This window comes from Pseudonocardia halophobica (genome assembly GCF_050948485.1).
GTDB classification, from domain to species: Bacteria; Actinomycetota; Actinomycetes; order Mycobacteriales; family Pseudonocardiaceae; genus Pseudonocardia; species Pseudonocardia halophobica.
In genome coordinates this window covers 1,929,150-1,985,792 of record NZ_CP192046.1, presented here as the reverse complement: position 1 = coordinate 1,985,792, position 56,643 = coordinate 1,929,150, and the positions used below count along the sequence as shown (strand labels likewise).

53 protein-coding genes and 1 pseudogene (3 of these 54 only partly in view) are annotated in these 56,643 nt (G+C 74.4%); 38 read left to right on the top strand and 16 right to left on the bottom strand.

All coding sequences use genetic code 11. The features are described 5' to 3' along the window. From ACQP04_RS09560 to ACQP04_RS09510, 11 genes are all read left to right on the top strand, one after another. Positions 1-118 carry the final stretch of an ABC transporter ATP-binding protein gene (locus tag ACQP04_RS09560; RefSeq protein WP_433506699.1) on the top strand. The gene continues 887 nt to the left of window position 1, outside the view, so 118 of the gene's 1,005 nt are visible here — the last part of the coding sequence; its start codon lies beyond the left edge, outside the window; it ends in the stop codon at positions 116-118. Further along, positions 115-1,122, top strand: a complete 1,008-nt coding sequence (locus tag ACQP04_RS09555) for an ABC transporter ATP-binding protein (protein ID WP_433506698.1) — start codon at positions 115-117, stop codon at positions 1,120-1,122. The genes ACQP04_RS09560 and ACQP04_RS09555 overlap by 4 nt, the downstream gene beginning before the upstream one ends. Beyond that, on the top strand, positions 1,119-2,663 hold the full coding sequence (locus tag ACQP04_RS09550; RefSeq protein ID WP_433506697.1) for an ABC transporter substrate-binding protein: 1,545 nt from the start codon (positions 1,119-1,121) through the stop codon (positions 2,661-2,663). Before ACQP04_RS09555 ends, ACQP04_RS09550 begins: the two co-directional genes overlap by 4 nt. Continuing rightward, the gene (locus tag ACQP04_RS09545) at positions 2,663-3,697 is read left to right on the top strand and encodes an ABC transporter permease (RefSeq protein WP_433506696.1); all 1,035 of its coding nucleotides are present in this window, start codon (positions 2,663-2,665) and stop codon (positions 3,695-3,697) included. Before ACQP04_RS09550 ends, ACQP04_RS09545 begins: the two co-directional genes overlap by 1 nt. After that, complete coding sequence (locus tag ACQP04_RS09540; protein WP_156067578.1) at positions 3,694-4,584, top strand: ABC transporter permease; 891 nt, start codon at positions 3,694-3,696, stop codon at positions 4,582-4,584. The genes ACQP04_RS09545 and ACQP04_RS09540 overlap by 4 nt, the downstream gene beginning before the upstream one ends. A gap of 91 nt (positions 4,585-4,675) precedes the next feature. Next, positions 4,676-5,395, top strand: a complete 720-nt coding sequence (locus ACQP04_RS09535; protein ID WP_433506695.1) for an enoyl-CoA hydratase/isomerase family protein — start codon at positions 4,676-4,678, stop codon at positions 5,393-5,395. Beyond that, entirely contained in the window at positions 5,392-7,029 is a 1,638-nt protein-coding gene (locus ACQP04_RS09530) for an AMP-binding protein (protein WP_433506694.1), read from the top strand. The genes ACQP04_RS09535 and ACQP04_RS09530 overlap by 4 nt, the downstream gene beginning before the upstream one ends. Continuing rightward, complete coding sequence (locus tag ACQP04_RS09525; RefSeq protein WP_433506693.1) at positions 7,026-8,264, top strand: CaiB/BaiF CoA transferase family protein; 1,239 nt, start codon at positions 7,026-7,028, stop codon at positions 8,262-8,264. The genes ACQP04_RS09530 and ACQP04_RS09525 overlap by 4 nt, the downstream gene beginning before the upstream one ends. Further along, positions 8,261-9,799: an LLM class F420-dependent oxidoreductase gene (locus ACQP04_RS09520; protein WP_433506692.1), complete on the top strand. Its 1,539-nt coding sequence runs from the start codon at positions 8,261-8,263 to the stop codon at positions 9,797-9,799. The genes ACQP04_RS09525 and ACQP04_RS09520 overlap by 4 nt, the downstream gene beginning before the upstream one ends. A 36-nt stretch (positions 9,800-9,835) precedes the next feature. Further along, positions 9,836-10,231 carry an STAS domain-containing protein gene (locus ACQP04_RS09515; RefSeq protein ID WP_433506691.1) on the top strand — a complete coding sequence of 132 codons (396 nt, stop codon included), beginning with the start codon at positions 9,836-9,838 and terminating at the stop codon, positions 10,229-10,231. A 59-nt stretch (positions 10,232-10,290) separates the two neighbouring features. After that, positions 10,291-10,836 (top strand): DoxX family protein, encoded by a 546-nt coding sequence (locus tag ACQP04_RS09510; protein ID WP_433506690.1) that lies wholly within the window; start codon positions 10,291-10,293, stop codon positions 10,834-10,836. A 126-nt stretch (positions 10,837-10,962) separates the two neighbouring features. On the opposite strand, the gene ACQP04_RS09505 is transcribed toward ACQP04_RS09510, so the two are convergent. Together ACQP04_RS09505 and ACQP04_RS09500 are read right to left on the bottom strand one after the other, a co-directional pair. Beyond that, the gene (locus ACQP04_RS09505; RefSeq protein ID WP_433506689.1) at positions 10,963-11,214 is read right to left on the bottom strand and encodes a DUF6510 family protein; all 252 of its coding nucleotides are present in this window, start codon (positions 11,212-11,214) and stop codon (positions 10,963-10,965) included. A gap of 3 nt (positions 11,215-11,217) precedes the next feature. Next, the gene (locus ACQP04_RS09500) at positions 11,218-11,817 is read right to left on the bottom strand and encodes a molybdopterin-dependent oxidoreductase (protein WP_433506688.1); all 600 of its coding nucleotides are present in this window, start codon (positions 11,815-11,817) and stop codon (positions 11,218-11,220) included. A 202-nt stretch (positions 11,818-12,019) separates the two neighbouring features. On the opposite strand from ACQP04_RS09500, the gene uraD (ACQP04_RS09495) reads away from it, so the two are divergent. From uraD (ACQP04_RS09495) to ACQP04_RS09475, 5 genes are all read left to right on the top strand, one after another. Then, entirely contained in the window at positions 12,020-13,960 is a 1,941-nt protein-coding gene (gene uraD / locus ACQP04_RS09495; protein WP_433506687.1) for a 2-oxo-4-hydroxy-4-carboxy-5-ureidoimidazoline decarboxylase, read from the top strand. Further along, entirely contained in the window at positions 13,957-14,445 is a 489-nt protein-coding gene (uraD, locus tag ACQP04_RS09490) for a 2-oxo-4-hydroxy-4-carboxy-5-ureidoimidazoline decarboxylase (protein ID WP_433506686.1), read from the top strand. The genes uraD (ACQP04_RS09495) and uraD (ACQP04_RS09490) overlap by 4 nt, the downstream gene beginning before the upstream one ends. After that, complete coding sequence (locus ACQP04_RS09485; RefSeq protein ID WP_358210034.1) at positions 14,442-14,735, top strand: hydroxyisourate hydrolase; 294 nt, start codon at positions 14,442-14,444, stop codon at positions 14,733-14,735. The genes uraD (ACQP04_RS09490) and ACQP04_RS09485 overlap by 4 nt, the downstream gene beginning before the upstream one ends. 2 nt (positions 14,736-14,737) lie before the next feature. Then, entirely contained in the window at positions 14,738-15,583 is an 846-nt protein-coding gene (gene pucL / locus ACQP04_RS09480) for a factor-independent urate hydroxylase (RefSeq protein ID WP_433506685.1), read from the top strand. A gap of 85 nt (positions 15,584-15,668) precedes the next feature. Continuing rightward, on the top strand, positions 15,669-16,709 hold the full coding sequence (locus tag ACQP04_RS09475) for a zinc-binding dehydrogenase (protein WP_433506684.1): 1,041 nt from the start codon (positions 15,669-15,671) through the stop codon (positions 16,707-16,709). Between the two features lie 7 nt (positions 16,710-16,716). On the opposite strand, the gene ACQP04_RS09470 is transcribed toward ACQP04_RS09475, so the two are convergent. Then, positions 16,717-18,234 (bottom strand): PucR family transcriptional regulator, encoded by a 1,518-nt coding sequence (locus tag ACQP04_RS09470; RefSeq protein WP_433506683.1) that lies wholly within the window; start codon positions 18,232-18,234, stop codon positions 16,717-16,719. A 93-nt stretch (positions 18,235-18,327) separates the two neighbouring features. On the opposite strand from ACQP04_RS09470, the gene ACQP04_RS09465 reads away from it, so the two are divergent. From ACQP04_RS09465 to ACQP04_RS09410, 12 genes are all read left to right on the top strand, one after another. Further along, complete coding sequence (locus tag ACQP04_RS09465; RefSeq protein WP_433506682.1) at positions 18,328-19,233, top strand: FAD binding domain-containing protein; 906 nt, start codon at positions 18,328-18,330, stop codon at positions 19,231-19,233. Then, a complete protein-coding gene (locus ACQP04_RS09460; protein WP_433506681.1) occupies positions 19,230-19,691 on the top strand; it encodes a (2Fe-2S)-binding protein in 462 nt (153 codons plus the stop codon). Before ACQP04_RS09465 ends, ACQP04_RS09460 begins: the two co-directional genes overlap by 4 nt. After that, positions 19,688-21,028, top strand: coding sequence for an 8-oxoguanine deaminase (locus ACQP04_RS09455; RefSeq protein ID WP_433506680.1), 1,341 nt, complete (start codon positions 19,688-19,690; stop codon positions 21,026-21,028). Before ACQP04_RS09460 ends, ACQP04_RS09455 begins: the two co-directional genes overlap by 4 nt. Continuing rightward, a complete protein-coding gene (locus ACQP04_RS09450) occupies positions 21,025-23,298 on the top strand; it encodes a xanthine dehydrogenase family protein molybdopterin-binding subunit (RefSeq protein WP_433506679.1) in 2,274 nt (757 codons plus the stop codon). The genes ACQP04_RS09455 and ACQP04_RS09450 overlap by 4 nt, the downstream gene beginning before the upstream one ends. A 71-nt stretch (positions 23,299-23,369) precedes the next feature. Then, positions 23,370-23,735 carry an allophanate hydrolase-related protein gene (locus tag ACQP04_RS09445; protein ID WP_433506678.1) on the top strand — a complete coding sequence of 122 codons (366 nt, stop codon included), beginning with the start codon at positions 23,370-23,372 and terminating at the stop codon, positions 23,733-23,735. Continuing rightward, positions 23,732-25,030 (top strand): allantoinase AllB, encoded by a 1,299-nt coding sequence (allB, locus tag ACQP04_RS09440; protein WP_433506677.1) that lies wholly within the window; start codon positions 23,732-23,734, stop codon positions 25,028-25,030. Before ACQP04_RS09445 ends, allB begins: the two co-directional genes overlap by 4 nt. Then, complete coding sequence (alc, locus tag ACQP04_RS09435) at positions 25,030-25,977, top strand: allantoicase (RefSeq protein ID WP_433506676.1); 948 nt, start codon at positions 25,030-25,032, stop codon at positions 25,975-25,977. Before allB ends, alc begins: the two co-directional genes overlap by 1 nt. Before the next feature lie 31 nt (positions 25,978-26,008). Continuing rightward, a complete protein-coding gene (locus ACQP04_RS09430; RefSeq protein ID WP_433506675.1) occupies positions 26,009-26,785 on the top strand; it encodes a hydroxypyruvate isomerase family protein in 777 nt (258 codons plus the stop codon). Beyond that, the gene (locus ACQP04_RS09425) at positions 26,782-27,711 is read left to right on the top strand and encodes a 2-hydroxy-3-oxopropionate reductase (protein ID WP_433506674.1); all 930 of its coding nucleotides are present in this window, start codon (positions 26,782-26,784) and stop codon (positions 27,709-27,711) included. The genes ACQP04_RS09430 and ACQP04_RS09425 overlap by 4 nt, the downstream gene beginning before the upstream one ends. Next, complete coding sequence (gene gcl, locus ACQP04_RS09420; RefSeq protein WP_433506673.1) at positions 27,708-29,471, top strand: glyoxylate carboligase; 1,764 nt, start codon at positions 27,708-27,710, stop codon at positions 29,469-29,471. Before ACQP04_RS09425 ends, gcl begins: the two co-directional genes overlap by 4 nt. Continuing rightward, complete coding sequence (locus tag ACQP04_RS09415) at positions 29,468-30,547, top strand: glycerate kinase (RefSeq protein ID WP_433506672.1); 1,080 nt, start codon at positions 29,468-29,470, stop codon at positions 30,545-30,547. The genes gcl and ACQP04_RS09415 overlap by 4 nt, the downstream gene beginning before the upstream one ends. A 42-nt stretch (positions 30,548-30,589) precedes the next feature. Next, positions 30,590-31,762 (top strand): RtcB family protein, encoded by a 1,173-nt coding sequence (locus ACQP04_RS09410; RefSeq protein ID WP_433506671.1) that lies wholly within the window; start codon positions 30,590-30,592, stop codon positions 31,760-31,762. Between the two features lie 52 nt (positions 31,763-31,814). Here the strand turns inward: ACQP04_RS09410 and ACQP04_RS09405 are convergent, their stop codons facing one another. Further along, the gene (locus tag ACQP04_RS09405; RefSeq protein ID WP_433506670.1) at positions 31,815-31,973 is read right to left on the bottom strand and encodes a hypothetical protein; all 159 of its coding nucleotides are present in this window, start codon (positions 31,971-31,973) and stop codon (positions 31,815-31,817) included. A 128-nt stretch (positions 31,974-32,101) separates the two neighbouring features. Then, the gene (locus tag ACQP04_RS09400) at positions 32,102-32,818 is read right to left on the bottom strand and encodes an AfsR/SARP family transcriptional regulator (RefSeq protein WP_433506669.1); all 717 of its coding nucleotides are present in this window, start codon (positions 32,816-32,818) and stop codon (positions 32,102-32,104) included. Positions 32,819-32,975: 157 nt separating this feature from the next. Between ACQP04_RS09400 and ACQP04_RS09395 the strand changes: the two genes are divergently transcribed. Then, on the top strand, positions 32,976-34,121 hold the full coding sequence (locus tag ACQP04_RS09395) for a carboxylate-amine ligase (protein ID WP_433506668.1): 1,146 nt from the start codon (positions 32,976-32,978) through the stop codon (positions 34,119-34,121). Here the strand turns inward: ACQP04_RS09395 and ACQP04_RS09390 are convergent, their stop codons facing one another. Further along, a complete protein-coding gene (locus ACQP04_RS09390) occupies positions 34,122-36,068 on the bottom strand; it encodes a BTAD domain-containing putative transcriptional regulator (RefSeq protein ID WP_433506667.1) in 1,947 nt (648 codons plus the stop codon). It lies immediately after the preceding gene. Continuing rightward, positions 36,065-36,238: pseudogene (locus tag ACQP04_RS09385) on the bottom strand (helix-turn-helix domain-containing protein); the annotation flags it as partial. The gene ACQP04_RS09390 and the pseudogene ACQP04_RS09385, both read right to left, overlap by 4 nt. Before the next feature lie 145 nt (positions 36,239-36,383). On the opposite strand from ACQP04_RS09385, the gene ACQP04_RS09380 reads away from it, so the two are divergent. Then, entirely contained in the window at positions 36,384-36,860 is a 477-nt protein-coding gene (locus ACQP04_RS09380; RefSeq protein ID WP_433506666.1) for an N-acetyltransferase family protein, read from the top strand. Next, positions 36,857-37,807 carry an NAD(P)-dependent oxidoreductase gene (locus ACQP04_RS09375; RefSeq protein WP_433506665.1) on the top strand — a complete coding sequence of 317 codons (951 nt, stop codon included), beginning with the start codon at positions 36,857-36,859 and terminating at the stop codon, positions 37,805-37,807. The genes ACQP04_RS09380 and ACQP04_RS09375 overlap by 4 nt, the downstream gene beginning before the upstream one ends. Positions 37,808-37,936: 129 nt before the next feature. Here ACQP04_RS09375 and ACQP04_RS09370 read toward each other — a convergent pair whose 3' ends face one another. From ACQP04_RS09370 to ACQP04_RS09335, 8 genes are all read right to left on the bottom strand, one after another. Continuing rightward, positions 37,937-38,470 (bottom strand): DUF1097 domain-containing protein, encoded by a 534-nt coding sequence (locus ACQP04_RS09370; RefSeq protein WP_433506664.1) that lies wholly within the window; start codon positions 38,468-38,470, stop codon positions 37,937-37,939. A gap of 234 nt (positions 38,471-38,704) precedes the next feature. Next, entirely contained in the window at positions 38,705-39,973 is a 1,269-nt protein-coding gene (locus tag ACQP04_RS09365; RefSeq protein WP_433506663.1) for a benzoate/H(+) symporter BenE family transporter, read from the bottom strand. A gap of 86 nt (positions 39,974-40,059) precedes the next feature. Beyond that, positions 40,060-40,221 (bottom strand): hypothetical protein, encoded by a 162-nt coding sequence (locus ACQP04_RS09360; protein ID WP_433506662.1) that lies wholly within the window; start codon positions 40,219-40,221, stop codon positions 40,060-40,062. A gap of 88 nt (positions 40,222-40,309) precedes the next feature. Continuing rightward, a complete protein-coding gene (locus tag ACQP04_RS09355) occupies positions 40,310-41,683 on the bottom strand; it encodes an MFS transporter (protein WP_433506661.1) in 1,374 nt (457 codons plus the stop codon). Positions 41,684-41,928: 245 nt separating this feature from the next. Then, complete coding sequence (gene catC / locus ACQP04_RS09350; protein WP_197040614.1) at positions 41,929-42,219, bottom strand: muconolactone Delta-isomerase; 291 nt, start codon at positions 42,217-42,219, stop codon at positions 41,929-41,931. After that, positions 42,216-43,067, bottom strand: a complete 852-nt coding sequence (gene catA / locus ACQP04_RS09345) for a catechol 1,2-dioxygenase (RefSeq protein ID WP_433506660.1) — start codon at positions 43,065-43,067, stop codon at positions 42,216-42,218. The genes catC and catA overlap by 4 nt, the downstream gene beginning before the upstream one ends. Before the next feature lie 38 nt (positions 43,068-43,105). Next, the gene (locus ACQP04_RS09340) at positions 43,106-44,206 is read right to left on the bottom strand and encodes a mandelate racemase/muconate lactonizing enzyme family protein (RefSeq protein WP_433506659.1); all 1,101 of its coding nucleotides are present in this window, start codon (positions 44,204-44,206) and stop codon (positions 43,106-43,108) included. Continuing rightward, positions 44,203-45,180 carry a LysR substrate-binding domain-containing protein gene (locus ACQP04_RS09335; RefSeq protein ID WP_433506658.1) on the bottom strand — a complete coding sequence of 326 codons (978 nt, stop codon included), beginning with the start codon at positions 45,178-45,180 and terminating at the stop codon, positions 44,203-44,205. Before ACQP04_RS09335 ends, ACQP04_RS09340 begins: the two co-directional genes overlap by 4 nt. 233 nt (positions 45,181-45,413) lie before the next feature. Between ACQP04_RS09335 and benA the strand changes: the two genes are divergently transcribed. From benA to ACQP04_RS09300, 7 genes are all read left to right on the top strand, one after another. Next, positions 45,414-46,784: a benzoate 1,2-dioxygenase large subunit gene (gene benA, locus ACQP04_RS09330; protein ID WP_433506657.1), complete on the top strand. Its 1,371-nt coding sequence runs from the start codon at positions 45,414-45,416 to the stop codon at positions 46,782-46,784. Beyond that, positions 46,781-47,290 carry a benzoate 1,2-dioxygenase small subunit gene (gene benB / locus ACQP04_RS09325; RefSeq protein WP_433506656.1) on the top strand — a complete coding sequence of 170 codons (510 nt, stop codon included), beginning with the start codon at positions 46,781-46,783 and terminating at the stop codon, positions 47,288-47,290. Before benA ends, benB begins: the two co-directional genes overlap by 4 nt. A gap of 11 nt (positions 47,291-47,301) precedes the next feature. Continuing rightward, positions 47,302-50,052, top strand: a complete 2,751-nt coding sequence (benC, locus tag ACQP04_RS09320) for a benzoate 1,2-dioxygenase electron transfer component BenC (protein WP_433506655.1) — start codon at positions 47,302-47,304, stop codon at positions 50,050-50,052. Positions 50,053-50,073: 21 nt separating this feature from the next. Next, on the top strand, positions 50,074-52,809 hold the full coding sequence (locus tag ACQP04_RS09315) for a LuxR C-terminal-related transcriptional regulator (protein WP_433506654.1): 2,736 nt from the start codon (positions 50,074-50,076) through the stop codon (positions 52,807-52,809). Positions 52,810-52,875: 66 nt separating this feature from the next. Then, positions 52,876-53,826, top strand: a complete 951-nt coding sequence (locus ACQP04_RS09310) for a cation diffusion facilitator family transporter (protein ID WP_433506653.1) — start codon at positions 52,876-52,878, stop codon at positions 53,824-53,826. Between the two features lie 69 nt (positions 53,827-53,895). Further along, positions 53,896-54,699 carry an enoyl-CoA hydratase/isomerase family protein gene (locus tag ACQP04_RS09305; protein WP_433506652.1) on the top strand — a complete coding sequence of 268 codons (804 nt, stop codon included), beginning with the start codon at positions 53,896-53,898 and terminating at the stop codon, positions 54,697-54,699. Between the two features lie 745 nt (positions 54,700-55,444). Beyond that, a protein-coding gene (locus ACQP04_RS09300) for a DUF222 domain-containing protein (protein ID WP_433508336.1) crosses the window boundary here: on the top strand, positions 55,445-56,643 show its 5' portion. 22 nt of this gene lie beyond the right edge of the window; the window shows 1,199 of its 1,221 coding nt (coding positions 1-1,199); the start codon lies at positions 55,445-55,447; the stop codon falls past the right edge of the window. Further along, on the bottom strand, positions 56,608-56,643 hold the 3' portion of the coding sequence (locus tag ACQP04_RS09295; RefSeq protein ID WP_433506651.1) for a hypothetical protein. It continues 288 nt past the right edge of the window; 36 of the gene's 324 nt are visible here — the last part of the coding sequence; the start codon falls outside the window, past its right edge; the stop codon is at positions 56,608-56,610. The two genes, ACQP04_RS09300 and ACQP04_RS09295, sit on opposite strands and share 58 nt — an antisense overlap.

The following is a 56,643-nucleotide window of genomic DNA, read 5'->3' as shown; positions in this document are numbered from 1 at the left end:
CGAGGAGTGCGCCGGGCCGCAGGAGCTCGTCGCCCTCGGACCCGACCGGAGCGTGCGGTGCGTCCGCGCGTCGGATCCGCGCGACTCCGTCGTCGTCGCCGGTGCGGGGGTCCGGTGAGCGCCCCGCTGCTCCGGACCCGTGGCCTGACGGTCGACTACCGGGTCGGCCGCGGGCGCCTCCGCGCCGTCGACCACGTCGACCTCGACCTGCACCAGGGCGAGACCCTCGCCGTGATCGGCGAGTCCGGCTCCGGGAAGTCCACGATCGCGAGCGCGCTGCTCCGGCTCGTTCCCGTGGCCGGCGGGTCCGTCGAGTTCGACGGCCTGGACTGGGCGTCGCTCCGCGGCGCCGCCCTCCGCCGGGAGCGGCACCGCATGCAGTTCGTCCCGCAGGACGCGGGGTCCTCGCTCGACCCGCGCTGGCGGGTCCGGGAGTCGGTGGCCGAGCCGCTCGTCGTCGCGGGGACGTCCGCGCGGCAGGCCCGCGACCGGGCCGCGGCGATGCTCGACCGGGTCGGCCTGGAGGGACCGCTCCAGGAGCGGTTCCCGCACCAGCTGTCCGGCGGGCAGCGGCAGCGGGTCGCGATCGCGCGGGCGCTGATCTCGAGGCCCCGCCTGGTGATCTGCGACGAGGCCGTGTCCGCGCTCGACGTCTCCCTGCAGGCCGAGATCGTGAACCTGCTCGTGGAGCTCCGCGCGGAGCGCGACCTGACGTACGTCTTCATCACCCACGACATCGCCCTGCTGCCCTACGTCGCCGACCGGGTGGCGGTGCTCTACCTCGGCCAGGTCGTCGAGTCGGGTCCTGCCCGGGACGTGCTCGTCGATCCGCAGCACCCCTACACGCAGGGACTGCTGTCCTCGTTGCCCGGCGCGCGCGCGAGCGGCGGGGCCGACCGTCCGGTCCGCGGGGAGATCCCCGACCCGGCGAACCCGCCCACCGGCTGCCGGTTCCACCCGCGCTGCCCGGTGGCGGTCGACGGCTGCCCGCGGGTCGAGCCCGTCGTCGTCCCGGTGTCGCCGGCCCACTCGGCCGCCTGCCACCTGCTCGAACCGCAGTCCGCGACAGCGGACCCGGCCGTCCCGCTCCCGTCGTCCCTCCTCCGAAAGGCTCGATCGTGACCCTGTACCGGACAACGGCGTCCGCTGTCGTCAGGCGCGCGCTGCTCGGCCTGTTGGGCGTGGCCCTCCTCGTGACGGCCGCGTGTGGCGCACCGGCTCAAAGCGGTGGCACCACCGCCACCACGCTGACCGTCGCCGTCAGCAACAACCCGTCCTCGCTCGACCCACAGGCGGGCCCCTCGGGCACCGACCACGTGTCGCTCTACCCGATCTACGCGACCCTGGTGGAGTTCGACCCGAAGACACTCGTCGCCACCCCCGGACTCGCCGAGTCCTGGAGCTTCACCGACCCCACCACCCTCCAGTTGAAGCTCCGGCCGGGACTGAAGTTCTCCGACGGCAGCCCGTTGGACGCCAACGCCGTGAAGGCCAGCCTGGAGCGCTACCAGACCCAGACGAACAAGGCCGACCTGTCGAACGTCGCCGGGGTCGAGGCACCCGACCCGACGACCGTCGTGATCAAGGAGAAGACCCCGGACACCTCGCTCGTCCTCGTCCTCGCGGACCGCGCGGGCATGATCGTCGGCCCGACCGCCGCGAATGCCGACTTCGCCCAGAAGCCGGTCGGTGCCGGCCCCTACACGCTGGTCAGCTACAGCCCCGGCGATCGGCTCGTGCTCAAGCGGAACCCGAACTACTACGGGACGCCGCCGCCCATGGAGAACCTGGAGATGCGGATCATCACCGATCCCAAGGCCGCGGCCAACGCGCTGCTCTCCGGGCAGATCGACTTTGCCGACGCCCTCGACGCCAACGACATCCCGCAGCTGCGGAACAGCGGCAAGCTCACCGTCGAGAGCCCCGTCGGGCTCTACTTCGACATGATCTACTTCAACCTGGCGCAGAAGCCGCTCGACGACGTCCGGGTGCGCCAGGCGATCAACCTCGCCCTCGACCGCGACGACATCATCCAGGGCACCGTGAACGGGCAGGGCGAGCCGGCCCGTCAGCCGCTGCCCACCTCGCACTGGGCCTACGACAAGGCCAACGACGCGATCTGGCCGCACGACGTGGCCAAGGCCAAGCAGCTGATGGCCGAGGCGGGGTACCCCACCGGCGGCGTCACACTCACCTCGGTCGCCACCGCCTCGCCGCTCGAGATCCGCCGCAACGAGATCATCCGGTCCCAGCTGGCCGAGATCGGCATCGACTACAAGGTCCAGTCGATGGACACCAACCAGGGCGTCTCGCTGTACTTCGAGAAGCAGGGCACCAACGCCGCGCAGTACGGATGGTCCGGTCGACCCGACCCCGGCCAGACCTACAACCGGCTCTTTGCCCAGAACAGCTACCAGAACCCCGGCAAGGTGGCGATCCCGGGGCTCGACCAGGTCCTCGCCCAGGCGGTCGCGACGGAGGACACCGCGCAGCGCGCCGCGGCCTACGCACAGGCGGACAAGCTCATCGCCGACTTCGCGCCTTACGCCCCGCTCTACTTCCGTGGTGACGTCACGGCGTACTCGACGGCAGTCACCGGCTACACCGCGAGCTTGCTCGGCAAGCCGAAGGTCGCCTTCCTGAACAAGGCGAGCGGGGCCTGATGTCCACGGCACCCCCGGTCACGGCCGCGCCCGTCCCGCTGCAGCCGCAGCGGGACGGGGCGGCCCGGCGGCCCGGCCGTCGTGCGGCGGCGGCGCGGACGCTGGCGCTCCGGGCCGGCGCCTTCCTGGCCACCCTCGTGCTCGCGACCTTCGTGGCCTTCTGGCTGATCAAGCTCGTGCCGGGTGACCCGGCGACCGCGATCGCCGGCGAGAACGCCACCCCGGAGCGGCTCGCGGAGATCCGGGCGCAGCTGGGCCTCGACAAGCCGCTGCTCGCGCAGTACGGGAGCTGGGCCGCCGGCGTCCTGCACGGCGACTTCGGGACCTCGCTGTACTCCGGCCAGAGTGTCGCGGGGCTGCTCGCGCAGCGGCTGCCCGTGACCCTCTCCCTGGTGTTCTGCTCGCTGCTCCTGGCCGTCGTGGTCGGGGTCGCGGCCGGCATCGTCGGGGCGGTCCGGAACAAGCGCCCCGAGGGCCGCGTGGTGACCGGCGCCGCGACGCTCGGCATCGCCGTCCCCAACTTCTGGCTCGGGCTGGTGCTCGTGACCGTGTTCGCCATCTGGAACCCCTGGTTCCCGGCGACCGGCTTCTCCCGGGCCGGCGACGGCGCGGGCGAGTTCCTCCGGTTCGCCGTGCTCCCGACCCTGGCCCTCGGCGCCGCCGGCGTCGCGGAGGTGGCGCGGCAGCTGCGGGGTGCACTCCTCGAGGTGTTCACCGCGGACTACATCCGGATGGCCCGTGCCAAGGGCATCTCCGGGACCGCGCTGCTCGTCCGGCACGCCCTGCGCAACGCCGGCGTCCCCGTCGTCACCGTGCTGGGCCTGCTCATCAACCGGCTCGTCGGCGGCACCGTCGTGGTCGAGGTCGTCTTCGCCATCCCCGGGATGGGCACCCTCGTCGTGGACGCCGTCAAGCAGCGCGACTACCCGGTCATCCAGGCGGTCGTGCTGGTCATGGCCGTGATCGTGCTGGTGGCGAACGCGATCGTGGAGATCCTGTACCGCCGCATCGACCCGAGGATCAGGTTGTCGTGACCACCACCGTCGACACCGTGACCGCACCGGCGACCCCGCGCGCAGAGGGCCTCCGTCGCGCCCTCGGCCGCTGGCGGCACGAGGAGAAGGCCGCCCTCGTCGCCGTGGGCGTGCTCGTCGTCCTCGTCCTCGTGGCGGTGTTCGCGCCCCTGATCGCGCCGCACGACCCGAACGCGCAGTCCATCGCCGACCGGCTCGCCACCCCGTCCGCCACCCACCCGCTCGGCACGGACGACCTCGGTCGCGACGTCCTGTCCCGGCTCCTCTACGGCGCCCGGGCCTCGCTGGTCGCCTCCGTGCTCGCGATGGCGGTGGCCGTGCTGGTGGGGCTCCCGCTCGGCCTGGCCGCGGGCTTCGCGGGCGGGATCGTCGACATCGTCCTGCGGCGGGTCCTCGACACGGTGCTCGCCTTCCCCGCGATCGTGCTGGCGATCGGCGTGACCGGCGTCGTCGGGCCCGGGCTCGTCACGTCGATGTGCGCCATCGGCATCGTGTTCGCCCCGAGCGTCGCCCGGCTCATCCGTGGTCAGACCCTCTCGACCCGGGAACGGCTGTACGTCCCGGCCGCGGTCACCTACGGGTCCCACCCGCTGCGGGTCGCGGTGCGGCACGTCCTGCCGAACGCCGTCGCCCCCGTCGTCATCCAGATGTCCCTGCTCATGAGCACGGCGCTGCTCGCCGAGGCGAGCCTGAGCTTCCTGGGGCTCGGCGTCCAGCCGCCGACCGCGAGCTGGGGGTCGATGCTCGGCCAGGCCTACGGCTACATGTCCCAGGCGCCGACGCAGGTCTTCGCGCCGGGTCTCGCCATCGTCCTGACGGCGTACTGCTTCATCGCCGTCGGCGACGCGCTGCGGCGCGAGCTCGACCCCCGCCAACAGACCTTCTGACCTCCCGCGACCCGATCTCCCGCGACCCCTTCGAAAGGCGGCCCTGCGCATGTCCCTCGTGTCCTACGACGTATCCGGTCCCGTCGCCCGGGTGACCCTGAACCGCCCCGACAACCTGAACGCGGTCAACGCCGAGCTGACCCGGGGTGTGGGGTCCGCGTTCGGCCGGGCCGTCGCCGACCCGGCGGTGCGGGTCGTGGTCCTCGACGCCGAGGGCCGCGCCTTCTGCGCCGGTGCCGACCTCAAGGATCCGAACACGCACTCGGGGGACGACCTGCTCGCCCACCTCGAGCCCGCCGAGGGCGGCGGCCTGGAGGCGGTCGCCGCCTGCCCCAAGCCGGTGGTCGTGGCGGCGCAGGGCTGGTGCGTCGGTGCCGGCGTGGAGCTCGTGCTCGCCGCGGACATCGCCGTCGTGGCGGAGGACGCCAAGTTCTTCCTCCCGCAGGTCGCCCTCGGCATCGTGCCCGGGGCCGGCGGCATGAGCCGGCTGCTGCGCAAGGTCGGGCCGACCTGGGCCCACCGGCTGGTGATGCTCGGCGAGAAGGTGCCCGCCGACGTCGCCCTGCGCATCGGGCTCGTCTCGGAGATCGTCCCCCGCGACGCGCTCGCCCAGCGGGCCGCGGAGATCGCGGAGACCCTCGCCGCCGCCCCTCCGGCCGCGCAACGGCTCGCGAAGGAGTCGTTGCTCCAGGCCGCCGACCTCCCGCTCGCCGCGGCACTGCGCGTCGACCAGTACCGCCTGTTCATGCTGAGCGACACGGCGGAGAAGAAGGAGCGGCACGCGGCCTTCGCGGCGGAGCGCAGCGCATGACCCCGCCCCCGCCCCCGGCGGGCCACCTCCCGTCGGGCATGGTCCTGCCTCCGATCGCGGAGCGCACGGTCCCGCAGGTCCTCGCGGACGCCGCGCACCGCACCCCGGACCGCGTCGCGCTCCTCGACCGGACCGCCTCCCTCACCTACGGCCAGGTCTGGGACGTCGCCCGGCGCCGGGCCGCGGCGTTGCTCGACGTCGTCGGGGCCGGCGGCCGCGTCCTGACCATGACCGACAACACGGTCGACGGGGCCCTGACCTGGTTGGGGCTGGCATCGGGCGGCATGGTCGAGGTGCCGGTCAACACCGCCTACCGGGGCGCCGTGCTCGCGCGGCAGATCCAGGACTCGGGTGCGACCGCGGCCGTCGTCGAGGCCGAGTACCTCGAGCGCTTCCTCGACGCGGCCGAGGGCACCGCGGTGCGGACCGTCGTCGTCCGCGGCCGCGGGCGCTCCGGGTCGGGCGGGATCACCGTCGCGGACGGGAACCTCCTCGACGACGCCTCCCTGCCCACCGCGCTGCCGCCGGTGACCGGCACCGACCCGATGGCGCTGATGTACACCTCCGGCACCACCGGCAGGTCCAAGGGCGTGGTGGTCACCCAGGCCCACGCCTACACCTACGGTGCGCCGCAGCTCCTCGGCGCGGCCGGCCCCGAGGACACCGCGATGGTCGTCCTGCCGCTGTTCCACGTCGGCGGGCAGTGGGCCGGCGCCTACAACGCCCTCATCGCCGGTGGGGCCGCCTACATCGCGCCGCGGTTCGCCGGGGAGACCTTCTGGGAGGAGGCGCGCGAGCACGGGTGCACGTACGCGCTCCTGGTCGTGGCGATGGCGCAGTACCTCCACCAGCAACCACGCCGTCCCGACGACGCCGACAACACCTTCACCCGGCTGTTCGTCGCACCGGTGCTCCGCGAGGCCGAGGAGTTCGCCGCCAGGTTCGACGTCGAGATCGGCACCGGGTACGGCTCCACCGAGGCCGGCACGGTCTTCACCGCGGACTTCGGCAAGGCCCGTCCGGGCGGCTGCGGATGGCCGCGCCCCGAGCTGGAGACCCGGATCGTCGACGCCGAGGACCACCCGTTGCCGGACGGCGAGACGGGCGAGCTGGTCGTCCGCACCTCGGAGCCCGCGATCATGATGCGCGAGTACCTGGGCCTGCCCGACGAGACCGCCCAGGCGTGGCGCGGCGGCTGGTACCACACGGGCGACGCCATGTACGTCGACACCGACGGGCAGTACGTGTACGTCGACCGGCTCGGCGACGCCATCCGGCGGCGCGGCGAGAACGTCCCCTCGGCGGACGTCGAGTCCGTCCTGAACGCCCACCCCGCCGTCTTCGAGTGCGCCGTGGTCGGGGTGGCGGGCGAGTCCGAGCACGAGGTCCTCGCCGCCGTCGTCCTGCGGCCGGGCCACGAGCTCGACCGGACGGATCTGATCGTGTGGGCGGCGGAACGCCTGCCGCACTTCATGGTTCCCCGCTACCTCCGGGTCGTCGACGAGCTCGAGCGGACCCCGAGCGGGAAGATCCGCAAGCGGCCGCTCCGCGAGTACGGCCTCTCGGACGCGTGGGACCGCGAGGCGGCGGGCGTGCACGTGGGCCGCCGGGGTGTCCGGGTCGGTGGCTCGTGAGCGGCCCGATGGACGGCGTCCGGGTCGTCGAGATGGCCCGGGTCCTCGCCGGCCCGACGGTGGCCCAGCTGATGGCCGAGTACGGCGCCGACGTCATCAAGGTCGAGCCGGCGCCGGCCGGGGACCCCGCACGCGGGCTCCCCTACCTCCGCGACGGCCGGTCCGGCTACTTCATCCAGGCCAACCGGGGCAAGCGCAGCGTCTGCCTGGACTTCCGCTCGGACGAGGGGAAGGCGCTGATCCTCGACCTCGTGCGGCACAGCGACGTGCTGGTCGAGAGCTTCCGCCCGGGCGTCCTCGCCGAGATGGGACTGGGCTGGGAGGTGCTCCACGAGGTCAACCCGCGGCTGGTGCTCTGCTCGGTCACCGGCCTCGGCTACGGGGGCCCGCTGTCGCACAAGCCCGGCTACGACACCATCGGCGCCGCGATGTCGGGGGTCGCGCACGTCAGCGGGCCGGTCGGCGGTCCGCCGATGCTGCCGGGACCCGCCATGGGCGACGCCGCGACCGGCGTCTACGGCTTCGGCGGCGTCGCCGCGGCCCTGTTCCAGCGGGAACGGACCGGGCTGGGCGAGTGGGTCCAGGTCTCGCTGCTGGACACCTACATGGCCTTCCACGAGATCAACATCCAGGCCTACAGCGGGTCCGGCGGCACCCAGGTACCCGAGGCGAGCGGCAACTTCCACGCGACCGTGTGTCCCGCGGGGTTCTTCCGGTGCCGGGACCGCTACCTGTTCGTCGCGTGCGTCTCGCCCGGGGACTGGCCGCGGATCGCCGCGGCGATCGGGCGCCCCGAGCTCGCCCGGGCACCCGGGTACGCCACCAACGACGAACGGGCCGCGCACCGCGAGGAGGTCAACGCGCTCGTCGAGGACTGGCTCGCGACCGTCGCCGATCCCGAGGAGGCCGTCCGGATCCTGACCGGGCACCGCGTCGCCTGCGAGCTCATCCGGACGCTCCCCGAGGCCGTCACCCACCCCCACAACGTCGCGCGGCGCGTCGTCCGCGAGGTCGCGGACGAGGTCTGGGGCTCGCTCACCGTCCCGGGCCTGCCGATCCGCTTCGCGGGCATGACCGAACGCGACCTGCACGCCCACGAGCTGGGCGCCGACAACAGGACCGTGCTGCGCGAGATCCTGGACCTCGACGACGCGCGGATCGACGAGCTCGAGAAAGCGCACGTCCTGCAAGGGCCGGCACCCCGGACCCCCGACCTGATCGAGGAGCCCTCGTGAACTACGGACTGTCGATCCCTCTCGGCGGCCGGACGCTGAAGGACCACGCCGCCGTCCTGGACCGGGCCGTGATGGCGGGTTACACGGACGTCTGGAGCAGCGAGGTGAACGGGCACGACGCCTTCACCCCGCTCGCCCTGGCGGCCCAGCGCTACCCCGGGCTCCGGCTCGGCACCGCGATCACCCCCGCCTACACCCGGTCGCCCGCCCTGCTGGCGATGAGCGCGGCGTCCCTGGCCGACTCCACGGACGGCCAGGTCCTCCTCGGCGTCGGCTCCTCGTCGGACGTCATCGTCGAGCGGTGGAACGGCGTGCCGTTCCACGACCCCTACGGCCGGGTCCGCGACGTCGTGACGTTCCTCGACCGTGCCCTCACGGGCGAGAAGGTCGACATGGAGACCCCGAGCTTCACCATCAAGGGGTTCCGGCTCGGCGTGGTTCCCCAGAACCGGCCGAAGGTCCTGGTCGCGGGCCTGCGGCCGGGGATGCTCCGCCTCGCGGGACGGCGGTCGGACGGGGCGATCCTCAACTGGCTCTCGCCCGACGACGTCCGCAAGGTCGTGCCCTACGTGTACGAGGGCCGCACCACGGCACCGGAGATCGTCGCGAGGCTGTTCGTGGTGTGCTCGTCGGACGTGGAGAAGGTCCGCGGGCACGCGAAGCGCGCCATCGCCGCCTACCTCAACGTCGACGCCTACGCGAAGTTCCACGAGTGGCTCGGGCGCGGCGACGAGCTCGCCGACATGTGGGGCGCGTGGCGCGCCGGCGACCGGAAGGCGGCGCTCGCCGCCATCCCCGACTCGCTGGTCGACGAGCTGTTCATCCACGGCGACGCGGCCGCGTGCCGCGCGCGCATCCAGGACTACGTCGACGCCGGGATCACCACGCCGATGCTCGCCCTCACCAACCTCGACGGCGACGCGGCCGACCTCATCGACCAGCTCGGCCGGCGGGCCGGCGCCTCGGCCGGCCCCGCGGTCGTCTCCGCCGGGACCGCGACGAAGCCCGTCGACCCGATAGTCGCCCAGGACCGGCAGCGGTGGGGCGAGCTCGGGTGGCCGCAGCCGACCGCCATGAGCGCCTTCATGTCGCTGTTCCGTACCCACGAGCGGGTCCTCGAGGTCGTGCGCAAGGCCCTCAAGCAGCACGGGCTCTCGATCACCGAGCACTCGGCGCTCCTGCACCTGGCGATGGCTCCGGACCGCAGCAGCCCCCTCAGCCGCATGGCCGAACGGCTGCTCATCTCCCCGGCGCGCTGCAACTACGTGGTGAACCGGTTGGAGAGCGAGGGCTGGGTCGAGCGCAAGCCGCACCCCGCGGACGGCCGCAGCACCCTCGCGGTGCTGACCGAGAGCGGTGCGGCGAAGGTCGACCGCTCGATCGCGGCGGTCGACGGGATCGACTTCGGCTTCCGGGGCACCCGGGAGCAGGAGCTGAACGACCTCGTCGACGCGCTCGCCGCTTGCGCCCGGGGGGAGGACGAGCTGACGGGGGACGCCGACCGGTCCGCGCCGGTGGCCGTGGCGGGGGACTGAGTGGCTCGCCGCGCCCGGTCTGTACCGTCCTCATCCATGATGACCGGACCGTGGCGCGGACCGCAGGTCCGGGTGACCGTGGGCCGGCATCGCCACGGCGGGCGCGAGGCCGTGATCGTCCGGGTCGCCGGCGAGATCGACGACGAGACCGGCGGCCAGGTCCGGGCGGCCTACGCCGAGGCGTTCGCCGCGGGCCTGCCGACGGTCGTCGTCGACCTGACCGGGGGCACCCTCCTCGGCTCCTCCGGCATCGCCGACCTGCTGCTGGTCCGGCGCAGCGCGACCACCACCGGGACGGAGCTGCGGCTCGTCGCCGGCGAGAACCCGCGGGTCCTCCGTCCGCTCCGCCTCACGGGCGTCGCCGACGACCTCGGCCTCTGCCGCGACCTCGACGAGGCCCTCGCCGGGGAGCCGGGGTCGCGCGCGGGCTGAGGCGGTTGGAGCGCCGCTGACCGGGAACCTGTCGGCCTCGACGACAGGGAGGTGCACGCATGAAGATCGGGATCGCCGTCCTGCGGGCCGTGATCGGGCTGCTGTTCCTGGGCCACGGGCTGCAGAAGCTGACCGAGCGGTTCGGCGGACACGGCCTCGCGCAGACCGCGGCGGGGTTCGAGAGCATGGGGCTGCGGCCCGGCCGGCAGAACGCCCTGGCCGCGGGGGTGTCGGAGGCGGTCGGGGGCACCCTGCTCGCCGCGGGTCTCGCCACCCCGGTCGCGACCGGCATGATCACCGGGACGATGGGCTCCGCCGTCTACCACGTCCACGCGTCGAAGGGGCCGTGGGCGACGCAGGGCGGCTGGGAGTACAACGCCGTGATCGTGGCTGCGGCGTTCGCGATCGCGGACACCGGGCCCGGCGAGCTGTCGCTCGACCACGCGCTGGGCATCGAGCGCTCGGGGTGGCGGGTCGCCGTGGCGCAGCTGGCGGCGGGGCTCCTGGGCTCGGCGGTCGTGGCGGCGCTGACGAAGGCCTCCGCCCCGCCCCCCGCAGCGAGTCCCGGCACCGACATGCCGGCCGCCGAGCGGGCGGACACCTGACCCGGCGCCCCTACGGCAGGATCGAGTCCACGTCACCGCCGTCGACCCGCACCGCACCGCAGTCGTGGCCGCGGCGAGGTCGGAGCCGACGAACTGCTCGACGAACTCCCGGCGGACTTGCCGACATCAGCCCGTCGAGGGCGCGGTGACCGTGAGCAGGCGGGTCCCGGAGAGGTCGAGCCGCACCCGGTCGCCGCCGGTCCCGAACCGCAGCACGACGGCCGTGCAGGACGGGCAGCGCACCACCAGCGCGGGGGCGTCGGGGTACAGGTCGTGCGCGCGCAGCTCGGTGCTCGCCCCACAGCCGCCGCAGGTGAGGACGGCGTCGGTGAGGTCGAGCGCGAAGAGGCCGCGCAGGTCGTCGAGCGTGGTCGCCATCGCCTAGTCTCCCGCGTAGCGCTGCTCGCGCCACGGATCGCCGTAGTTGTGGTAGCCGAAGGTCTCCCAGAAGCCGGGCTCGTCGAACGACGTGAGCGCCAGCCCCCGCACCCACTTCGCCGACTTCCAGAAGTACAGGTGCGGCACGAGCAGCCGCGCGGGCCCGCCGTGCTCGGGCGCCAGCGGCTCGTCCTCGTAGGTGTCGACGACCCACGCCTGCCCGCCGGTCAGGTCCTCGAGCGGGAGGTTGGTGGTGTAGCCGCCGTCGGAGAAGGCGACGACGTACTCCGCGGCCGTCTCCACGCCCTCGAGCACGGTGTCGATCGGGACCCCGGACCAGCGGGTGTCGAACTTGGACCAGCTGGTCACGCAGTGGATGTCCACCGTGACCGGCTCGTGCGGCAGGGCCCGGAACTCCTCCCACGTCCACCGGTGCAGCCCGTCGACCTCCCCCTGCACCACGAAGTCCCACTCGTCGAGCGGGGTGTGCGGCGTCGGCCCGGCGGTGAGCACCGGGAACCCGTCCCCGATGTCGCGCTGCCCGGGTGGCAGCCGCCCGTCGCGCCGCCCGCGCCCCTGAAACCCCCGCGACACCACAGCCATCGCCCACCCCTTCCCTCGGAGCACCCGAGCATGCCGGGTGGGCGGGCCCGACACATCGCGCGTTCGTACCAAGGACCCACCTGTCGGATCACACAAAGGACGGGGCGGGGCGGCCCGCGCGTTCGTGCTCGCGGTGCCTGCCGCGGGCGGGAGCGGGCACGGAAGGTATGACGCGTCCCACACCACCCCTAGCGAGGTGCCCGTGCGCGCTACCGCCCGATCCCGTCCACGCAAGTCCGGCCGCAGACCGCACCCGGTCGACGAGGTGCTGCCCGCCGGCAAGCTGGCCGTCTACGGCGTCCAGCACGTGCTCGCCTTCTACGCCGGCGCGGTCATCGTGCCGATCCTGCTGGCCGGCGCGATCGGCCTGTCGGAGCGCGAGCTCATCCACCTGATCAACGCCGACCTCTTCACCTGCGGCATCGCGTCGATCATCCAGTCCGTGGGGTTCTGGAAGGTCGGCGTGCGGCTGCCGCTGCTGCAGGGCGTCACGTTCACCGCGGTGTCGCCGATGATCGCGATCGGGCTCGCGGCGGGCGGCGGCACCGACGGCCTGCTGGTGATCTACGGCGCCGTGATCGTCGCCGGCCTGTTCACCTTCCTCATCGCCCCCTGGTTCAGCAAGCTGATCCGCTTCTTCCCGCCGGTCGTCACCGGCACGGTCATCACCATCATCGGCCTCGCGCTGCTGCCGGTCGCGGCGCAGGACGCCGTCGGCGGCGGTTCCGCGCCCGACCCCACCAGCGCGCGCAACCTGGCCTACGCCCTCGGCACGCTCGCCGTCATCGTCGTGATCCAGCGGGTGTTCCGCGGGTTCACCGCCACCGTCGCCGTGCTGATCGGGCTGGTCCTGGGCACGGGTGTGGCCTGGCTGCTGGGCGACGCGTCGTTCGCGGCGGTCGGCGAGTCCTCCTGGTTCGGCGTGACCACGCCCTTCTACTTCGGCTGGCCGAAGTTCGCGGGCGCCGCGATCGTCTCGATGATCGTCGTCATGCTGATCACCGCGGTCGAGACCACCGGCGACGTCTTCGCCACCGGCGAGATCGTGGACAAGCGGGTCGGCCGCGAGGACATCGCCCGGGCGCTGCGGGCCGACGGCCTGGCCACCACCGTCGGCGGCGTCCTCAACTCCTTCCCCTACACCTGCTTCGCCGAGAACGTCGGGCTGGTCCGGCTGACCCGCGTCAAGAGCCGGTACGTCGTCGCCGCCGCCGGTGTGTTCATGATCCTCATCGGGCTGATCCCCAAGGCCGGCGCGGTCGTCGCGGGCATCCCGCACCCGGTGCTCGGCGGCGCGGCGCTGGCGATGTTCGCCACCGTGGCCGTCGTCGGCATCCAGACCCTGTCCCGGGTGGACTTCCACGACCACCGCAACGTGGTGATCGTCGGGACGAGCCTGGGGCTGGCGATGTTCGTGACCGCACAGCCGGACGTCGCGAAGGCCCTGCCGCCCTGGGCGCAGATCGTGTTCGGCTCCGGGATCACGCTCGGCAGCATCACGGCGATCGTGCTGAACCTGGTGTTCCACCACGTCGGCAAGGACTTCGGCCCTGCCGTCGCCGGCGCGCCGGGCACCCCGACCATCCGGCTCGACCAGGTCAACCGCATGAGCCGCGACGAGTTCGCCGCCGCCTTCGGCCGGCTGTTCCAGGGCCCGACGGACGTCGTCGGCCGGGCCTACGACCGCAAGCCGTTCGCCGACACGGCGGCCCTGCGCACCGCGTTCCAGGAGGCGCTGTTCGCGGCGCCGCGGGAGGAGCAGCGTGCGCTGATGGCCGCCTACCCCGACCTCGGCGGCGACCGCGTGGCCGACGGCGACGAGGGCGACGACTCCCGCGAGGACCAGGCGTCGGCCGGCCTGACCCGGCTCTCCGACGACGACCGCAGCGAGTTCGCCGAGCTGGCCGCGGCCTACCGGGAGCGCTTCGGGATCCCGCTGATCGTCTGCGTGCGCGAGCACCCGGACCGCGAGGCGATCCTGCGGGAGGGTCGGCGCCGGCTCGGCAACTCCCCCGCCCAGGAGCACGCCGCCGCGCTGATCGAGATCGCCAAGGTGGCCAACCGCCGCTTCGAGGACCTGGTCGCCGAGGCCAACCCGATCGCGACGGCGCGGGCCGGGGCCTTCGGGTCGGGTGCCCGGTGACGGCCGTCGCCCTCACGGTCGCGGCCTTCGACGACCTGCCCGCCGCCCGCGCCGAGGAGCTGCTCCGCGAGGTCTGCTCCGCCCCGCGGTGGGCGCGGCAGGTCGTCGCCGGCCGGCCCTACGGCGGCCCGGCCGCCCTGCAGCGGGCGGCCGCGGCGGCGCTCACCGAGGACGACCTCGACGCCGCCCTGGCCGGCCACCCGCGCATCGGCGACCGGTCCGCGCAGGGCACGGCCCGCCGCGAGCAGGGCGCGGTCGCCACGGCGCCGGTGCGGGTCCTGGACGCGCTGGCCGAGGGCAACCGGGCCTACGAGGAGCGCTTCGGGCACGTCTACCTGGTCTGCGCCAGCGGCCGGGACGCCGAGGACCTGCTCGCCACCCTGCGGGCCCGGCTCGGCAACGACCCCGCGACCGAGCGCCGCGTGGCGCTCGGGGAGCTGGCCGCGATCAACCGGCTGCGGCTGGAGCGGGTGTTCGGCGCATGACACTCTCCACTCACGTCCTCGACGCGACGACGGGCACGCCCGCCGCCGGGATGACCGTCGTGCTGCGCACGGAGGGCCGCGAACGCGACCGGCTGACCACGGACGCCGACGGCCGGGGCCGCTTCACCGAGCCCGGCCCCGGCGTCCACACCCTGACCTTCGCCACGGGCGACCGGTCCGACTTCTATCCCGAGGTCACGGTGACCTTCACCGTGACCGACCCGGGGCGGCACCACCACGTACCGCTGCTGCTGTCCCCGTTCGCCTACTCGACCTACCGCGGGAGCTAGACATGGGAATCAGGCTGGGTGCCAACGACTACGGCAAGGCGGAGAACCGGGTCGTCCGGATCTACCGCGACTCGCCGCGGCACGAGATCCGCGACGTCACCGTGACGACCGCGCTGCGCGGCGACTTCACCGACGCCCACCTGCGGGGCGACCAGTCCCAGGTGCTGCCGACCGACACGCAGAAGAACACCTGTTACGCGTACGCCAAGGAGAAGGGCCTGCGCGAGATCGAGGACTACGCGCTCACGCTGGCGCGGCACTTCGTCGCCGACGTCGGGCCCGTGTCCGGGGCGCGGATCGCCGTCGACGAGCACACCTGGGAACGGGTGCCGGTCGACGGGCGCGGGCACGACCACACCTGGGTGCGCCGCGAGTCGGAGATCCGGACGACGGTCGTGGAGGTCGCCGCCGACGGCGAGCGCGTGGTCTCCGGGCTGCGGGACCTGGTGCTGCTCAAGTCCACCGGCTCGGAGTTCGCCGGCTTCCTCACCGACCCCTACACGACCCTGCAGGAGACCCACGACCGGATCATGTCCACCTCGCTGGTCGCGGAGTGGGCCTACGCCGGCACGGACGTGGACTGGGACAAGTCCTGGGCCGACGTCCGGCGGATCCTCCTCGAGCGCTTCGCCACCGTGCACTCCCTCGCGCTGCAGCAGACGCTGTGGGAGATGGGGAAGGGCGTGCTGGAGGCGCACCCGGAGATCACGGAGATCTCGCTCTCGGCGCCCAACAAGCACCACTTCGTCGTGGACCTGGCCCCGTTCGGCCTGGAGAACCCCAACGAGGTCTTCCACGCCGCCGACCGCCCGTACGGCCTCATCCAGGCGACGGTCACCCGCGACTGACAAGTCGTACATCTGCGTACTGGCGATCACCCGCGAACGGGGTGACGATCTCCGCACCACGGCGGCCTCGACGCGGAGGTGACCCATGCCCGAGACGATGCGCGCGGCCCGGTTCCACGAGCCCGGCAGGCCGTTGGCGACCGAGTCCCTCCCGCGGCCCGAGCCCGGGCCCGGCGAGGTGCTCGTGCAGGTCCGCGCCGCGGGCGTCTGCGGCTCGGACGTGCACTTCGCGATCGAGGGCAGCCCCGTCGGGTTCGTGCCGATCACCCTCGGGCACGAGGTCGCCGGCACGGTCGCGGAGCTCGGGCCCGACGTCGACGGGCCCGAGCCGGGCGCCCGGGTGGTCGTCAACGCGGTACTCACCGACGGCACCTGCCCGCAGTGCCTGGCCGGACGGGGATCGATCTGCGCGGGCCGCAGCCTCGTCGGTGTCCACCACGACGGCGGGCTGGCGGAGTTCGTCGCGGTCCCGGCCCGCGCCCTCGTGCCGTTGCCCGACGACGTGCCGTTCGACGTCGGTGCCATCGTCACGGATGCCGTCGCCACCCCCTTCCACGCGCTGACCGACGTCGCCCGGGTCCGCGCCGGGGAGGCCGTCGCGATCGTCGGGGTCGGCGGGCTCGGCCTGCACGCCGTGCAGATCGCCCGGTTGCAGGGGGCGTCGCCGGTGATCGCCGTCGATCCGCGGGCGTCGCAGCGCACCCGCGCGGTCGAGGTCGGCGCGGACCTGGTGCTCGAGCCCGGGCCGGCGGCCACCGAGGCGGTGCTCGCGACGACGGGCGGAGCCGGCGTGGACGTCGCCGCCGAGTTCGTGGGCCGGCAGGAGAGCATCGCCGGCGCCGCGGAACTGCTGCGCCCGGGCGGACGGCTGGTGGTCGTCGGGATCGGGGCGGAGCCGATCGTGCTCCCGCCGCCGGCCGTGTTCGTCCGGCGCGAGCTGCAGGTCCTCGGCTCCTACGGGTTCACCACGGCCTCCATCCGGTCGGTGCTGGGTCTGGTCACCGCCGGCCGGCTCGACCTGAGCCGGTCGATCACGCACCGCTTCCCGCTCGAGGAGGCGGACAAGGCGCTGCAGACGCTGCACCAGAAGCTCGGCGAGCCGCAGCGCGTGGTCGTGCTGCCCTGACCGGCGGCTAGCGGGAGCGGAGGGCGAGGAAGAGGTCGACCCGGTCGGGGAAGTCGGCGAGGCTGCGGCCCGTCAGCTCCTCCACCCGCCCGATCCGGTACCGCACGGTGTTGACGTGCAGGTGGAGCCGTTCCGCGGCGCGGCTCCACGAGCCCGAGCAGTCCAGGAACGCCTCCAGGGTCTCCAGCAACCCGGCCGCGTTGCGCTCGTCGTAGGCCAGGACCGGGCGGAGCACGCGGTCGGCGAAGGTGCGTCGGACGTCGTCGGGCACCGCCGCGAGCAGGGCGACGTGCGAGGTCACCTCCGACGCCGTGACCACGGCGACCGCGCCCGGGCGCTGCTGCGCGAGCGTCCGCGCGTGCACGGCTTCCTGCAACGCCCCGGTCAGTGCGGCGAGCGCGGCGGGCCGGCTCACCCCGACCGCGAGCTTCTCCGCCGCGAACCCGGGTTCGAGACGGGCCAGCGCGGCGTCGAGCACCGCCGTGTCCCCGGGCACGAGCGCGACGGCCAGCCCCTCGTGGGTCCCGACGACCGGTGGCCCGAGGTGCGCGGCGGCGTCGACCAGCACCGAGCGTGCGGTCTCCACCCGCCCCGGCCCGCTGAACCCCGCGACGGCCACCGCGAGTGGCGCCGACGGGTCGAGCCCCGCCTGCCGCAGCCGCACCGGCAGCTCCGGCCGCTCCCCCGCCCCCTCCGCGACCAGGGCGATCGCGTCGTCGGCGATGTCGCGCGCGAGCCGCAGCCCCTCGCTGCGCCGCGCCCGGTCGAGCGCGGCGATCGCCACCAGCTCGCCCACCGCCTCGACCGTCTCCTGGTCCCAGTCCGGCCGCGCGCCGTCGACCGCAACGAACCACGACGTCGGCCGCAGCTCCGACGACGGCCCCACCGGGAACACCGTCCGCGCCGGACCCGGCGTGACCGCGGGCAGCCGGTCGGCGGTGAGGAAGGTCCGCACCGCGGCGTCGAGCTCGGCCGGGGGCAGCGACTCCGGTCCGGCCGCGAGCGCCCGCCCGGTCGCCGTGAACACCCGGCAGGTCAGCCCGATCGCCGCCCCCACCTGCGCGGTGAGCTCGTCGAGCCCCAGCCCGCTGGCCACCGCGGCCAGCAACTGCCGTTGCCGCCCCACCGTGACGGCCAGCCGGTCGCCGCGCGCCGCCGTGACCGAACCGACGACGTACTCGGTCACCGCCGCGAACGACACCTCCTCGGGCACCTCCAGCAACGGGACGTCGTGCCGGCGGCAAGCCTCCACGACGTCGTCCGGGATCCCGTGGAACACGGCCGCGCCCGCCGCCAGCGCCGCCACCTTCGCCCGCGCGAGCGCCCCGACGAACCGCTCGGTGTCCGCCTCGGCCGTCCGCCACACCAGACCGCTGATCACCAGCTCGCCGCCGGAGAGGTAGCGGCCGGGATCGGGCAGGTCGGTGGTGTAGACCCAGCGCACCGGGCGCTCGAGCGCCGCAGCGTCGCCGTGCAGCAGCCGCAGCTTCAGGTCGAACCGTCCGACCAGGTCGCGCAGCAGCATTGGAGGAACGTACAACCGTGCCGCCCGGGACCGCCACGGGTTCGTCGCGGCAGCGACTCGTGGAGGTCGCGAGCGCGCGCTGTACTTCTCGGCATGGACTTCCTGGCGCCGACCTCCTGGGCGGAGGCCCTCGAGACCAAGGCGGCACACCCCGACGCCCTGCCCGTCGCGGGCGGCACGGACGTCATGGTCGAGCTCAACTTCGACCACCGGCGCCCGGCCGCCCTGCTGGACCTCACCCGGGTCCCCGAGCTGCAGGAGTGGTCGCGCGACTCGGGCCGCATCCGGCTCGGCGCCGGCGTGACCTACAGCCGGGTGATCACCGAGCTCGGCGGCGCGCTGCCCGGCCTGGCGATGGCCGCGCGCACCGTCGGGTCGCCGCAGATCCGCAACCGCGGCACGGTCGGCGGGAACCTGGGCGCGGCCTCCCCGGCCGGGGACAGTCACCCGGCGCTGCTCGCCGCGTTCGCCGAGGTGGAGATCGCCTCGGTGCGCGGGACGCGCGTGGTGCCGGTCGCCGAGTTCTTCACCGGCGTGAAGCGCAGCGTGCTGGAGCCCGACGAGCTCATCGCCGCCGTGCGCGTCACCCCGCCCGCCGGCCCGCAGCAGTTCTGCAAGATCGGGACCCGCAACGCCATGGTGATCGCGGTGTCCGCCTTCGGGTTCGCGCTGCACCCGGACCGCCGCGTCGTCGGCACCGGGATCGGATCGGCCGCGCCCACCCCGCGCCCGGCCCCCGAGGCCGCCGCCTTCCTCGCCGGCGAGCTCGAGGCCGCCGGGCTGTGGGACTCCCGCGGCCCGCTGCCCGAGGGCCTCGCCACCGACTTCGGCCGCCGTGTCCGCGACGCCGCGGCCCCGATCGACGACGTCCGCGGCAGTGCCGCGTACCGCCTCCACGCCCTGTCCGTCATGGCGCGCCGCGCCGCGACCTGGGCCTGGGACTCCTACCGCAACGACGACGGGACCGACGGGACCGACGACAGGAGCGCCGCCGCATGAGGATCGAGCTGACGGTCAACGGCACCCGCCGCGAGGCCGACGACGTCTGGGAGGGCGAGAGCCTGCTCTACGCGCTGCGCGAGCGGCTCGGCCTGCCCGGTTCGAAGAACGCCTGCGAGCAGGGCGAGTGCGGCTCCTGCACGGTCTACCTCGACGGCACCCCGGTGTGCGCGTGCCTGGTCGCCGCCGGTCAGGCGCAGGGCCGCGAGGTCACGACGGTCGAGGGGCTGGCGGGCGAGGAGCTCGATCCCGTGCAGCAGGCGTTCGTGGAGAAGGGCGCGGTGCAGTGCGGTTTCTGCACGCCCGGCTTCCTGATGTCCACCAAGGACCTCCTGGGGCGCAACCCCGAGCCGACGGACCCGGAGATCCGGGAGGCGTTGGCGGGCAACCTCTGCCGGTGCACCGGCTACGAGAAGATCCTCGACGCCGTGCGGGCTGCGGCGGTGGCGCAGCGATGATCATCGAGAACGCGCACGTCGTGACCGTGACCGGCGAGGAGATCGCCGGCGGGCACGTCGTCGTCGAGGACGACCGGATCACCGCGGTCGGGGCGGGACCCGCCGTCGACCGCGCCGGTCACGACGTGGTCGACGCCCGCGGCGGCCTGCTCACCCCCGGCTTCGTCAACACGCACAACCACCTCTACCAGTGGGTCACCCGCGGCCTCGCGGTCGACGCGACGCTCTTCGAGTGGCTCACCACGCTGTACCCGGTGTGGGCGGGCATCGACGAGCACGCCGTGCACACCGGCGCCACCGGCGCGCTGGCCCAGCTGGCGCTGACCGGGTGCACCACCAGCACCGATCACCACTACGTGTTCCCCCGCGAGGGCGGGGACGTCTTCGCCGCCGAGATCCGCGCCGCCGCCGAGGTGGGCCTGCGCTTCCACCCCTGCCGCGGCTCGATGGACCTCGGGCAGAAGGACGGCGGCCTGCCGCCGGACCACGTCGTCGAGGACCGGGACGCCGTACTGGCCGCGTCGGAGGCGGCGATCGACCGCTGGCACGACGCCTCGCCGGGCTCGATGCTGCAGGTCGCGCTGGCCCCGTGCTCGCCCTTCTCCGTGACCGGCGACCTCATGCGCGAGTCCGCCGAGCTGGCCCGCCGGCGCGGCGTCCGGCTGCACACCCACCTCGCCGAGACCCTCGACGAGGAGGACTTCTGCCGCGAGCGCTTCGGCTGCTCGCCGCTGGAGTACGTCGAGGGACTGGGCTGGACCGGCGACGACGTCTGGTTCGCCCACGCCATCCACCTCGACGACCCCGCGGTCAAGCGGATCGGCGCGACCCGGACCGGGGTGGCGCACTGCCCGTCGTCGAACGCCCGGCTGGGCGCGGGGATCGCCCGCACCCGCGACCTGCGCGACGCCGGCGCCCGCGTCGGACTCGGCGTCGACGGCGCCGCGAGCAACGAGGCGGGCTCGCTGTTGGAGGAGGTCCGGCACGCGGTGCTGTTCGCCCGCGCCGTCGGCGGCCCCACCGCGCTGACCGTCCGGGACGCCCTGGAGCTGGCCACCCTCGGCGGCGCCCGCGTCCTGGGCCGGGAGGACGAGATCGGCTCGATCGCGGTCGGCAAGCTCGCCGACCTGGCCCTCTGGGGCCTCGACGGGCCGGGGCACGCGGACGTCGCCGACCCCGTCGCGGCGCTCGTCCTCGGCTCGCCACCGCCGCTGGACCTGCTGCTCGTGAACGGCCGCCCGGTCGTCGAGCACGACCGCGTGGTCACCGTCGACACGGACGTCGTGGCGCGCGAGTGCGCCCGCGTCCACCGCACCCTGCTGGAGAAGGCGTCATGACCAGTACCGAGATCCGGACGGCAGGCAGGCTGGGCGACTCCCCGCTCCGCCCCGACGGCACGCTGAAGGTCACCGGCGAGTTCGCCTACTCGTCCGACCTGTGGCACGACGACATGGTCTGGGGCGTCACGCTCCGCAGCCCGCACCCGCACGCCCGCATCCGCTCGATCGACGTCACCGAGGCGCTGCGCGTCCCCGGCGTGTCCGCGGTCCTCACCGCGGCCGACGTCCCGGGCGAGAACGCCGTCGGGCTGGAGCACCTGGACACCCCCGCCCTGGCCGACGGCGTGGTCCGCTACCAGGGCGAACCCGTCGCGCTCGTCGCGGCGGACCACCCCGAGACCGCGCGACGCGCCGCCAAGCGGATCGTCGTGGACTACGAGGTGCTGCCGGCGGTCACCGACCCGCGCCGCGCGCTCGATGCCGACGCCCCGCTCGTGCACGCCTCCCGCGAGGACAACCTGGTGCGCGCGATGAAGATCCGGCGCGGCGACCCGGCCCCCACCGCCCCCGTGGTGGTGGCGCTGGGCTTCGAGGTCGGCATGCAGGACCAGGCGTTCCTCGGCCCGGAGTCCGGGCTCGCGGTGCCGGACGGCGAGGGCGGCGTCGACCTCTTCGTCGCCACCCAGTGGCTGCACGTCGACCAGGGCCAGGTCTGCCGGGTGCTCGGGCTGCCACCGGAGCAGGTGCGGCTCACCCTCGCCGGCGTCGGCGGCGCGTTCGGCGGCCGCGAGGACCTGTCGATGCACGTCCACGCCTGCCTGCTCGCGCTGCACACCGGCAAGCCGGTGAAGATGAGCTACGCCCGGGACGAGTCCTTCTTCGGGCACGTCCACCGGCACCCGGCCTGGTTGCGGTACGAGTTCGGAGCCTCGGACGAGGGCGAGCTGATCTACGCCAAGGCCGACATCCTCTTCGACGGCGGCGCCTACGCGTCGTCGACCGGCGCGGTCGTCGGCAACGGCGGCACGCTGGGGCTCGGCCCGTACCGGATCCCGAGCGTGCACGTCGACGCCCGCGGGGTCTACACGAACAACCCGCCCTGCGGCGCGATGCGCGGTTTCGGCTGCGTGCAGGCCGCGTTCGCGCACGAGGCGCTGATGGACGAGCTGGCCGACCGGGTCGGCGTGGACCGGGTGGAGATCCGGGCGCGCAACGGGATGGTCGAGGGCGATCTCAACATCACCGGCCAGGTGATCGACTCCGCGGCCCCGGTCGCCGAGCTGATCCGGACCGTCCGCGACCTGCCGCTGCCGCCCGAGCCCGAGGGCGAGCGGGACATCCGCGAGCTGCCCGGCGGCGCGTCGAACACCACGCACGGCGAGGGTGTCGTGCGTGGGATCGGGTACGCGGTGACCTACAAGAACGTCGGGTTCTCCGAGGGGTTCGACGACTACTCCACCGCCCGCGTGCGGCTGGAGGCGGTCGCCGGCGAGCCGGTGGCGACCGTGCACACGGCCGCCGCCGAGGTCGGGCAGGGCCTGATCACCATCGAGCAGCAGATCTGCCGCACGGAGCTGGGCGTGGACCAGGTCGTGGTGCACCCCAAGGACACCAGCGTCGGCTCCGGCGGCTCGACGTCCGCCTCCCGGCAGACGTACGTGACCGGTGGCGCCGTCAAGGCGGCGTGCGAGGCGGTGCGGACCTCGGTGCTGCGGCGCGCGGCAGCAGTGTTGCAGCGCAGTGACCTCAGGCTGGACGGCGACAAGATCGTCGCGGAGTCCGGCGAGGTCGTCGCGGGCCTGGTCGAGGTGCTCGACGAGCCGGTCGAGGAGACCGTCGAGTGGCGGCACCGCCCGACCTTCCCGATCGACCCGGAGACCGGGCAGGGGAACGCGCACGTCCAGTACGCCTTCTCCGCGCACCGCGCCGTGGTCGACGTGGACACCGAGCTCGGCCTGGTCAAGGTCGTCGCGCTGGACACGGCGCAGGACGTCGGCCGGGCGCTGAACCCCGACGCCGTCGTCGGGCAGATCCAGGGCGGCAGCGCGCAGGGCATGGGCCTGGCGCTGATGGAGGAGATCGTGGTGCAGGACGGGCACGTGAAGAACCCGTCCTTCACGGACTACCTGATCCCCACGATCCTCGACATGCCGCCGATGCAGGTGAAGGTGCTGGAGTACGCCGACCCGCACGCGCCCTACGGCGTCCGCGGGGTGGGCGAGCCGCCCACGATCTCGTCCGGCCCCGCCGTCGCCGCGGCCGTCCGCGCCGCCACCGGCAAGGCCCTGCGCCGGGTCCCGATCCGCCCCGAGCACATCACCTTCTGACCCTGCTCATCCCACCCTGTGAGTGGCAACTGCCCCACGACGGGCGGTTGCCACTCACGAGAGGAGCCGGCATGCCGCGCATGTTCCTCAACGGCACCGCCATGTCCGGCGGGGCCGACCACCACCTCGTGGGCGACGCCCCGCTGGTCGCCCGCACCCGGACCGCCCCGCGCTACCGCTTCCACGCCGTCGACGGCCGGTACCCGGCCCTCGAGGAGGGCGGCGACGCCGCCGTCGAGGGCGAGGTCTACGAGATGACGTACGCGCAGCTCCGCGAGGTGCTGCTGCCCGGCGAGCCCGACGGGCTGGAGCTCGGCGTGGTCGAGCTGGCCGACGGCTCCGGGTCGCTCGCCATGGTGCTGCGCGCCGGCCACCCCGCGCCCCGCACCGACATCTCGGAGCTGGCGAGCTGGCGAACCTACCGGGGGGCGTCGTGAGGACGGTCTTCCGCACGGCCCGCGCCGTGGTCGACCGGGCCGAACGCCCGGCGGCCGTGCTGGTCGAGGACGGGCGCATCGCCGGGGTCCTGGACCGGGACGCCGCGGTCGACGCCGCCGAGATCGTCCTCGCCGCGGACGAGGTGCTGATCCCCGGCCTCGTCGACACGCACGTGCACGTCAACGAGCCCGGCCGCACCGAGTGGGAGGGGTTCGCCTCCGCCACCCGGGCGGCCGCGGCCGGCGGCGTCACGACGCTGGTCGACATGCCGCTCAACGCCCTGCCGCCGACCGTCGACGTCCCGGCGCTGGAGGTCAAGCGCAAGGCGGCCGACGGGCGGTGCGCGGTCGACGTCGGGTTCTGGGGCGGCGCGATCCCGGGCAACGAGCGGGAGCTGCGCGCGCTGCACGAGGCCGGCGTGTTCGGGGTGAAGTGCTTCCTGCTCGACAGCGGCGTCCCCGAGTTCCCGGCGCTGCCGGACCCGCGCGGGGCGATGCGCGAGCTGGCCTCGTTCGGCGGGCTGCTGCTCGCCCACGCCGAGGACGGCGCCCTGGTCGGCGACGCCCACGGCCGTCGCTACCGGGACTTCCTCGCCTCCCGGCCGCGCGCCGCGGAGGACTCCGCGATCGCCGGATTGGTCCGGATGGCCCGCGAGACGGGCGCGCGGGTGCACGTGGTGCACCTGTCGTCGGCCGACGCGCTGCCACTGCTGGCCGAGGCCCGCGCGGACGGTGTCCGGGTCACCGTCGAGACCTGCCCGCACTACCTCGCGCTGACCGCCGAGGCGGTGCCCGACGGCGACACCCGCTTCAAGTGCTGCCCCCCGGTCCGCGAGGAGGCCAACCGGGAGGCGCTCTGGCAGGGGCTGGCCGACGGGGTGATCGACATGGTCGTCAGCGACCACTCCCCCGCCACGCCCGAGCTCAAGGGCACCGGCGACTTCGGGTCGGCCTGGGGCGGCATCGCGTCGCTGCAGATCGGGCTGCCCGTGGTGTGGACCGAGGCGCGCCGGCGCGGGTGGACGTTCGCCGACGTCGTCGCCCGGATGGCGACGGCCCCGGCCGAGCTGGTCGGCCTGCGCCACAAGGGCCGCATCGCCCCGGGGGCCGCGGCCGACCTCGCGGTGGTCGCCCCCGACGAGACCTTCGCGGTGGGCACGCTCGCCCACCGCCACCCCACCACCCCGTACGCCGGCCGCACGCTGCACGGCGTCGTCCGCGGCACCTGGCTGCGCGGCGAGCGGGTGGACCCCGACCGGCCCGCGGGCCGGCTGATCGGCAGAGGAGACACCTGATGCACCCGGACCTCGCGCTGCGCACCCTGGGCGGCGCCGTGGTCTCGGCGACCGACGAGTCGTTCGCGGCCAAGGAGAACCTGATCGTCCCCGGCCCGCCGGTGTTCGACCCGACCACGTTCGGGCACCGCGGCAAGGTCTACGACGGCTGGGAGACCCGCCGGCGCCGCTCGCCCGGGCACGACGAGGCCGTGGTCCGGCTCGGCGCACCGGGGATCGTCCGGCGGATCGTGGTCGACACGACCTGGTTCACCGGCAACTACCCGCCGGAGGGCGCGGTGGACGGGTCCGCGGACGGGAGCACCTGGTTCGAGCTCGTGCCGCTCTCGCCGCTCAAGGGGGACTCGGAGAACGCCTTCGACGTGCGGAGCGACCGGCGCGTCACGCACGTGCGGCTGCGGATCGTGCCCGACGGCGGCGTGGCCCGGCTGCGCGTGCACGGCGAGGCGCTGCCGGACCCGGCGCTGCTCGACGTGCTCGGCACCGTGGACCTGGCCGCGATCGAGAACGGCGGGCACGTGCGCGACGTGTCGAACCGCTTCTACAGCAGCCCGCACAACCTGCTGCTGCCCGGACCGGCCCGCTCCATGGGCGAGGGCTGGGAGACCGCGCGGCGCCGCGACGCCGGCAACGACTGGGTCGAGCTCGGCCTCGGGACCGAGGGCCGGATCGCCGTCGCCGAGATCGACACCTCGTACTTCCTGTACAACGCCCCCGGCTCGGCCGTCCTGCGCGGCAGGGCCGGCGACGGGGACTGGCAGGACCTGCTGGACACACCGCTGCAGCCCGACACGCGGCACCGGTTCGTGCTCGCCGACCGCCCCGCCGTCACCGAGGTACGCCTCGACATCCACCCCGACGGCGGCCTCTCGCGAGTACGCCTCTGGGGCACCCCCACCGAGGCCGGCCGCGAGTCCCTCCGCACCCGCTGGCACGCCGCCCACTGACCCCGTCCGTTCCTGCACCACGGAGGTTCCCGTGGCCTTCCGCCATGCCCTGAACTGCTCGATCGTGCTCACCGACCTGCCCCTGCTCGACCGACCGCGCGCGGCCGCCGACGCCGGGTTCGACGCCGTCGAGTTCTGGTGGCCCTTCCCCACCGCCGCGCCCCCGGACGCCGAGGTCGACCGCTTCGCGCGGGCGATCTCCGACGCCGGCGTGCAGCTCGTGGGGCTCAACTTCGCGGCCGGTGACATGCCCGCCGGCGACCGCGGGCTCGTCTCCTGGTCCGGCCGCGAGCCGGAGTTCCGCGACTCCGTGGCCGTGGCCGTCGGGCTGGGCGAGCGGCTCGGCACCCGCATCTTCAACGCCCTGTACGGCAACCGGATCGACGGGAGGACCGGCCAGGACGAGCTCGCCGCCGAGAACCTCGCGCACGCCGCGAAGGAGGCGGAGCGGATCGGCGCGACCGTCGTCGTCGAGCCGTTGAGCGGCGCCGACCGCTACCCGATCCGCACCGCCGCGCAGGCCGTCGCCGTCCTCGACCGGGTCGGCGCGCCCAACCTGGGCCTGCTCGCCGACCTCTACCACCTCGCGGTCAACGGCGAGGACCTCGACGCCGTGATCGCGCGGTACGGCGACCGCATCGCCCACGTCCAGCTCGCCGACGCCCCGGGCCGCCACGAGCCCGGCACCGGCGAGCTGGACTTCGACCACCTGCTCGACGCCCTGCGGAAGGCCGGCTACTCCGGCCGCACCGCACTCGAATACGTGCCGACGCGACCCGACTTCGCGTGGCTGGAGGACTCCGCATGAGCACGCCGGAAAAGACAGCACAGAACACCACGATCGCCTTCATCGGCCTCGGCATCATGGGCGGCCCGATGGCCGCGCACCTCGTGCGGGCCGGCCACGACGTCGTCGGCCACAACCTGTCCCGGCTCGCCGTCGACGTCCTGGTCGAGCGCGGCGGGCGCGCCGCCACCGACACCGCGGACGCGGTCCGCGAGGCCGACGTCGTGATCACCATGGTCCCGGACAGCCCGGACGTCGAGGCCCTGGTCTTCGGCGAGGACGGCATCCTCGCCCACGCCAAGCCCGGCACCCTCCACATCGACTGCTCCACCATCCGCCCGGACGTCGCCCGCCGGATCGCCGACGCCGAGCGCGAGCGCGGCATCCGCGCGGTCGACGCCCCGGTCAGCGGCGGCGAGCCCGCCGCGGTCGAGGGCATCCTGTCGATCATGGTCGGCGGGGAGCCCGACGACGTGGCGGCGGCCCGGCCGTTCCTCGACGTCGTCGGGAAGACCGTGGTCCACGTCGGCCCCTCCGGCGCGGGCCAGACCGTGAAGGCGGCCAACCAGCTGATCGTCGCGGGCAACATCCAGCTCGTCGCCGAGGCGCTCGTGTTCCTCGAGGCGCACGGCGTGGACACCGAGTCCGCGCTCGCGGTGCTCGGCGGCGGCCTCGCCGGCAGCACGGTGCTCGACCGGAAGGGCGCCACCATGCGCGCCCGCACCTTCGCCCCCGGCTTCCGGATCGACCTGCACCACAAGGACCTCGGCATCGTCACCGCCTCGGCACGGGAGGCCGGCGTCGCGATCCCGCTGGGCGCGCACGTCGCCCAGCTCGTCGGGTCGATGCGGGCGCAGGGGCACGGGGGGCTCGACCACAGCGCGCTGCTGCTGCAGGTCGAGGAGCTGTCCGGCCGGGGCCAGGCGGACGGGAGGGCGCGGTCATGACCCGGATGCGCGCCGTCGACGCGGCCGTCGCGATCCTGCGGGCGGAGGGCGTCACGCACCTGTTCGGCCTGCCCGGGGCGGCGATCAACCCGTTCTACGACGCCGTGCGCAAGGACGGGACGCTCACCCACGTCCTCGCGCGGCACGTCGAGGGCGCCTCGCACATGGCCGAGGGCTACACGCGCGCGAAGGCCGGCAACATCGGCGTCTGCGTGGGCACCTCCGGACCCGCGGGCACCGACATGATCACGGGGCTGTACTCGGCGATGGCCGACTCCATCCCGATCCTGGCGATCACCGGCCAGGCGCCGGTCGCGAAGCTGCACAAGGAGGACTTCCAGGCGGTCGACATCGCGGCGATCGCCGCGCCCGTCACGAAGCTGGCGATGACGGTCCGGGAGCCCGCCCAGGTGCCCGGCGCCCTCGCGCAGGCCTTCCACCTCATGCGGTCCGGCCGGCCCGGACCGGTCCTGCTGGACCTGCCCATCGACGTCCAGCAGGCGGAGATCGAGTTCGACCCGGACACCTACAGCCCGCTCCCGGTGCACCGGCCCGAGGCGACCCGCGCGCAGGCCGAGAAGGTCCTCGACCTGCTCGCGACGGCGGAGCGGCCGGTCATCGTGGCCGGCGGCGGCATCGTCAACGCCGACGCCTGCGCCGAGCTCGTCGAGCTGGCCGAGCTGCTCGACATCCCCGTCATCCCCACGCTGATGGGCTGGGGCGCGATCCCGGACGACCACCCGTTGATGGCCGGCATGGCCGGGCTGCAGACCTCGCACCGCTACGGCAACGCGACCCTGCTCGCGTCCGACCTGGTGCTGGGCATCGGGAACCGGTGGGCGAACCGGCACACCGGCGGGCTGGAGGTCTACCGGCGCGGGCGGCGGTTCGTGCACGTCGACGTCGAGCCGACCCAGATCGGGCGGGTGTTCGCCCCGGACTACGGGGTCGTGTCCGACGCCGGCGCGTTCCTCCGCCGGATGCTCGGCGCGGCGCGGGAGCGGGCGCTGCCGGACCGCGCCGCGTGGGTGCGGGAGTGCGTGGAGCGCAAGGGGACCCTCCAGCGCCGGACGCACTTCGACGACGTCCCGATCAAGCCGCACCGGGTGTACGAGGAGATGAACAAGGCGTTCGGCCCGGACACCCGCTACGTCAGCACGATCGGGCTCAGCCAGATCGCGGGCGCGCAGTTCCTGCACGTCCAGCGGCCGCGGCACTGGATCAACTGCGGGCAGGCGGGGCCGCTGGGCTGGACCGTGCCGGCGGCGCTCGGGGTGCGGGTCGCGGACCCGGACGCCCCGGTGGTCGCGCTCTCGGGCGACTACGACTTCCAGTTCATGATCGAGGAGCTGGCGGTCGGCGCGCAGTTCAGCCTGCCGTACGTGCACGTCGTCGTGAACAACTCCTACCTCGGGCTGATCCGGCAGGCGCAGCGCGGGTTCGACATGGACTACTGCGTGCAGCTCGGCTTCGACAACATCCACTCGCCGGAGCTGGACAAGTACGGCGTCGACCACGTCAAGGTCGCCGAGGGCCTGGGCTGCAACGCGATCCGCGTGACGGACCCGGCGGACCTGCCCGGCGCGTTCGCCCGCGCGCAGGAGCTCGCCCGGCTGCACCGGGTGCCGGTGGTCGTCGAGGTCGTGCTGGAGCGGGTCACGAACATCGCGATGGGGCAGGACATCGACGCGATCACCGAGTTCGAGGAGCTCGCCACCGCCCGCGAGCACGCCCCGACGGCGACCATCCCGCTCCCGTGAGCGGGTTCGTGTTGGTCGCGCCGGACAAGTTCAAGGGCACGCTCACGGCGGCGGAGGCCGCGGCCCACCTGGCCGCCGGCCTCCGCGCGGCCGGGCGCGAGGCCCGCGAGCTGCCGGTGGCCGACGGCGGCGAGGGCACCCTGGAGGCCGCCCTCGCCGCCGGGTTCGCCCGGGTGCCCGTGACGGTGTGCGGGCCGACCGGCAAGCCGGTGGAGTCCGCGGTCGCGGTGCGCGACGGCGTCGCGGTCGTCGAGCTGGCGGCGGCGTCGGGGCTCGCCCTGCTGCCGGACGGGCCGGATCCGCTGGGCGCGACCAGCCGCGGGACCGGCGAGCTCGTCGCCGCGGCGCTCGACGCGGGCGTCGACACGATCGTGCTCGGCGTCGGCGGTAGCGCGTGCACGGACGGCGGCGCCGGCCTGCTCGCCGCCCTCGGCGCCCGGATCCTCGACGCCACGGGCGATCCGGTGCCCGACGGCGGGGCCGCGCTCACCCACGCGGCGCGCCTGGACCTCACCGCGCTGGACCCCCGGCTGCGGTCGGTGGAGCTCGTGCTGGCCTGCGACGTCGACAACCCGCTCCTCGGCCCGGAGGGCGCCGCCGCGGTCTACGGCCCCCAGAAGGGGGCGGGTCCGCCTGAGGTCGCCGCGCTGGAGGCGGCGCTGCGCCACTGGGCCGGGATCGTCGGGGACGACGGCGACGCGGCCGGAGCCGGTGCGGCCGGCGGCGTCGGGTTCGCCGCCCTGACGGTGCTCGGTGCCCGGCGGCGGCCGGGCATCGAGGTCGTGCTGGAGCTGGTGGGGTTCGCCGAGCACCTCGCCGGCGCCGCACTCGTCGTCACCGGGGAGGGGGCCCTGGACGCGCAGACGTTGCACGGCAAGGCACCCGCGGGTGTCGCCGCGGCGGCGCGGGCGGCCGGCGTGCCCGTGGTCGCCGTATGTGGGCGGTGCGAGGTGTCGGCCGCGGAGCTCACCGCGGCCGGGATCCGCGAGGCGCACGCCCTCGTCGACCTCGACCCGGAGAGGTGCCTCACCGAGGCGGGCGCGCTGCTGCGCCGGATCGGGGCCCGGCTCGCGTGAGATCCGGCCCGGACGGGGAACGCCCCGGACGGGAGGACCCCCGTGCAGAAGATCAACGACAAGCTCTACAGCTGGGCCTCGATCCTCGAGCCCGCCACGCTCGCGCAGGCGGAGCGGACGGCCGCGATGCCGTTCGTGCAGCCGTACCTGGCCCTCATGCCCGACGCGCACCTCGGCGCGGGCGCGACCGTCGGCTCGGTCATCCCGACCGTCGGGGCGATCATGCCCGCCGCCGTGGGGGTGGACATCGGCTGCGGGATGATCGCCGTCCGCACCCGGTTCACCCGCGACGACCTGGGCGGCCGGGCCCTCGGTGACCTGCGACGCTCGGTGGAGAGGCGGATCCCGCTCAGCGCCGGGCACTACAACCGCACGGTCGGCACCACCGCGGCCCCGCGCGTCGCGGCCCTGGCCGAGGAGGCCGGCGACCGGCTGCCCTTCTACGAGGGACTCACCCGGGTGGGCTGGGAGCTCCAGCTGGGCAGCCTCGGCAGCGGCAACCACTTCATCGAGCTCACCGCCGACGAGGACGGCACGCTCTGGCTCTTCCTGCACTCCGGCTCGCGCGGGATCGGCAACAAGATCGCGGGCCACCACATCCGGGTCGCGCAGGACCGGTGCCGCGAGCAGCGTGTCCGGCTGCCGGACCGGGACCTCGCCCACCTCGGCGAGGGCACCCCGGAGTTCGACGCGTACCTCCGCGACCTGGAGTGGGCGCAGCACTTCGCGCTGGCCAACCGCGAGGAGATGATGGACCGCTTCCTCGAACTGCTCGGCCGGTTCCTCGGCGCGGAGGTCGAGGAGCGGGAGCGGATCAACTGCCACCACAACTTCACCGCCCGCGAGCACCACCTCGGGCAGGACGTCTGGTTGTCCCGCAAGGGCGCGATCCGGGCCGACGCCGGGCGTCCCGGCCTGATCCCCGGCTCGATGGGCACCGCGAGCTACGTCGTGACCGGCAAGGGCGACCCGGCGAGCTTCGCGAGCAGCCCGCACGGCGCCGGCCGCGCCTACGCCCGCCGCGCGGCCCGGCGGACGTTCACGCTCGAGGACATGGACACGGCGATGGTCGGCATCGAGTACCGCCGGGACGCCGCGTTCCTCGACGAGATCCCCGCCGCGTACAAGGACATCGACGTGGTGATGGCCGACGCCGCCGACCTCGTCGAGGTCCGCCACACCCTGCGCCAGCTCGTGAACGTCAAGGGTGACTGACCGGCGGACCGCCCCCTCCGCGGCCCGCCGGCCGGGTGCCGTCGTGCGGGCGTCAGGGGACGATCTCGATCCAGCCGCGGACCACGTCGGGCGTGACCGACGGCGCGAGGTCGGGATGGTCGATCGCCACGTGCTGCAGGACCGTGCTGACGATCTGGTCCTCGCTCTCGGACCGGGTGCTGTAGCCGCACTCGCAACTGACCTGCTTCATGCCGGTTCCCTCCTCGTCGAGGGCCGGGGCACTCCCCGGCGGGTCCGCCGACGAGTATCCGCGACGGCGTCACCGCGACCTTGCCGAATTCCTGCCGCCGCGACTGCTCCGGACGGCCCAACGGCCTGCTACCGCAGGATCTCCTCGTGCACCGCCCGGGTCTCCGGGCCGGGACCCACGCCCAGTTCGTCGAGCAGCATCCGGCGGAGCCGCTCGTAGACCCGCAGCGCCTCGGCCCGGTCACCGCGCGCCGCGAGCGCCCGCATCAGCAGCCGGTGCCCCTTCTCGTCGAGCGGGGCGGCGCGGACCAGCTCGCGGGCGCTGCGCTCGGCGCTGGCGAGCTCGGTGGGCGTGGCCAGCGCCAGGCAGGCCTCGGCGTAGCAGGTCAGCGCCCGGCGGTGCAGCCGCGCGACCTCCTCGCGCTGCTCGCCGACCCACGGCTCGTGCAGGTCCGGCAGGAAGGGGCGCTGGGTCACGAACAGCGTGCTCAACGCGTGCGTCCACGCCTCGGGCCAGTCGCCGCGGGCGGCCGCCGCGTCGGCCCGGTGCGCCGCCTCGGCCGCGACCGCCGAGTCGATCAGCCCGCCCTCCGGCAGCACGAGCTGCACGCTCTGCCGGCCGACGATCTCGATCGGGGCGAGCACGGCGCGCACCTTCGACAGCAGCGCCGTCAGGCCCGTACCCGGCGCGCAGAGCGCGTCCGCCAGCACGCACCGGTCCACCGCGCGGCGCCGGCACGCGAGGTAGGCCACCAGGGCCCGCCCGCGTCGCCCGGGAAGCAGCTGCTCCACCGGCCGCCCCTCGACGAGCACCACGAACCGGCCGTGCAGCTGGATCCGGACCACGCCGCCGAGCCTGGCATCCCGGCGACGCGCTGTCAGCGGTCCGGATTGCCGCGCAGCCGGTGTGGGTACGCCGAGAACGGTTGAGGGACCAGCCGTTGCACCGGTGCGGCGCCGGTTCGGGAGGGCCCGCGTCGCCGAGACGACGGAGGGCGGACGGATGGCGCACCCGACGGAGGCCCGCAGCGCGACCGGGACCGCGCGGACCGAACCCCGCACGGTCGGTGTCGAGGAGGAGTTCCTGCTCGTCGACCCGGTGACCGGGCGGGCCCGCGCGGTCGCGACCAGCATCCTGCGGTCGGCCGGGCCCGAGGCCGACACCCTCTGTGCCGAGCTGCAACGCGAGCAGCTCGAGACCGGCACCGACCCCTGCCGCGACCTCGGCCACCTCGCGGACGAGATCCGCCGCACGCGCGTCGCCGCGCAGTCGGCGGCCGAGGCGATCGGGGTCGGTGTGGTGCCGTTGGCCACCTATCCCCTCGACGTCGAGCCCACGACGTCGCCGAACGAGCGGTACCGGCGGATGGTCGAGCGCTTCGGCCTCATCGGCCGCGAGCAGCTGACCTGCGGCTGCCACGTGCACGTGGGCGTCGCCGACGACGAGGAGGCGGTCGCCGCGCTCGACCGGGTCCGGCCCTGGCTGGCGCCGTTGCTGGCGCTGTCGGTGAACTCGCCCTTCTGGGCCGGGGCCGACACCGGCTACGCGGGTTACCGGGCGCAGGTCTGGGCCCGCTGGCCCTCGGCGGGCCCGTACGCTCCCTTCGGCTCGGCGGCCGGGTACCGGGCCCTCGCCGACACCATGCTCGGCACCGGCACCCTGCTCGACCCGGCCATGCTCTACTTCGACGCCCGCGTCTCGGCCCACCACCCCACGGTCGAGATCCGCGTGGCGGACGTCTGCCGCGAGCCCGACGACGCCGTGCTTGTCGCGGCGCTCGCCCGGGCCCTCGTCGAGACCGCGGTCCGCGAGTGGCGTGCCGGGACCGACCCCGATCCGGTCCGCACAGAGGTGCTCCGGCTCGCGTCCTGGCGGGCGGCGCGGTCCGGCGTCGCCGCGGACCTGGTCGATCCCCTGACCTGGAAGCCGGCCCCGGCGCGGACGGTGCTCGACCGGCTCGTCGCCCACGTCCGGGGGGCCCTCGACGACGCGGGCGACCTCCCGCTCGTCGCCGACCTCCTCGACGCCGTCCTGCGCCGCGGTACGGGCGCCGAGCGGCAGCGCGCGGTCTTCCGCTCGACCGGCGACCTGCGGGCGGTCGTGCTCGACGCCCTGCCGGACGGGCCGCCCAGCGCGGCCGCGGGCTGACTACCGGTCGGCCGGTCCGGGGCGGTCCCGGAGGCGTTCCTCCAGGCGGTCCAGGTCCGGCTGCTCGCCGGGCACGCGCGGCCGGCCCGCCTCGGTGCGCAGCCGGCGGGCCAGCGCGACGAAGTGCCGGGCGCGCTCGTCCGTGCGGGCGGTGAGCGCCCGCCCCTCCACGACGTAGGCGACCGCCCGCGGGTCCCGCGTCGCGACGGCGGCGCGTTCGGCCTGGTCGAGCAGGGCCGCGGCCCGGGCGGGCGTCGAGACGCGGGCCAGTGCGGCCGCCGTCATCGCGATCCCCGCGACCGAGCCCGCGTACCGGTACCAGCCCAGGGCCTGCCGGTGTCCCCGCTCCGCCGCGGCCCGGTCGCCGGCCCGGGCGTCGGCGAGCGCGAGGGTGTTGCCCGCCCAGGCCAACAGCGAGGGCGACGCGACCCGGCGGGCGAGCGCCGTCGCCTCGGCCAGTCGCTGCCTCCCGCCGGCGTGGTCGCCGAGCAGGTCGGTGACGCTGCCGAGGCGCACCGAGAGGTGGCACTGGGCGTGCGGCCAGCCGCCCTGCACGGCCAGGAGCAGCGCGTCCCCGTAGCGGCGGGCGGCCCCGGTGAGGTCGCCCGCCACCTCGTCGAGGTAGCCGAGCACCTCCAGGGCGCGCATCCGCCCGGCCGCATCGGGCAACGACTCGAAGACCGCGAGGGCCGCCGCCGCCCGGGCCTGGGCCTCGTCGGGGCGCCCGGCCGCCAGCCGGACCCGGGCGTGCACCAGGTCGTCGAGCGCGGTGCCCCACGGGTCGTCGACCGCCTCCACCGCGGGCCGGGCGGCGTCGAGCAGGGCGGTGGCCCGGTCGGGCTCGCCGCGCTCGGCGTGCCGGTCGGCCAGGACGAGCACGGCGAGCCCGTCGACCGAGCTCTCCACCCGTCCCCCGGCGGCGGCGTGCGCGTCGAGCAGGGTGCGGACCTCGGCGAGCGCGGCGGGCTCGTCCCGGTCGTGCGCGGCGAGCGCCGCGGCCCACAGCCGGGCGGTCAGCGAGCCGGGGCGGTCGTCGAGGAGGTCGAGCAGCAGCCGGCGGCCGCGGCCCCGGTCGCCGGCGAGCCACCAGCCCCAGGCGCAGCGCACCGCGAGGTCGAGCGCGGCCTGCCGGTGCCCGTGCCGGGCCAGCCAGCGGATCATGTCCGGCGGCTGCAGCACCCCCGGCCCCGCCGCCTCCGGCCGGGTCGACGACCGCTCGTCGGCCAGGATCCGTGCCTGCACCGCCCGCAGCTCGGGCGAGGGCTCCAGCCCGGCGGCCTCGGCCAGGACCCGGCGGGCCTGCTCGTAGCTGGCCAGGGCCTCCGCCCGGCGGCCGTCCCGGTCGAGCGCCTCGACCAGGACCGCGCGGGCGTGCTGGCGCAGCGGGTCCTCGGCGACCAGGGCCGCGGCGAGGTCGGCGGCCCCGGGCGCGTCGCCCGCGTCGAGGACCGCACGGGCGTGCAGCTCGCGGACCGTGACCAGCAGGTCCGCCAGGCGGGCGGCGGCCGGGGCGACCACCGCGAAGCCGGCGGTGCCCTCGTACGGTGCGCCGCGGACGAGGGCGAGCCCTTCCTCCAGTGCGGCCGCCGCCTCCTTCGGCGCGGCGCCGGCGAGCAGGCTCCGCGCCCGGTCGACGGCCTCCCGGAGCAGGTCGTCGTCGCCCTCCCCCGGGCCGGTCCGGAGCAGGTAGTGCCCGCCCTCGCGCACGATCCGGTCCGGTCCGACGAGTCGGCGCAGGTGCGAGATCCGGGCCTGTAGGGCATTCGGGGTCCACCCGCCCCCGGCTCCCCACCCGGCCTCGGCGAGCACCTCCACTGCCACCGTGCGGTTCCGCCGGGCCAGCAGGGCGGCCAGGATCGCCCGGTCGCGGCGCCCGGTGAGCGTGACCGCGCGGCCCTCCCCGTCGCGCACCGCGAGCGGGCCGAGGACGAGGAACCGCGGGGTCACCGGACGGCCGCCGGCGCCGGGACCCCCATGAGCGCCGCCGCGTGCCCGTCCCCCCGGTACTCGCACAGCACGGTCGCAGCCTGCCACAGCTGCACCGCCTCGATCACCCGCCACGGCTCGCGCTCCCGCGCCGACAGGTCCATGAGCCACAGGTAGATCGGCCGGACCGCCGCGGCAAGGGGCGGTGCCCGCGGACGTCAGCGCCACGTCAGCCTGACGCCCGCCTGACGACGGCGCGGGTGACCGTTGCCGGGTCCGGGGTCGCGGCCCTGACATGGCCGGGTCGGTTCCTCCCGTCCGAACGGAGTTCCCGCCATGCCCGTGCTGCTGACGGAGGTCGCCCCGCCCGTCCACCGGATCGCCGAGGCCACCTGCCTGGACGTCGTCGCGGTCGTCGACGCCTGCAGCGCCGCGTCCCTGGCCGCACGCTTCCTCGTCGCCGTCCCGCCGCCGCGGGCGGAGGTGCTGGCCCGGCTCGGTCGGACCCTGGACCACGGCACCACGCTGGCGGCCTTCGCCCCGCAGCCCGTCGGGGTGGTCGGCGTGCACCCGGACGGGGAGCGGCGGGCCGAGCTGTGCGCGTTGGTGGCCGACGCGCACCAGGGGCGGGGAGTCGGTGCGGCACTGCTCGCGTCCGTGCTGCGGGCGCCCCGGTGGCAGGGCTGGACGCTGCACGCGTACGTGGGCCACGGCAACCGCGCGGCCCACGGGCTCCTCCGCCCGGCCGCCGCGCACCGGCACCTCCTGCCGGACTGCGTGGAGTACGTCCTCCCGCCGCGGGAGGCCCGGTGAGCACCACCCGGCTGGGTTTCCTCGGCCTCGGGGGCATGGGCCGGCCGATGGCGGTGCGGCTCGCCCGGGCCGGGCACGAGCTCGTCGTGTGGAACCGGACGGCCGCCCGCGCGGAACCCGTGGTGGCCGCGGGTGCGCGCCTGGCCGCGACCCCCGCCGAGGTCCTCGCCGGCGCGGAGGTCGTCCTGGTGATGCTGGCCGACGAGGCCGCCGTCGACGCGGTCCTGGAACGGGGCACGCCCGCGTTCGCCCGGCTCGTCGCGGGCCGCACGATCGTCCACACCGGAACGGTGTCCGCATCCTGGTCCGAGGGGCTGGAGGTCGACGTCCGGGCCGCCGGCGGGCGGTACGTCGAGGCCCCGGTCTCGGGCTCCCGCACCCCGGCCGAGGAGGGCACCCTCGTCGGGATGCTCGCGGGCGCCCCCGACGACGTCGCGCGGGCCCGGCCGCTCCTGGCCCCGCTGTGCGCCCGCACCGTCGAGTGCGGTCCGGTGCCCTCGGCGCTGCGGATGAAGTTCGCCGTGAACACCGTGCTGATCACGCTGGTCACCGGGCTGGCGGAGGCCTGGCGACTCGCCGCGGCGCACGGCCTGGACCCACGGCTGTTCGCCGAGGTGCTCGACGCCGGGCCGATGGCCTCCCCCCTCTCGCGGGTCAAGCTCGGCAAGCTCCTGGCCGGGGACTTCGCCGCCCAGGCCGCCATCGACGACGTCCTCAAGAACTGCCGGCTGGTCAGTGAGTCGGCCCGCGAGGCCGGCTCCCCGGCGCCGCTGATGGACGCCTGCCTGCAGCTCTTCGGAACCGCCGCGGACCGCGGCCTCGGCGGCGAGGACATGATCGCCGTCCTGCACGCGGTGGACGAACGAGAGGGGACCGGGCCCGGCGAGCGGGCCCCGGCCCCTGAATTGACAGGGGCCGACCGCGGCGATCAACCTGTGCTCGGCTGATCGCCGCGGTCGCGCGCGTCGCCGGTCCCGGCCGGCAAGCATGGTGCCGACGACGCGGTGCGGGTCGAGGTGGTGGCCCGGTGGAGCCGTCCGGTCCGAGCGGTCGGACGGCCCACCGTCACCCCGGGATCAGGACGCGGCCGCGGCCTCCGGCGCGGCGGTCGCCGCCGGCTTCGCGACGAGCTTCCCGGCCAGCACGCTGCTCACGTACCCGAAGGCGCCGCCGACCAGGAACGAGATCAGCATGACCGTGAACGGGCCGGTCGGCAGCGCGAAGTCCGTGCCGGAGGCCCCGGTGAGCAGGCCGAACATCACGGTCGTGGCGAAGCCGAACACCGAGCCGGGCACGAACCCCAGCGCCGGCACCAGCGCCCCCAGGATGAACACGGCGGTGAGCCCGCCGACGATCACCCCGACCACGATCGGGCTCGTGGCGAGCCCGAGCAGGATCAGGGTCACCGTGCCGCACACGATGCCCCACACGTTGGCCGGCACGGACCTCGTCAGCGCGGCCCTGTCCCCACCGGCGGCGAAGTAGCTCGCCGCGCCGATGAACGTCGCCGGGACCATCAGTCCCAGCCCTCCCAGCGGACCCACGTACAGGTACGTGATCACCGCACCGATCACACCGATCACCAGAGCAAGGGCGACGGGCAGCCTCATACCGGAATCTCCTCGTACAGCTCGACGAGCACGACGACACACCACCGGACGGCGGGCGACGGTCCGAACGGACGAGTGAAGAGTGATCGCGGGTCGGTGCCGCGGCAATGGAGCCGGTCGACGCGTGACCGCATGTTTTCCGGTGGCAACCATCCGGAAATGTCCACACCGGATCGAGGGAGGCGGGCGGCGGGCGCCGTAGCGCAGAGTTTTCCCGGCGGTTACCGGCGGCTGTCAGCCGCGAGTCTCGCGGAGGTCCCCGCGCTCGAGCAGCCACGTCACCCCGAACCCGGCGAGCAGGCCCCAGAAGGCACCGCCGATGTTCAGCACGGTCACGTCGGAGACCGTCACGACGAACGTCACCAGCGCGCCGAACGTGCACCGCGACCCGAACGCCGTGACGAACGCGGACTGCAGCACGCGCAGCATCGCGAGCCCGCCGAGGGTGGCCACGAAGGCGGGCGGCGCAGCCAGCATGAGCCGGGTGAACAGCGGCGCGAACAGGCCGAACACCATCGCCAGCAGGCCGCACGAGATCCCGGCGACGTAGTGCCGGTGCCGCTCGCCGGAGGCGGTGAGCAGGGCGTTCGTGGGCCCGGTGAGGCAGGTCGACACCGCGCCGACGCCCGCGGTCAGCAGCGACCATGCGCCGCACGCGATCGTCACGACGTTGACCGGCGGCTCGTGCCCGGCCGTCCGCAGCACGGCCACGCCCTGGCCGTTCTGCACCACCAGCACCGTGATCGCGAGCGGCAGGACGAGCTCGACCATCGCCTGCCAGGACCACTGCGGGGCCACGAGGACCGGCGCGGCCAGCCAGCCCGAGGCGTCGCCGCGCGGGTGGAAACGGCCCGACACCGCCACCGCGACGACGCCGACGACGAGCGCCCCGAGGATCGGCGGCACCTTCCGCCCCGCCGCGCCCCAGGTGCTGAGCAGCAGGAACACCGCGACCATCGGCGCGGCGACGAGGACGTCGCCGGCCACGGACCTCACCAGCCCGGTGCCGAAGCTCAGGAACACCCCGGCCACCATCGCCATCACGATCGGCATCGGCACGGCGGCCATCGCCCGCCGCACCCAGCCGGACAGCCCGAGCAGCAGCATCAGCAGCCCGGTCGCGAAGTAGGCACCCACCACCTGCGGGAAGCTCAGGTGCGCGAGCGCCGGCCCCACCAGCACGGTGCCGGGGATCGTCCAGAAGAACGCGAGCGGCTGCCGGTAGAGCCAGCACGCGAGCACGGTGAGGATCCCGTTGAGGAAGAACACCCCGAACAGCCACGAGGCCAGCTCGCGCTCCGAGAGCCCGCCCTGCACACCCACCGCGAGGATGACCGCGACCGGCCCGGTCGCGGCGAAGATCAGCCCGATCAGCCCGTTGGCCACGTACTGCGGCCCCAGGTCCGCGACGAACCGGCGCGGCCCGGCGAGCGGGCGCGGTGGCCGCTCGACGCGGGGCCGGGCGGCTGCGGTCGGTGGGGCCTGGACGTCGGGCGTGGCCACGGGGCGCCTCCGTGCGGGTCGTACGGGTCGTGCTCCCCGGCGGGGCCGGCACCGCGACGGTACGTGGTCGGCCCCGCCGGAGGGGGTCAGCAGTAGACGGACTTCAGCGAGCGGTACGCAGCCAGGCCCTTCGGCCCGAGCTCGCGGCCGATGCCGCTGTCCTTGACGCCGCCGAACGCGGCCGCGAGGTCGCCGAGGACGGGCCCGGCGGCCCGGCGCAGCCTGCTGGCCGGGTCCACCGGGGCCACGCGTCCTCGGGGTCGACGCGGCTGTCCGGTGCCGGCCCGCTCTCCCGGGCGCGGAACCAGGACGACGCGATCTCGGGTCGCACGGTGCTCAGCCCACCGCCGGGTCGGGCAGCACGTCGGGGTTCGCGGGCGCCGGGGCCGGCGCCGCGGGCCGGGCCGTCTTCGGCACGACGACGGTGAGCAGCGCGCCGACGACGGCCAGCACGGTGAGCACGTAGAAGATCGAGTTCAGGGCCAGGCCCGAGGCGATCAGCAGGCCGCCGATCAGCGGGCCGCCGATGCCGCCGAGCCGGCCGAACCCGGCGCACCACGCGACGCCGGCGCCGCGCACGGAGGTGCGGTAGTAGGTGGCCACGAACCCGTAGATCAGGATCTGCGTACCGCTGGTGCCCAGCCCGACGACCGCGATGAACGCCAGCAGCAGACCCACCGGGAAGCTCATGGTCAGCAGCGCGATCGCCACGGCGCCGAGCAGGAAGGACCCGGCGACGACCGGCTTCGGGCCGACCCGGTCGGCGACCCGCGAGGCGATCACCGCGCCGACCACCGCGCCGCCGTTGAGCACGAGCAGGAAGGCCAGCGAGCCCTTGGTGGAGTAGCCGGCGCGCCCCATGAGCTCGGGCAGCCAGGTGTTGAGCGCGTAGACCAGGAGCAGCCCGACGGCGCTGAGCAGGCCCAGCAGGATCGTGGGCAGCAGGTAGGAGCGGCTGAGCAGGCCGGCGAAGCCCGCCCGCTCGCGCTCGGCGGGCGTGTCCGGGGTCGCGGCGGGCTTCTCGTCGAGCACCACGCCGGTCCGGTCGGCCACCGCGCGCGCCTCGTCGACCCGCCCGCGGGCGAGCAGCCAGGCGGGCGACTCCGGCATCTTGAGAAGCGCCAGCGGCAGCAGCGTGACCAGCGGCAGCGCGCCGATCAGGAACATCCCGCGCCAGCCCACGGACTCGAGCAGCAGGATCGCCAGGAGCGCGGCGAGCAGGCTGCCGAGCGGCACGCCGGAGTAGGTGATGGCGTTGCAGAGGTTCTTGCGGCCCTTCGGCGCGAATTCGGCGACCAGGGCGCCGGTGGTGGCGACCAGGGCGCCCACGCCGATGCCGGTGCCGAACCGGAGCAGGCCGAACAGGGTGGTCGTCGTGGTGACCGCGGTCAGGCCCATGCCGACGGAGAACCAGGCATAGGCGCTGAGCATGACCTTGCGGCGGCCGATGATGTCGCCGACCGAGCCGGCCAGCAGCGCACCGACCAGGACGCCGACCAGCGCGTAGCTGCCGAGCGCGCCGCCCGTCGCGGGCGTGACGGCACCGATCTGGCTCGGGTCGCGCAGGAACTGCGGCAGCACCGCGCCGTAGACGACGAGGTCGTAGCCGTCGAAGACGAGGCCGACGGTCGCGAGCGAAACGATCCAGGTGACGGTCCTGCGGCGGAGCACGTCCCGGGGGACGTCCCGCTTCTCCCTGACCGAGGTCATCGTTGTCTCCCGAGGGGAAAGGGCGTGCGGGGGCACCGGCGCCGGTCGACGCCGGTGTCGTACTGACGTGCAGGAGTGCAGGCGCGAGGTGCGCGGGGCGCGAGTGCGCGGGGCGCGAGGTGCGCGGGGCGCGAGTGCGCGAGGTGCGCGGGGCGCGAGGCCGAGGGGCGGCCGGGGGCCGGCGCCCGGGAGTCGTCACCGGGGGCCGGCCGCCGTGGAGCCGCCGATCGACCGTGTGCGGACGGTCAGCCGAGGTGGACGTCCGACGGGTGGCCGGCGAGCGGCGTGACCGTCATCGTCATGTAGGGGAAGAGCGGCAGGCCCCAGAGGATCTGGTGGAGCTGCTCGTTGTCCTCGACCTCGAAGATCGAGAGGTTGGCGTACTCCCCCACGCAACGCCAGATGTTCTTCCAGTGCCCGGACCGCTGCCACTCCTGCGAGTAGGCCTTCTCCCGGGCGAGGAGGTCGGCGCGTGCCGCCGGGTCCATGTCCGGCGGCAGCGCCACGTCCATGCGGACGGCGAAGAGCTGGCTCATGCCTGCGGGTCCAGGGCGAAGTCGTAGGTGACCTCGTTGCCCTCACCCGACGCGGCCGGGGTCGGACGCAGGATCAGCTCCGGCTTCACGGCCTGGGCGACGTCGTCGTCGACGTAGTCGCCGCCGTCGAAGTACAGCTGGGTGGTGACGAGCTGCTTGCCCGGGGCCGACACCTTGAGGTGCAGGTGGGCCGGGCGCCACGGGTGCCAGCCGGCGGCCTCGATGAGCTTGCCGCAGGAGCCGTCGGTCGGGATCTGGTACGGCGCGGGCTGGATGGTGTGGAAGGCGAAGTGCCCGTCGGCGCCGGTGCGGATCTGCCCGCGCAGGTTCCACTCCGGGATGCCCGGGGCGAACTGCGAGTAGTAGCCGGCGTCGTCGGCGTGCCAGAGCTCGACCAGCGCGCCGTCGATCGCCGCCCCGTCGAGGTCGGTCACCGTGCCCTGGAACAGCAGCGGGGTGCCCGCCTCGTCCTCGCGCATCGGCAGCGTGGCCTCGCTCGTGGACTCCGGCGCACCGGGGATGTAGTACGGGCCCTCGATGGTGCCCACGGCGCCCTTGCGGTCGGCGTTGGCGACCTCCTCGACGACGTGCTCGACCCAGACGTCGAGGAACAGCGGCCACTCGCCGTTCTCGCCGACGCTGATCAGCCACGCCTTCAGGGCGTCGTACTCGGCGTAGGTCACCTGGTGCTTGCGGACGACCTCGTGCAGCGCGGCGATGGCGTCGGTCGCGATCGCCGACACGCGGGCGTGGTCGACCGGCCCGGAGGTGCGCTCCTTGGCGGCGAACGTGGCGGTGGCGTTGCGCCCCGACCCGGCGGCCGTGGGGTTGTGCTCGGTGGTGGTCATGGGTGTGTCTCCTGACGCGTCGGTGCGGTTCGGAAGGATCAGTCCGTGCGGTAGTGCGCGAGCTTGTCGGGGTCGATCTCGACCCCGAGGCCCGGTCCCGGACGCACGGCCAGCTCCCCGCCGCGGATCTCCAGCGGCTCGGTGAGCAGGTCGTCGCTCATGTCCAGGAAGTTCGACAGCTCGCCGGCGCGCCGGGAGCTGTGCCGGTGCGCGGCACCGAAGGCGACGGTGCACGCGGTCCCGACCTGCCCGTCGATCTGGTTGCCCATCACGACCTCGACGCCCATCCCCTCGCACTGGTGGAGGATGCGCTGCGAGGTGTGGAACCCGGTGCGGGCGGTCTTGATGCTGATCATCGTCGCGGAGCCGCCGAGCAGCTCGCGGGTGACCTCGCCGGGGGTCGTGGCGCTCTCGTCGGCCACGGTGGGGATGGTGGTCTGCGCGGTGAGCCAACGCCGGCCCATCACGTCGTCGGCGGGGCAGAGCTCCTCGGACAGCGTGAGGTCCAGGTCGTCCATGGCGCGCAGCGCGCGGGCGGCCTCCGACGGCGTCCAGCCGCGGTTGCCGTCGACGTAGAGCTCCACGTCCGGGCCGAGGGCCGCGCGCAGCGCCCGGCAGGCGCCGACGTCGAGGGAGACGGGCCGGCGGCCCACCTTCACCTTGAACGTCGTGATCCCGTAGGTGTCCCGGACGCGTTCGGCGTCGGCGACCATCGCCTCGTCGGAGGCGAAGCCGACCATGTGCGACACCCGCATCCGGTCGGTGAACCCGCCCAGCATCTGGGTCACCGGCAGGTCGAGGGTCCGGCCCAGCGCGTCCCACACCGCCATGTCCAGGGCGGCCTTGGCGGCGGGGTTGCCGACGGTGCGCTCCAGCCGCGCGTGCATGACCTCGCGCTCGAGCAGCGAGAGCCCCACGACCTCCGGGGCGAAGATCCGGTCGATCACGGCGACGATCGACTGCTGCGTCTCCCCGTAGGTGAACGGGCGCGGGGGCGCCTCCGCCACGCCGACGACGCCGTCGTCGGTGTGCACGCGGACCAGCACGTGCTCGGCGGTGTGCACCTCGCCGGAGGCGAAGCGCAGCGGTTTGCGGTACGGGATCGCGAAGGGGATCGCCTCGATGTGCGCGATCTTCATCGGGCCTCTCCGGGGTGGGCGGGGACGCGGTCGGGGTACGGGACGGCCGGGGGCTCGGGCGGCACGAAGCCGTTGGCCTCCAGGACCTCCACCAACCGCGCGAGGGCGGGGTTCACCTCGTCCGCCCGCCAGGCGAGCGCGAGGTCGACGTGGGGCGCTTCGGACGCAGCGCCGTCGGTGCCGGGGCCGCCGGGGGCGATCGGCACGTACCGCACGCCGTCGACGCGCAGGGCGAGCGCGGACTCGGGCAGCAGCGCGACGCCGAGCCCGGCGGCCACGAGGGTGAGCATGACCGAGGTCTCGGCGACCTCGTGGGTGCGCCGCGGCAGGAAGCCGGCACCGAGGCAGGCCTGCGTCACGGCGGCGTCGACGACCGAGTCCCGGGCGCCGTAGACGACGAAGTCCTCGTCGCGCAGCTCGTGCAGCCCGACGGGCTCGTCGCCGGCCAGCCGGTGCCGGGCCGGCACCGCGAGCGTCAGCCGCTCCCGGGCGACGGGCCGGGACGCCAGGCCGGGGCGGCGCAGCGGCGGGCGCAGCACGGCGAGGTCGATGCGGTCCTCCGCGAGCGCCTCCTCCTGCGCGGGCGTGAGCAGGTCGGGGACGTAGCGCAGGATCAGGCCGGGCAGCTCGCGGGCGGCGATGCGGGCCAGCTGCGGCAGCTGCTTGTAGGCCGCGAGGCCGGTGCACCCGACCCGGAGCAGGCCGCTGTGCCCGTCGCCGATGCGTTGCACGCGCTCGCGGGCCGCCTCGACCGAGTCGAGGATCCGCACGGCGTCGCGCAGGAAGGCCTCGCCCGCCGGGGTGAGGTCGACGCGCCGGGTCGTGCGGTTGAACAGGGTGGCGCCGACCTGGGCCTCGAGCTGGCGGATGGCCTGCGAGAGCGGCGACTGCGCCATGTGCAGGCGCTCGGCCGCCTGGCCGAAGTGCCGGGTCTCGGCGACCGTGACGAAGTAGCGCAGCTGGCGGATCTCCACGCCGCTCTCCCTCCGTCGGGTGGCCACCGGGCTCTCCGGTGTCGGGTCTCCACGGTAGGACCGGCGACCAGCACACACAAAGACCTAGTACAGCTTCATTGAGACATCCGAAGTCTGAAAAAGTGCTGGGTCAGAACTAGGCAGAGTGCTGACGCGAAGCGATCGGCCTCCCGGAGAGAGTCGGTGCCGGTTCCGAACTCGACTCACCGCCGACTCGACCGGGAGGCCCTCCCATGACCGCCACCGCCGACGTGTCCCACTCCCGGGTGCGCACGGTCGTCGACAGCAGCGTCGTCGAAGACCCCGCCGCCGGGGTCTACCGCGCCAACCGCCGCATCTTCACCGACGAGGAGATCTTCGAGCTGGAGATGCGGCACATCTTCGAAGGCAACTGGGTCTACCTGGCCCACGAGAGCCAGGTCCCGAACCCCGGCGACTACTTCACGACCTACATCGGCCGCCAGCCCGTGGTCATCACCCGCGGCAAGGACGGCGAGCTGCACTGCCTGATCAACGCCTGCGCGCACCGCGGCGCGATGCTCTGCCGCCGCAAGACCGACAATCGGATGACCCTGACCTGCCCGTTCCACGGCTGGACCTTCCGCAACGACGGCAAGCTCCTCAAGGTCAAGGACCCGGACGGCGCCGGCTACCCGGACACCTTCGACGTCGACGGCTCGCACGACCTCACCCGCGTCGCCCGCTTCGACTCCTACCGCGGCTTCCTGTTCGGCAGCCTGAACGCGGACGTCGTGCCGCTCGACGAGCACCTGGGCGACACCGTGAAGGTGATCGACATGCTCGTCGACCAGTCCCCCGAGGGCCTGGAGGTGCTGCGCGGCAGCTCCACCTACACCTTCGACGGCAACTGGAAGGTCCAGGCGGAGAACGGCGCCGACGGCTACCACGTCTCGGCCACGCACTGGAACTACGCCGCCACCACCTCGCGCCGCGGCACCGGCGAGTCGAAGAACTCCACCAAGGCGCTCGACGCCGGCGGCTGGGGCAAGTCCGGCGGCGGCTACTGGTCCTACCCCCACGGCCACCTCTGCCTGTGGACCTGGGCGGCGAACCCGCAGGACCGCCCGCTGTGGAACCGCATGGACGAGCTCAAGGAGCAGTTCGGCGACGCCAAGGGCGAGTTCATGGTCAAGGGCAGCCGCAACCTGTGCCTCTACCCGAACGTCTACCTGATGGACCAGTTCTCCACGCAGATCCGGCACTTCCGGCCGATCGCGCCGGACAAGACCGAGGTCACGATCTGGTGCATCGCGCCCAAGGGCGAGAGCGCCGAGGCCCGCGCGCACCGGATCCGCCAGTACGAGGACTTCTTCAACGCCTCCGGCATGGCCACCCCCGACGACCTGGAGGAGTTCCGCTCCTGCCAGCTCACCTTCCGCGCCACCGCCGCCCCGTGGAACGACATGAGCCGCGGCGCGGAGCACTGGCTCACCGGCCCGGACGAGGTCGCGATGTCCCTCGGCATGGACGGCGTGATCTCCGCGGGCATGCGCAACGAGGACGAGGGCCTCTACCCCGTCCAGCACGGCTACTGGCGGCAGACCATGCTCGCCGCCCTCGAGCAGGAGGAGGCGCAGGCATGACCACCACCGAACCGCGCACCATCACCCAGAACGTGATCGAGCAGTTCCTCTACCGCGAGGCGCGCTACCTCGACGACCGCGAGTTCGAGAAGTGGCTCGAGTGCTACGCCGACGACGTCGTCTACTGGATGCCCTCCTGGGGCGACGACGACAAGCTCACCGAGGACCCGCAGCGCGACATCTCGCTCGTCTACTACGACAACAAGGGCGGCCTCGAGGACCGGGTCTTCCGGATCCGCACCGAGCGCTCCAGCGCCACCTCGCTGCCCGAGCCGCGGACCAGCCACAACATCAGCAACGTCGAGGTGATCGAGCGCCGCGGCGACCTGGTGGACGTGCGCTTCAACTGGCACACCATGTACTTCCGGTACAAGACCGTGGACCCGTACTACGGCACGTCGTTCTACACGATCGACTTCTCCGGCGAGGCGCCGCTGATCCGCCGCAAGACCGTGGTGCTGAAGAACGACTACATCCACCACGTCGTCGACGTCTACCACTTCTGAACGGAGGCGCCATGACCACCGCACACAGCGTGGCACTCTCCTTCGAGGACGGCGTCACCCGCTTCATCACCTGCGCGGAGGACCAGACCGTCACCGACGCCTCCTACCGGGCCCGCATCAACATCCCGATGGACTGTCGCGACGGGGTCTGCGGCACCTGCAAGGCGGTCTGCGAGTCCGGCGAGTTCGACAAGGGCAGCTTCCTGGAGGACGCCCTGTCCCCGGACGAGGAGGCCGACGGCTATGTCCTCACCTGCCAGATGAGGCCGAGGACGGACCTCGTCCTGCAGATCGCGTCGACCTCGGCCGTCGCGAAGACCAGTGCCGCGACCCACCGCGGCACGGTCACCGCGCTGGACCGGCTCTCGCCGACCACCGTCGCGGTGACCATCGAGATCACCGACCGGGACAAGCTCGCCTTCCTGCCCGGGCAGTACGTGAACATCGCCGTGCCGGGCACGGACGAGTCGCGCTCGTACTCGTTCAGCAACGGCCCGGACGAGGACGCGCTGACCTTCCTGGTCAAGCTCACCGACGGCGGGGTCATGTCGACCTACCTGGACGAGCGGGCGCAGGTCGGCGACGACATCTCCTTCACCGGCCCGCACGGCAGCTTCTTCCTCCGGGACACCTCGTGCGGCAGCGGGTCCGATGCGCCGCTGCTGCTGCTCGCCGGCGGGACCGGGCTCGCGCCGATCCTGTCCATCCTGCGCACGCTCGACGCCCTCGGCAGCGAGCGGCCCATGCACCTGCTCTACGGCGCCACCACCGACGACGACGTCGTCGAGGTGGACACGATCGAGGCGCTCGCCTCGTCGATCCCGAACCTGACCTGGGACTACTGCGTCGCGGACAAGAACACCACGGCGAAGAACCAGGGCTACGTCACCGCGCTGATCGAGCCGGAGCACCTGCAGGACGGCGCCACCGCCGTCTACCTGTGCGGGCCGCCGGCGATGGTCGACGCGGTGCGGGGCCACTTCTCGAACCAGGGCATCACGCCCGGCGGGTTCTACTACGAGAAGTTCGCCCTGGCCGCGGCGGCGAAGGACACCGAGGAGCGCGTCCCCGAGGCCGCTGCCGAACACCCGGCCGAGGACACCGGGACCGGCGAGGTGACCGAGGAGGGCACGGAGCAGGCCACGGTCGCCGTCCCCACCCCGGCCGAGGACGGCGACGGGATGATCGTGCTCGGCAGCGAGGGCCGCGGCGTCGTCGGGCAGGAGCTGGTTCCGGCGCTCGAGCTCGAACCGCTCGTCGCGAGCCCGGAGGTGTCGGCCGACCACGCCCGCGGGATCTGCGGGCAGGTGCTGTTCCCGAGCGGGCTGCCCGCGGGCGACGGCGGCCCGCTCGACGCCGAGGAGGCGCTCGTCGTCGCCGGGGACCGCGGGATGACCGGGCAGGAGATCTTCCCGGCCGCGGACCTCGTGCCGCTCCACGAGTCCGCCCCGGTTCGTGCGTCCCTCCCGCCCGCTGCGGTCGGCGAGGACGGGTACGAGATCGGCGAGGAGCACCCCTCGGTCCACGAGTCCGACGCGATCTTCGACGCCCGCCGCGCCCTGGAGCTCGGCGCGCTCGAGCTCGTCGTCGGGCGGCTGACCTCGCAGCAGGTCACCGGGTACCGGGTGCTGGCCGAGGCCACGCTCCCGTACGTCGAGGACGACCGCTTCGTCGACGCCGCCGGCTACACCGAGGCCAACGCCGCCTTCCACGACTACCTGTTCACGCTCACCGGCAACGAGCACCTCTCCCAGGCCTACACCGCGCTCGGGGTCAAGGGGCACATGGAGCAGTCGCTGCGCACCGCCACCTGGTGCCACCCGCGCTGCACCCAGGACCACCTCGACATCGTCGACGCCATCGAGGCCGGGGACCGCGAGCGCGCCCGCCGGCTGATCGGCGAGCACGCCGACCGGTCCAAGGAGACGACGCGGCGAGCCATGTCGGACAACGCCGCCGCCCGTCGTCCCCGGTTCGTGACGCCGGGCCGCTTCGACCGCAAGGTCGTCGTGGTCACCGGGGCCGCGCAGGGCATCGGCCGGGCGGTCGCCGAGCGCGCCGCGGCCGAGGGCGGGCAGCTGGTGCTGCTCGACCGGTCCCCGCTGGTGCACGAGGTCGCCGAGGGCCTGCTCGCCGACGGCGCGAAGGCCCTGGCGATCGAGGCGGACCTCGAGGGGTACGCGGGTGCCGAGGCGGCGATCCGCGAGGCGGTCACCTGGCAAGGCCATGTGGACGTGCTGGTCAACAACGTGGGCGGGGCGATCAACTTCAAGCCCTTCACGGAGTTCGGCCCTGCCGAGATCGACGCCGAGATCACCCGCTCGCTGATGCCGACGCTGTACTGCTGCCGGGCGGTGCTGCCGGCGATGGTGCAGCGTCGCAGCGGGGTGATCGTCAACGTCTCGTCGGCCGCCACCCGGGGCGTCCACCGGATCCCCTACTCGGCGGCCAAGGGCGGCATCAACGCGCTCACGGCGTCACTCGCGTTCGAGTACGCCGACAGGGGCGTCCGGGTCGTCGCGACCGCGCCGGGCGGCACGGAGGCGCCGCCGCGCCGGATCTCCCGGGGCACCCCGGAGGCCCGGTCGGAGCAGGAGAAGGCCTGGTTCCGGGCGCACATCGACCAGACGCTCGGGTCGTCGTTCCTGGGCCGGTACGGCACGCTCGACGAGCAGGCCGCGGCCATCCTGTTCCTGGCGTCGGACGAGGCGTCGTACATCACCGGGTCCGTGCTGCCGGTCGCCGGCGGCGACCTGGGGTGAGCCGCCTTCTACGGTGACGGCATGAGCAGGCGGGTCGCCGACGGCGCCGGCGGGGACGGCGGGGAGCCGGCGCACGTCGTCGGGCAGGAGGCGGAGTCCGCCCGGCTCGACGCGGCGCTGGCCGACGCCGCCGCCGGCACCCCCGTCGTCGTCGTGCTGGAGGGCGTACCCGGGATCGGGAAGACGACGCTGCTGCGGCGCTTCCTCGCCCGCCGGCCCGCCCTCGCGACCGTCCGGGCCGAGGGTCTGGCGTGGGAGGCGGGGCGGCCGGGCGCGCTGGTCCGGCGGCTGGACCCGGTGCGGTGCACGGGATCCGTCGATCCCGGCGCGTGGGGCGAGGCGCTCGCCGAGTGCTGGCGGGCCCGCGCCGCGGAGGACCCGTTCGCGGTGCTGATCGACGACGCGCACGCCGCCGACCCGGCTTCGCTGCAGGCGGTGGCGTCGGCCGTCGTCCGGGTGACCGAGGGGTGCCTCCTGGTCGTGCTCGCCGCCCGGACCGGGCCGGACGTCCCGGCGCACCCGGACACCCGGGACGTCCTCGACCGGCTGCCCGGCCAGCGGATCCGGATGGCGCCCCTGACCTCCGAGCAGACCCGGCTGCTGGCCGCCCGCGCCGCGGGCATCGACCTGCCGATCCCGGTGGCCCGCCGGCTGGGCGAGCACACCGGCGGCGTGCCCCGGTACCTGCTGGAGATCCTGCGCGACAGCCCGCCCATGCGATGGTCGGACTGGCAGACACGGCTGCCCGCGCCCACCTCCGTGCGGCAGCGCGTCGAGGCCGCCCTCGACGCCGCGTCGCCGCCGGCGCGCGCGCTCGTCGAGGCCGCGGCCGTCCTCGGCAACACCCCGATCCTCGCCGAGGCCGCCGAGCTCGGCGGCGTCGCGGACCCCATCGCCGCGCTCGACGAGGCCTTCGCCGCCGGCCTCCTCTCCCCCGCCGCGGGGCACGGGCTGGACACGCTGACCTTCCCCGGGCGCTTCGTGCGCGGCGCCGTGCACGCCACGCTCGCCCCTGCCCGCCGGCACGACCTGCACCAGCGCGCCGCCGCCGTCGTCCGGGACGAGACCGAGCGGCTCCGGCACCGGGTCGAGGCCACCCCGCTGCCCGACGCCGCCCTGGCCGACGAGCTGCTCGACCTGGCCCGCCGCAAGGCGGACGAGGGCGCGTGGGCGGTCGTCGCCGGGGCGCTCGTCGACGCCAGCCGGATCAGCCCGAGCCGCGCCGACCGGGAGGACCGGCTGCTCCAGGCCGTCGACGCCCTCGCCGGGGCCGGGCTGCTCGGGCAGGCGGTCGACGCGTTGTCCGACGTCGAGGCCCTGCCGCCGGGCGCCCGGCGCGACGCCGTCCTGGCCTACGTCGCCATCCAACGCGGCCGCCGCGCCGAGGCCACCTCCTACCTCGACGGCGCCTGGCGCAGCCGCGGCACCGACCGGGCCGCCGCGGCGCGGATCTGCCAGCGGCAGGTGCTCCACGCCCTCGCCGACTGGGACGGCGCGCAGCTGGTCCGGTGGGCCGGGCGGGCGATCGAGCACGCGGAACCGGGCTCGCCGGCGGCGGTGGAGACGCGCGCGATCGTCGGGCTCGGGTACGCCGCGCAGGGCGAGATCGAGGAGGCGTTCACGGCGTACCGCGCCGCGACCCGGGAGAGCCCGGCGGGCCCGCAGCACCAGCGGGCGCGGATGGGCCTGGGCTGGCTCCTCCTCGCGCAGGACGAGCCGGAGGCCGCGCGGCGCGAGCTGGAGTACGCCGTCGCGGGCGTGGGGCAGGGCGGGTCCAACCGCATCCTGCTGTGGGCGCTGTGCTGGCTGGCGCGCACCCGGTTCGCGCTCGGCGACTGGTCCGGCGCGCTGCAGAACGTCGACCAGGCCCGGCTGCTGCTCGGTGCCACGGACCTGGAGCTCCTCCGGCCACTGGTGCACTGGACGGGCGCGCAGGTCCACGCCCTGCGCGGCGACGCCGAGGAGGCCGCCCGGCACGTCGAGCTCGGCACGGCCGCCGAGCACGACTACCTCGTCATGACCGTGCCGGCCCTGCTGGCCCGCGCGCACGTGGCGGAGGCGGCCTCGGACTACGACGCCGTCGTCCGGCACCTCGCCCCGCTCGCCACCCGGACGCCGCGCGGCGGGCTCGACGAACCCGGCTTCTGGGCCTGGCACGACCTGTACGCCAACGCCCTCGTCGTGACCGACCGGCTCGGCGAGGCGGACGAGTTCCTGCGCCCGCTCGAGGAGCTCGTCCGACGGCGTGGGCACCGGTCCGCGGCCGCCCGGCTCGGCTACGTCCGTGGCCGGCTGCTCGGCGCGCGCGGCGACACGGCCGCCGCCGAGGAGGCGTTCGTGGCGGCCCGGGCCCGGCTCGAGGGCCTGCCGCTGCCCTACGAGAAGGCGCGCGTCGACTTCGCGCACGGCATGATCCTGCGCCGGGCGGGTCGGCGGCGGGACGCGGCCACGGTCCTCGCCACCGCCCGGCAGCGGTTCGCCGCCCTCGGCGCGCGGGTCTACATGGAGCGCTGCGACCGGGAGCTCAAGACCGGCCGACCCGGCTCCCGCCTGCACGACAACGACCTCGACGCCCTCACCGAGCAGGAGCGGACGGTCGCGGGCCTGGTGGCGGGCGGCATGACCAACAAGGAGGTCGCCGCCGAGATGCTGCTGTCGGTCAAGACGGTCCAGTTCCACCTCACGCGCACCTACGCGAAGCTCGGGGTGCGGTCGCGCTCGGAGCTCGCGGCACACTTCCCGCGGTCGACGGGCTGAGCCCCACCTCGCCGGCCTGACCGCCCGCCGTTGCCGCGCCGCGCCACGCGGTCCTACGGTGCGCGCATGGGAGCCCACGGGCACGGGCACGGCGTGGGGGTCGGCACCGACCGGCGGTGGCTCGGCCTGGCGCTGGCGCTGATCCTCGTGTTCATGGTCGGGGAGTTCGTCGTCGGCCTGCTCGCGGGCTCGCTGGCGCTGATCTCCGACTCGGCGCACATGCTCACGGACGCCGCGTCCCTCGTCCTCGCGCTCGTCGCGATCCGGCTCGCGGCCCGTCCTGCCCGCGGCGGCTACACCTACGGCCTGCTGCGCGCGGAGATCCTCTCGGCGCAGGCCAACGGGATCACGTTGCTGCTGCTCGCGGTGTGGTTCGTGTACGAGGGCATCGAGCGGCTGCTGTCGCCGCCGGAGGTGGCGGGCCTGCTCGTGCTGGTCACGGCGCTGGTGGGGATCGTCGTCAACCTGGCTGCGACGTGGTGCATCAGCCGGGCGGACCGGTCGAGCCTCAACGTCGAGGGTGCGTTCCAGCACATCCTCAACGACCTCTTCGCCTTCGTCGCGACGGCGGTCGCCGGGCTCGTCGTCGTGCTCACCGGTTTCGACCGGGCCGACGCGATCGCGGCGCTGGTGGTCGCGGCGCTGATGGCCAAGGCGGGGTGGGGCCTGGTGCGCGAGTCCGGGCGGATCTTCCTCGAGGCCGCGCCGCGGGGCGTCGACCCCGACGCGCTCGGTGCCCGGCTCGCCGGGGTCGCGGGCGTGGCCGAGGTCCACGACCTGCACGTCTGGGAGATCACCTCCGGGCAGGCCGCGCTCTCGGCGCACGTCCTCGTCCGGCCCGAGGCCGACTGCCACGACGTGCAGCGGGCCATCGAGGTCGTGCTGCGCGAGGAGCACGGCCTGTCGCACACCACGCTGCAGGTGGACCACTCCGAGGACGAGTCGCTCGACGACCACTGCGCCGACCCGCACGGGCCGGTGCACCTCGGCGAGCAGGTGGGGGACGCCACGCCCTGACGCCCGCTCTTCCTCCACGGCCGGTCGGTCGTTTAACGTTCGTTCGTTCAGGCCGCGAGGAGGACCGCAATGCCGGTGGAGATCGACCGCCCGCGGGAGGGCGTCGTCCAGCTCACGCTCAACCGCCCCGACCAGCTCAACGCGCTCGACGCCGGTACGGTCGCGGAGCTCACGACCGTCTTCGCCGAGATCGGCGCCGACCCGTCGTGCCGGGTGGTGATCCTGACGGGGGCGGGTCGTGGGTTCTGCGCCGGGCTCGACCTCGCCCACTACGACGACGAGCCCCACCCGCCGGCCCGGCAGCGGCACCCGATCGACGGGCTGACGCGGCAGCGCCAGATCGCCAACCTCGCCGTCTCGTTGCACCAGCTCCCCCAGCCGGTCATCGCCGCGATCAACGGGCCCGCCGCCGGTGGCGGGCTCGCCCTCGCACTGGCCAGCGACATCCGCATGGCGTCGACCTCCGCGCTGTTCGCCGTCGGGTTCATCCGGGCCGGCTTCTCGGCGTGCGACATCGGACTGTCCTGGCTGCTCCCCCGGATCGTCGGGACCGGGCGCGCCCACGAGCTGATGCTCACCGGCCGCCGCTGCTCCGCCGAGGAGGCCTACCGGATCGGCCTGGTCACCCACCTCGTCGACCCCGCCGAGCTGCTCGAGGCCGCCTACGCCGAGGCCGCCGAGATCATGCTCAACCCGCCCTTCTCGGTGGAGATGACCAAGCAGGGCATGTGGGCCTCGGTCGAGAACCCCAGCTTCGTCGGGGCGGTGGAGTTCGAGAACCGCCAGCAGATCCTCACCGCCCTCACCGAGGACCGGGACGAGGCCACCCGCGCCTTCCTGGAGAAGCGACCTCCGGTGTACAAGCGGCACTGAGGGTGGGTGCCGGGGGCGCTCAGCCGCCGTTGTAGCGGCGCATCGTCTCCTCGGCGCCCCGGGCCCGCGCAGTAGACCCGGCCCGTCGTCGAGCATGTCGCACGCCGCCATGTCCGTGCGCCCGGAGTTCGGCACCACGCGGGAGGTGGTCGGTCGGGTCGTCGGAGGCGTGCCGGCTCGCTGCGCAGAGTGGTGTTGCCCGCCGCCACCCGGGCTGCCGGGAGTTCGCTCGGCGAGTCGTTGCGCAGGGTGAGCACAAGCTGAACGCGCCGGCTGTTCGGACCGCCGCCGCGCTCGACGGGAACTGCCGCGGTGATCGTCAAGCCGTCGGTGAAGCGGTGGACTCGCCCCAGGCGAGCGTCGGGAGCGGGGCGGCGACGGGCCGGGCCTGTGACAGACGTACTGCATCCCGCGAGGAGGCACGCTGCGAGAAGCACGGCGAGCGCTCCGCAGGGTCTCTGCACGGTCCCCACCCCCGGGAACGGAATGCGGCGACTCAGGGCAGCGCGCCGGGGGAACGGGCGGTGTGTGCCCGGGTGGGTGATGCGGGTGCGCCCCTGCGTCCCGGTCGGGCAGCGGCGGCCGCTGAACGTGGGTCCGGCCGGAGCCGACCTCGGCCCCTCGTCTCGCTGCGGTCGCGGAAGTGATCAGTGCCCGAGAGCTGGAAGTGCCCGTTTCTGTCGGGGGTCGAAGATATGTTCGATCCGTGCAGCTGACCGAGTGTCTTCCGGCCGGGCTGGCGGACATGCCGCCGGGCCCGGAGCTCGGTGCTGCGCTGGCCGAGATCGAGCTGTCGGCAGCGCCGGCGGCGGAGCGGTCGACGGTGCTCGAGGCGTGGCACCGCCAGGACAGCCACACCCGGGCCGGATTCTACCGCGCCATGGTCGCCGTCGGGTACGCCGATCCGACCGCGCCCGACTCCGCCGAGGATCTCCCCGACCCGCACCTGGACTGGACGGACGAGGTGCGGGCGGCCCTGGCCTGGACCCGGCGCGCTGCGGACGGCTGGTCGGACGAGGCGTGCACCTTGGTGAGGGAGCTGCCTCGGGTCCTTGCGGCGCTGCACGAGGGCCGGATCGACCCGCCGAAGGCCTCCGTCTTCGTGCGTCATCTCGCCGGCCTTCCTCCGGCGCAGATCGCGCAGCTCTGCGCGCTCGTCCTCCCGCGGGCGCCGCGGTGGACCACGAGCCAGATCTCCCGCCGGCTACGGCGGCTCATCATGGAGATCGACCCGGACCACTACGAGCGGCTCTTCCGCCGCGCCCACGCCCGCCGCGGAGTCGGTGCGTACGTCACCGAGGACGGCACCGCTACGATCACCGCGAGCGGCGTCGCTCCCGAGACCGCCGACGCCGCGGTCGAACGGATCGACCACCTCGCTCACCGGATCCGCCGCTGCGGCCACCCCGGCACGCTCGACCAGATCCGGGTCGACCTGTTCACCGGCTTCCTCGACGGCACCCTGCACACGTTGAGCGACGACGAGATCGTCCACGCCTCCTCCTCGACCCCGGTGTCTCCCCCACCGACGACGGCGAGGCCGGAACGACGAACGAGGCAGAGCCCGGCGCCGCGACGGCCGCCGCGGGCACCGTTCCCGCAGAGAAGACCGACGCAAGGACCGCCGACGCAGGACCGGCCGAGGCCTCGCCGCAACCGCCGAATCCGCGGCGGGGCGTCCACCTGCAGATCTCGCTCGGCACGCTGCTCGGGCTCGACGACCGCCCGGCCACCCTGCCGAACCTCGGACCGCTCCCGGCCTCGCGGGCCCGGATGGTCGCGGCCGACCAGATACGGGCGCCCTGGCGCTACGCCGTCACCGGGCCCGACGGGCGACTCGTTCATGCAGGCGCGCTCCGGACCCGTCCCAGTGCCGACGATCTCGCGCCGGCCGAGAACACGACATCGTCAGAGGCCCCGGGTCTGGTCGACCTGCTCGTCGAC

What these genes read in the sequence shown, in the direction of transcription:
- gcl (WP_433506673.1), top strand. Translation starts at nt 27,708, where the DNA reads ATGACCCGGATGCGCGCCGTCGACGCGGCCGTCGCGATCCTGCGGGCG.
- benB (WP_433506656.1), top strand. Translation starts at nt 46,781, where the DNA reads ATGACCACCACCGAACCGCGCACCATCACCCAGAACGTGATCGAGCAG.
- catA (WP_433506660.1), bottom strand. Translation starts at nt 43,067, where the DNA reads ATGACCACCACCGAGCACAACCCCACGGCCGCCGGGTCGGGGCGCAAC.
- pucL (WP_433506685.1), top strand. Translation starts at nt 14,738, where the DNA reads ATGGGAATCAGGCTGGGTGCCAACGACTACGGCAAGGCGGAGAACCGG.
- ACQP04_RS09370 (WP_433506664.1), bottom strand. Translation starts at nt 38,470, where the DNA reads ATGAGGCTGCCCGTCGCCCTTGCTCTGGTGATCGGTGTGATCGGTGCG.
- ACQP04_RS09515 (WP_433506691.1), top strand. Translation starts at nt 9,836, where the DNA reads ATGATGACCGGACCGTGGCGCGGACCGCAGGTCCGGGTGACCGTGGGC.
- ACQP04_RS09315 (WP_433506654.1), top strand. Translation starts at nt 50,074, where the DNA reads ATGAGCAGGCGGGTCGCCGACGGCGCCGGCGGGGACGGCGGGGAGCCG.
- ACQP04_RS09380 (WP_433506666.1), top strand. Translation starts at nt 36,384, where the DNA reads ATGCCCGTGCTGCTGACGGAGGTCGCCCCGCCCGTCCACCGGATCGCC.
- ACQP04_RS09455 (WP_433506680.1), top strand. Translation starts at nt 19,688, where the DNA reads ATGATCATCGAGAACGCGCACGTCGTGACCGTGACCGGCGAGGAGATC.
- ACQP04_RS09505 (WP_433506689.1), bottom strand. Translation starts at nt 11,214, where the DNA reads ATGGCGACCACGCTCGACGACCTGCGCGGCCTCTTCGCGCTCGACCTC.
- ACQP04_RS09305 (WP_433506652.1), top strand. Translation starts at nt 53,896, where the DNA reads ATGCCGGTGGAGATCGACCGCCCGCGGGAGGGCGTCGTCCAGCTCACG.
- ACQP04_RS09475 (WP_433506684.1), top strand. Translation starts at nt 15,669, where the DNA reads ATGCCCGAGACGATGCGCGCGGCCCGGTTCCACGAGCCCGGCAGGCCG.
- benC (WP_433506655.1), top strand. Translation starts at nt 47,302, where the DNA reads ATGACCACCGCACACAGCGTGGCACTCTCCTTCGAGGACGGCGTCACC.
- ACQP04_RS09465 (WP_433506682.1), top strand. Translation starts at nt 18,328, where the DNA reads ATGGACTTCCTGGCGCCGACCTCCTGGGCGGAGGCCCTCGAGACCAAG.
- ACQP04_RS09460 (WP_433506681.1), top strand. Translation starts at nt 19,230, where the DNA reads ATGAGGATCGAGCTGACGGTCAACGGCACCCGCCGCGAGGCCGACGAC.
- catC (WP_197040614.1), bottom strand. Translation starts at nt 42,219, where the DNA reads ATGAGCCAGCTCTTCGCCGTCCGCATGGACGTGGCGCTGCCGCCGGAC.
- ACQP04_RS09510 (WP_433506690.1), top strand. Translation starts at nt 10,291, where the DNA reads ATGAAGATCGGGATCGCCGTCCTGCGGGCCGTGATCGGGCTGCTGTTC.
- ACQP04_RS09445 (WP_433506678.1), top strand. Translation starts at nt 23,370, where the DNA reads ATGCCGCGCATGTTCCTCAACGGCACCGCCATGTCCGGCGGGGCCGAC.
- ACQP04_RS09405 (WP_433506670.1), bottom strand. Translation starts at nt 31,973, where the DNA reads ATGAAGCAGGTCAGTTGCGAGTGCGGCTACAGCACCCGGTCCGAGAGC.
- ACQP04_RS09485 (WP_358210034.1), top strand. Translation starts at nt 14,442, where the DNA reads ATGACACTCTCCACTCACGTCCTCGACGCGACGACGGGCACGCCCGCC.
- ACQP04_RS09450 (WP_433506679.1), top strand. Translation starts at nt 21,025, where the DNA reads ATGACCAGTACCGAGATCCGGACGGCAGGCAGGCTGGGCGACTCCCCG.
- ACQP04_RS09500 (WP_433506688.1), bottom strand. Translation starts at nt 11,817, where the DNA reads ATGGCTGTGGTGTCGCGGGGGTTTCAGGGGCGCGGGCGGCGCGACGGG.
- benA (WP_433506657.1), top strand. Translation starts at nt 45,414, where the DNA reads ATGACCGCCACCGCCGACGTGTCCCACTCCCGGGTGCGCACGGTCGTC.
- ACQP04_RS09470 (WP_433506683.1), bottom strand. Translation starts at nt 18,234, where the DNA reads ATGCTGCTGCGCGACCTGGTCGGACGGTTCGACCTGAAGCTGCGGCTG.
- ACQP04_RS09425 (WP_433506674.1), top strand. Translation starts at nt 26,782, where the DNA reads ATGAGCACGCCGGAAAAGACAGCACAGAACACCACGATCGCCTTCATC.
- ACQP04_RS09340 (WP_433506659.1), bottom strand. Translation starts at nt 44,206, where the DNA reads ATGAAGATCGCGCACATCGAGGCGATCCCCTTCGCGATCCCGTACCGC.
- ACQP04_RS09545 (WP_433506696.1), top strand. Translation starts at nt 2,663, where the DNA reads ATGTCCACGGCACCCCCGGTCACGGCCGCGCCCGTCCCGCTGCAGCCG.
- ACQP04_RS09530 (WP_433506694.1), top strand. Translation starts at nt 5,392, where the DNA reads ATGACCCCGCCCCCGCCCCCGGCGGGCCACCTCCCGTCGGGCATGGTC.
- ACQP04_RS09355 (WP_433506661.1), bottom strand. Translation starts at nt 41,683, where the DNA reads ATGACCTCGGTCAGGGAGAAGCGGGACGTCCCCCGGGACGTGCTCCGC.
- ACQP04_RS09395 (WP_433506668.1), top strand. Translation starts at nt 32,976, where the DNA reads ATGGCGCACCCGACGGAGGCCCGCAGCGCGACCGGGACCGCGCGGACC.
- alc (WP_433506676.1), top strand. Translation starts at nt 25,030, where the DNA reads ATGCACCCGGACCTCGCGCTGCGCACCCTGGGCGGCGCCGTGGTCTCG.
- ACQP04_RS09310 (WP_433506653.1), top strand. Translation starts at nt 52,876, where the DNA reads ATGGGAGCCCACGGGCACGGGCACGGCGTGGGGGTCGGCACCGACCGG.